The following is a 57,494-nucleotide window of genomic DNA, read 5'->3' as shown; positions in this document are numbered from 1 at the left end:
CGACAAGGACATCCGCCGCGAGGCCGTGCTCAGCCGCTTTCACGGTTTCAGGCGGCTGGAGGAGCGCGGTCACCACTACGAACTGTATCTGTCCTCGGAGAAGGGGAGGTTCACGGCGGAGTACGCGGACAGCCGCGTGGAGGGCGGCCTGCGGGGCAAGCTGGTCTTTCTCTGCGGGCCGCAGGATATGATGAACGCCATGATCGAGCAGTTGAAGGCCCTGGGCGTGCCCGAGGGCGACATCTTCTTCGAGGACTTCAGCCTGGTGTGAGCCGGGCCGCGCCGGTATTCAGCGCACGCCGCGCTGGCGCAGGAAGGGGGCGTAGCGCTGGTCCACGCCCATGATGTGCTTCACCAGCCAGTCCTTGAGGAAGTTCATGACGTCCATGGTAACGGTGACCTTGCCCGCCTTGAGGTCCTCCTCGAACTCGCCCACCTTTTCCACGAACCTGCGGTGCGCTTCCTTGTGGGAATCCGCCTCGGGATAGCCGTGCTCAGCGAAAAGGCGTTCTTCGGTGGAGAAGTGCTCCAGCACGTAGCTCTTGAGCCGGTCCACCACGTCCAGGATGACGTCCTTGCCCTCGCGCCGCTGCATGGCCCGGTTCAGTTCGTTGATGAGGTCCACAAGGACCTTGTGCTGGCTGTCGATCTTTTCGATGTCCACGGCCAGTTCGTCGGACCACTGGAAGAGGTCGCCGGAGGCCTCGCCTTCGCCCGAGGCCATGCGTTTGATCATGGCGTCCAGCTCGTCCACCAGGGAGACCATCTCCGCCAGGGCGGAGGCGGAGCGCTCCATGCCGTCCGAGGTCTCCCCGGCCACGCGGGTGACTTCACTCAGGGCGCGGTTGATCTCCTCGGAGGCGGCGGACTGCTCCTCGGAGGCGGTGGCGATGGAGTCCACCTGGGCCGAGGTCTGGCCCACGATGTCCACGATCTCCTCCATGAAGCGCCCCGATTCCTCTGCCGCCTCGGTGGAGTCGGTGATGTCCTGGGCGGCGGCTTCCACCGCCTCCACGTTCTCCTGGGCGGAGGACTGGATGGTCTGGATGACGCCCTCCACCTCTTTCGTGGCGGTCATGGTCTTTTCCGCCAGCTTGCGCACCTCGTCGGCCACCACGGCGAAGCCCTTGCCCGCCTCGCCCGCGCGGGCGGCCTCGATGGCCGCGTTGAGGGCGAGCAGGTTGGTCTGGTCGGCGATGTCGTTGATGACGCCCAGCACCTGGCCGATGGATTCGGCCTGCTGGCCGAGGTCGCGCATGGTCTCGCGCAGCCCCATGATGCGCTCCTCCACGTGCTTGATGGAGGTCACGGCCCGGCGCACGCCCTCCGCGCCGGTGGAGGCCTTCTCGCTTGAGGTCTGGGCGTTGGCCGCGGCGTCCGAGGCGTTGCGGGCCACCTCGGCCACGGTGGAGTTCATCTCCTCCATGGCCGTGGCCGTCTCCTCCATGCGCTGGCTCGTCACCCGCACGCCCTGGTTGACCGACTCCACCTCGCCGGAAAGCTCTTGCACGGACGCGCCCACGCGGTTGGAAATCTCTTCCGCCCGCCCGGCCGCATCGTGCAGGGAGTCGGCCAGCTTGCGCGAGGTCTCCTCCTGCTCCTTGGCCTGTCGCTGCGCCTGGTCGGCCTGCTGGGCACGTTCCTCGGCCTCGCGGGTCCGCTCCTCCGCCTCGCGCCGTCCCTTGGACAGGGCTTCGACCATGGCGTCCAGGCTTTCCGCCAGTTCGCCGAGCTCGTGGTTCATGTCACCATCCAGGCCCTCGGCCCGCTTGCCCTTGGCCAGGTCCGAAGCGCGGGAGGACAGGGCTGTCACCGAGGAGAGGAGCGAGGCGGCCTGGAAGGCGAGCAGGATGGCGGCCAGGGCGGATACGGCGGCCGTCGCGGCGGTCAGCCAGAACGGGGCCCCGCCGAGGCAGGCCAGGGCGGTTCCCGCCGAAGCCGCCACGATGACGGCGGCCAAAGTAAATACACGGGTCTTGATGCGCATGAGATTTCCCCCTCGGACGCGCGGATGAAGCGGGCGGGCGAATCCGGCCCGCCGACGGACAGGGCGGAAGCCCGGATTATAATTTTTCCGACGGCGCGAGTATTCCCCGCTTGTGGGGCGGGGTCAAGGTTCAGGGAGTGCGGGGGGAGGGATCGCGCGGAGGCAGGGTCAGCAGGCGGACGTGCCCGCCGTGGTGTTCCACCAGGGCCGCCAGCAGCCAGACGTCCCCGGTCTCTTCGGCGCGGCGGATGGGGTCGCTGACTTCGCGGATGCGCTCCAGCTGGGCCAGGGCCAGGGTCTCGGCGGCCAGGGATGGGTCGGTGTCGCCGGGGCCTTCCAGCAGGGGCACGATGGATTCCATGATGCAGCCGATGGCCGGGGTCTGGGGCTCGGCCTCGCCCGCCTTGACCGCCTGGGCGGCCTTGACCGCGCCGCAGTCGTCGTGGGCCAGCACCAGCACCAGCCGCACGCCCAGGTGGATGACGGCGAACTCCAGGCTGCCCACCGAAGGGCCCCGGGCCAGATGCCCGGCGTTTCGCACCTCGAAGAGGTCGCCGATGGTCAGGTCGAACAGCTCCAGCGGGGGCACGCGGGCGTCGGCGCAGGTGAGCACGGCGGCCACCGGGTCCTGGGGGGAGGTCAGGTTGCGGTGGTCCTCGCGGAACTCGTCGTGCACGCGGGTTCCGTCCACGAAGCGCCGGTTGCCCTCCAGGAGCTTGTTCAGGGCGTTGGGGGCTGATCTGGGCACGGGGTACGCCTACCCCACAGGGGACCGGAAAGGCAAGAAAATCCCAATGGCCCAAGCCGGGGCTGGACCCCGGTGCGGCCCTGCCCTATGAGGGCGGGGCCGGACAATCCATACCGAAGGAGCGCCATGCACATTTACGCAGACGCGGACGCCCTGCCCAACCCCATCAAGGAAATCCTCTTCCGCGCCGCCGAACGGAAGCGGGTGGGGTTGACCCTGGTGGCCAACAAACCCCTGCACGTCCCCGTCTCGGAGTACATCCGCACCATGCGGGTGGGCCGGGGCATCGACGAAGCGGACGAGGCCATCGCCGAACTGGCGCGGCCCGGCGACTTGGTCGTCACCGCGGACATCCCCCTGGCCGCCAAGGTGGTGGAGGCGGGCGCGTTGGCCCTCAACCCCAGAGGCGAACTCTACACCGCCGACACCATCAAGGGCCATCTGACCATGCGCAACCTGCTCACCGAGCTGCGCGACAGCGGAGTGGAGACCGGCGGCCCGCCGCCGCTGAGCAACCGCGACCGGGAGGCCTTCGCCAACCGGCTCGACGCCTTTTTGCGGAGTGGAGACCGGCGGCCCGCCGCCGCTGAGCAACCGCGACCGGGAGGCCTTCGCCAACCGGCTCGACGCCTTTTTCAGGGAATCATTGGGGGAGTGACGGGCCCTCCCGCCTAGTCCACCGGCACCTTGAAGGAGACGAAGGCGTAGCCGGAAATGTGGATGTGGTGGACGTCCCGGGCGATCTTGTGGAGCATATACAGGCCCAGGCAGTGCATGTCCTCCTCGGTGCCGGGGCTGACCTCGCAGCGGTCGATTTCCTCCACGTCCTCCACCCGCGCCCGCCCGGCGATCTCCACCTGCACGTGGTCCGGCTCCGGCCGCAGGCCCAGCGTCACGGCCCGCTTGCCGCTCTCGCCGCCCTCGCGCAGGTGCGTGACCACGTGGGAATAGACCTCCTCGCAGGCCAGCTCCAGCCGGTTGCGCGAGCGCTGGTCCAGGCCGTACTTGCGGGCCATGCGCTCCAGGTGCTCGGCCAGCCGCCTTGTCCCTTCCAGGCGGGCGGGCAGGCGGATCACGGTCCAGCGCTCCACAAGCAGGTGGTGGATCAGGCTGAGCAGGACCGCTGTCAGCCCGCCCACGGCGTAGCCGTTGCCGGTCAGGGGCTGGATGGATTCGGGGAAGGCGTTGGGGAAGAAGAGCCCGGACTGCACCACCAGTCCCATGACCAGGGAAAGCCCCACGATGAGGCCGCTGCGGAAGTGCAGGCCGTGGGAGGCGGCCAACATGGCCCCGGTGGCGAAGAGGTGGCCCACCAGCACCACCCCCACCGCGCCGATGACCGGCCCGGGGATGCAGGTCATGAACGCCAGGAACTTGGGGCAGAAGCACAGCCCGGCCATGAGCGCCACCCCGGCGATGCCCACCCGGCGGGAGTGCTGCCGGGTCATGCCCACCAGGGGGATGTTGGGCGAGTGGGAGGTGATGGGCAGCCCGCCCAGCAGGGAGGAGGCGGCCGAGCCCAGGCTGGCCGAGACCAGTCCGCCCTGGATGGCTTCGTGATCCAGCCGGTTGCCGGCGGTTTTCTGCAGGGCCATGGCGTCGCCGGTGTACTTCACCCCCGTGACCAGCGAGGCGGTCAGGAAGCTGACCAGCAGCGCTCCGTGCTGGGCCGTGTTCCAGCCAAAGTCTAGTCCGGGACCAACCGAGGGCAGGCCCATCGGCGCCGCCTTGGCCACGGGAGCCAGGTCCAGCAGTCCGGCTGGCCAGGCCAGCAGCGTGCCCACGACCAGCCCGAAGAGCAGGCTCCACGGCCGCAGAATCCTTCCGCCCAGCCATTCGGAAAAGAGCATGGCCGCCAGTGCCGCGCCGCCCACGCCCAGCCGCAGGGCGGCCTCGGTCCCGGCCACCTCCATGTCCCCGGTCCAGATGATGGTGGAGTCCTTGAGCAGCCCGGTCACGGCCAGCATGATGACCACCCCGCCCACGGCCGGGGTGATGACGTGGCGCAACCGGTGCAGGAACATGGCGTAGACCGCCTGCAGCGGCGCGGCCGCCAGCCCCAGGGAGAAGAGCAGGGGCAGCCCCCCCAGGTCGATGGCGTCGTGGGCCGCGGGCAGGAAGGCCCCGGCCGTGGCCATGAACATCAGCCCGCCCAGGCCGATGCTCCGCCCGCGCAGAAGCTGCAGGCCGGTGGCCAGGGCCGCGCCCAGGGCTGTGGCGAAGAAGAGCAGGTTGACCTGGGCTCCGGACAAATCGTGCGCGTGGCCAAGCAGGGAAGGCAGCAGGGCGATGGTGCCGAAAACCAGCAGCACGTGCTGCAGGCCCAGGGCGGTCGCCTTGCCCCAGCCGGGCGGCGGAGAGGGCGGACGGCCGTCTTTCTCCACAGGGGCGAACGCGTGGGCGATGGTTTCGGACACGGCCCGCCTACCCGCGGTCCAGCGTCAGCCGGGCTAGGCTTTCCAGGTCGTTTTGCAGGGCGCAGGCCAGTCCGCCGCCGCGCTGCATGGAGCCGAACAGCTCCCGCCGCTGCTCCGCCAGGCCGGGTACCGGCGAGGAGTCCGGGGAGTGGGAGAGGGTCATGTCCAGCCGTTCGGCCAGCAGGTATGTCTTTACTCCCAGGGCGAAGGGCTCCAGCCGTTCGGCGAAGTCTCCGGCGCGCTCCCGCCAGAAGGCCAGCGCGTCGTTTCCGGGCTCCACGGCCGAGGTCTGCCGGGCCAGGGCGGACAGGGCGTTGAGGGTCAGCCCGGGCAGCCCGCGCCGCCAGCCCGTGAGCCAGGGAGTGCGCTCGAAGAGCAGGTGGTGCTCCCGCCCCAGCCGCATGAGGTCGTCCAGCAGGGTCCGGGTGCGGGCCAGCACGGGGTCGTCCCAGGCCGGGGGCAGGTCGGCCAGGGGCCAGGGAGGCAGGGGGGCGTCGGGCGGCTCGGCTCCGGCCAGTTGCGTCAAAAGGCGGCGCAGCCAGGCGTTGGCCCCGGGGTGGTCCGGCGTCTCCAAATGGGCGTAGCTCAGCACGTAGCGGCCCCGGCCGGAGCGGCCAGTCACCAAGCAGGGCTGGCCTTGCAGGAAGCTGGGCCACAGGGACAGGCCGTAGCGCGCCTGCCAGTCGGCCAGCACCGACGGGGGCAGGCTGTCCAGGGGAATATCCGCCACCCACAGCTCGTCGCCTGGGCCGCCGTAGCGGGCCAGCACCTCCACCTCCCCGGCCTGGTCCGGGTCGAAGCGGCCGGGCCAGAAAACCGGAAATTGGAGATCGTCCGGGGCGTCGTCGGGCCGCAGGGGGGAGGGGTCTCCCGGCAGCACCCGCACCAGTCCGCTGATGAGGTGCTGCATGCGGTTCTCGAAAGGGCGGCGGCACCAGGGGCAGAGGCGCAGGCCGCCGTCGGACAGCCCCAGGCCCGCGCCGCCGCAGAAACCCAGATACGCGCCGCCAGATTCCACGTAGTTCCGGACCGCAGTCCGTCCGCCCTTGCCCAGGGCGGTGTGCTTGGCCCGGGCGTTGCCGCCGGGCACGGCCAGCATGTCCGGGGGGGATTCGACCAGCAGGCCGGAGCGGACTTCCTCCGCGGTGACCAGCCGGTGCTCCAGCCCCCAGGCGTGCAGGGCGCGCCAGAGCAAAAGCCCCCAGATGTGGGAATCGTCCCAGAGGACGTAGATGGACATTCCGCATGGGTAGCAGGCCCGCCACGGGCGGGCAAGACGCGCGTTGCCCTCAACAGGGGTGCTGGTGTATAAGCACCCCCTCTTCACGACCGAGTTCCCCAGAAGGAGTTCTCCGATATGTCATCCAAGACCCTGCCCAAAGGGTACGAGCCGGCCGACGTGGAAAAACGTTGGCTCGACCGCTGGGACAAGGAAAAGGCCTTCACCCCGGACCTGGACGCCGAGGGCGAGCCGTATTCCCTGGTCATCCCCCCGCCCAACGTCACCGGGGCCCTGCATATGGGCCACGCCATCAACCACACCATCCAGGACATCGTCTGCCGCTGTATGCGGCAGAAGGGCAAAAAAGTCCTGTGGGTGCCCGGCACGGACCACGCCGGCATCGCCACCCAGAACGTGGTGGAGCGCAAGCTGGCCGCCGAGGGCTCCAGCCGCGCCGAGCTGGGCCGCGAAAAGTTCCTGGAGCAGGTCTGGGAGTGGAAGGAGGAGTACGGCGGCCGCATCCTCAACCAGATGCGGCGGCTGGGCGAGTCCGTGGACTGGTCCCGCACCCGCTTCACAATGGACGAGGGGCTGTCCAAGGCCGTGCGCGAGGTGTTCGTCAGCCTCTACGAGCAGGGGCTTATCTACCGGGGCGAGTACATCATCAACTGGTGCACCCGCTGCGGCACCGCCCTGGCCGACGACGAGGTGGAGTACTCCCCGAACAAGGGCTCTCTGTACTACATCCGCTACCCCGCGGCCGACGGCTCGGGCGAGCTGGTGGTGGCCACGGTGCGGCCGGAGACCATGCTGGGCGACACCGCCGTGGCCGTGCATCCCGAGGACGAGCGCTACGCCCACTTGGTGGGCAAGCGGGTCGTCCTGCCCCTGGTGGGGCGGGAGCTGCCGGTCATCGCCGACCCCTACGTGGAGATGGAGTTCGGCACCGGCTGTTTGAAGATCACCCCGGCCCACGACATAAATGACTGGGAGCTGGGCCGCAAATACGAGTTGGACGTGGTCAAGGTCATCGGCGCGGACGGCCTGATGACCGGGGAGGCCGGGCCGGACTACGCCGGGCTGACCGTGGAGCAGGCCCGCGCCAAGATCGTGGAGAAGCTGCGCCAGGACGGCTGGCTGGTGGACGAGGAGGAGTACGAGCACAAGGTTTCGGAGTGCTACCGCTGCCGGACCGTCATCGAGCCGCACGTCTCCGAGCAGTGGTTCGTGGCTGTCCAGCCCCTGGCCGAGCGCGCCCGCAAGGCCGTGGAGGTGGGCGAGACCAGGATCCACCCCGTCTCCTGGCAGAAGACCTACTACAACTGGCTGGACAACATCCGCGACTGGTGCATCTCCCGCCAGCTGTGGTGGGGCCACCGCATCCCGGTCTGGTACTGCCAGAGCTGCGGCAAGATGCTGGTGGAGCGCCAGGATCCCGACGCCTGCCCCTGCGGCGGCGAACTGGTCCAGGACCCGGACGTGCTGGACACCTGGTTCTCCTCGGCGCTGTGGCCCTTCTCCACCCTGGGCTGGCCGGACCAAACCCGCGATCTGGATCTGTTCTACCCCACCTCCCTGCTGGTCACCGCCTTCGACATCCTTTTCTTCTGGGTGGCCAGGATGATGATGATGGGCCTGCACTTCATGGACCAGGTGCCCTTCAGGGACGTTTATATCCATGCCCTGGTGCGGGACGAGGACGGCCGCAAGATGTCCAAGTCCTTGGGCAACGTCATCGATCCCCTGGAGATGATCGAGCGCTACGGCTGCGACGCCCTGCGCTTCACCCTGGCGGCCCACGCCGCCATGGGCCGCGACATCCGCCTCTCTGAGGCGCGCATCGAGGGCTACCGCCACTTTGTGAACAAGATCTGGAACGCGGCCCGCTTCAGCCTGATGAACCTGCCCGACGCCAAGCCGACCGCCTCCATCGACCAGGCCGAGGGGCTGCACCATGCCTGGTTGCTCTCGCGGCTGGAGACAGTCAAGGCCGAGGTGGACGAGGCCGTGGCCGCCTACCGCTTCAACGACGCGGCCCAGGCGCTGTACCAGTTCACCTGGCACGAGTTCTGCGACTGGTATCTGGAGATGGTCAAGCTGGACCTGCAGGACGAGGACCGGGCCGGACCCGCTCAGGCCGTGCTCTGGACCGGACTGGCCGAGATCGTGACCATGCTCCACCCCTTCCTGCCCTTCGTCACCGCCGAGATATGGAGCGTGCTGCCCGGGGCCGAGCCGGAGGACCTGGCATTGGCCCCCGAGCCGGAGAAACGTACGCACCTGGCCGCCCCGGATGCGGAGAAGGCCATGGTGGAGTTGCAGGAACTCATCGTGGCCGTGCGCACCATTCGCGGCGAGCTGAACATCGCCCCCTCCGTGGACCTCGACGCGGTCATCCGCACCTCGAACGAAGCGGAAATCCGGCTGGTCGAGGAAAACGCCGAGATGATCCGCCGCCTGGCGCGGGTGCGCGGCATCGAGGTCGGCCCGGAGGTCTCCGCCCCGCGCGCCTCGGCCGCCGCGGTCATCGGCTCCATGGAGCTGCGCGTGCCCCTGGAGGGCAAGGTGGATTTCCAGGCCGAACTGGCCCGGCTGGACAAGGAGCTGGGCAAGATTGAAAAGGACTACGCCGTGGTGCAGAAGAAGCTCAACAACGAGGGCTTCCTGGCCAACGCCCCCGAGTCCGTGGTGCAAAAGGAGCGGGAAAAGCTCGCGGCCATGGACGCCAAACGCTCCAAGCTGGAAAAGCTGCGGGAGCGTCTTGAGGAGTCCATGGGCTAGCGGGCTGTCCAATACGGGCCGTGCGCGGCGTCGCTTCAAAAAACGCGACCCCTCGCGTATCACGGAATACGCCCCGGGTCCGCGTTAAGCAGCGCCTTGCACCCGCCCTTCTTGAACAGTCCGCGAATTGGAGTGCGGAAAGGAAATGAACGAGACGCCAACAGACTGGGCCGGGCAGGCCCCGGACAGCACGAGGATGACCATATGAGCACCGTCTATCTGGTGGGCGCCGGCCCCGGAGACCCCGGCCTGATCACCGTCCGCGCCCGCGACCTCATCGAGCGGGCCGACGTGCTGGTCTACGACTACCTGGCCAACAAGGAATTCCTGGCCTGGGCCCCGGATGGCTGCGAGAAGATCTACGTGGGCAAGAAGGGCGGCGACCACACCCTCTCCCAGGAAGGCATCAACGAACTTCTGGTGGACAAGGCCCTGGAAGAGGAGGGTCGTGTCATCGTCCGCCTCAAGGGCGGCGACCCCTACGTTTTCGGCCGTGGCGCAGAGGAGGCCGAGGAACTGGTCGAGTCCGGCGTGGCCTTCGAGGTGGTGCCCGGCGTCACCTCCGCCGTGGCCGGTCCGACCTACGCGGGCATCCCCATCACCCACCGCAGCTTCGCCTCCTCCGTGACCTTCGTCACCGGTCACGAGGACCCCACCAAGGACGAGAGCGCCCACAACTGGAAGGCCCTGGCCACCTCCGGCTCCACCCTGGTCTTCTTCATGGGCGTCAAGAACCTGCCCAACATCGCCGCTTCCCTCATGGAGCACGGCATGGACCCCCAGACACCGGCCGCCCTGGTCCACTGGGGCACCACCTGCCGCCAGCGCTCCTTCGTCTCCTCCCTGGACAGCATCGCCGAGGAGGCCGTGGCCCTGGGCTACAAGGCCCCCTCCCTCATCGTGGTGGGCGAGGTCTGCGCCCTCAAGGACGAGCTGGACTGGTTCGAGATGAAGCCGCTTCTGGGGGCCACCGTGGCCGTCACCCGCGCCCGCGAGCAGGCCTCCGGGCTGGTGGAGAAGCTGCGCGAGTTGGGAGCCTGCACCCTGGAGTTCCCTACCATCGCCATCCAGCCCCTGGAGGACACCTCCCAGGCCGAGGCCGAGATCGCCCGCGTTTTTGAATACCAGTGGCTGGTCTTTACCTCGGTCAACGGGGTCAAGCAGTTCTTCAACGTGCTGGACAAGATGGACCTGGACGCCCGCGTGCTGGCCCAGGCCAAGGTGGCGGCCATCGGCCCGGCCACGGCCCAGGCCCTGCGCTGCCGGGGCGTCCGCCCCGACTTCGTGCCGGAAAAGTACGTGGCCGAGCACGTGGTGGAGGGCATGAAGAAGCTCGGCGTCAAGGGTCGCCGCATCCTCATCCCCCGCGCCCGCGTGGCCCGCGAGGTGCTGCCGGAGCAGCTTTCCGAGGCCGGGGCCGAGGTGACAATCCTGCCCATGTACGACACCGTGCTCTCCGGCAACGACCCCGAGGAAATGACCGGACCGCTGGAGCGCGGCGAGGTGGACTACATCACCTTCACCTCCTCCTCCACGGTGGAGAACTTCTTCACCCTGGTGGACCCGGAACTCCTGAAGAAGCACCGCGACGGCGTAAGGCTGGCGGCCATCGGCCCGGTCACGGCCGAGACCCTGGCCTCCTTCGGCTTCACCGCGGACCTCCAGCCCGAGGACTACACCATCCCCGGCCTGGTGGACGCGCTGCTGGCCGCCTACTCCGCTTAGGCAGGGAGAAAAGAACATGGCCCGGCTCAACCTCGGCGTCCTCGTCTCCGGCGGCGGCTCCAACCTCCAGTCCATCCTGGACAAGTCCGCCTCCGGTGCGCTGGACGCGGATGTGCGGCTGGTGCTCTCCAACAAGCCGAACGCCTACGGGCTGGAGCGCGCCCGCCTGGCCGGGGTGCCCACCGCCTGCCTGGAGCACGCTTCCTGCCCCTCCCGCGAGGAGTACGACCGGGAAATGGTCCGCCTGCTGGAAGAACACGCAGTGGACACCGTGGCCATGGCCGGGTTCATGCGCATGGTTACTCCTGTCTTTCTGGACGCCTTCCACTCCCGCGTGCTCAACATCCACCCCTCCCTGCTGCCCAGCTTCCCCGGCGTGCGCGGCCAGGGCGACGCCGCCGCCTACGGCGTGCGTCTTTCCGGCTGCACCGTGCACTTCGTGGACGAGCACATGGACAACGGCCCCATCATTATTCAGGCCGCCGTGCCAGCCATGGCCGACGACGACACCAAGACCCTGGGCTCCCGCATCCTGGAGATGGAACACCGCGTCTACCCCCAGGCCCTGCAATGGCTGGCCGAGGAACGCCTGACCATCCAGGGCCGGCAGGTGGTCGTCCAGGAAGCACGCCCCGCGGCCAGCCCGGCCGGAACCACCGTCACCGGCGCGCTGGTCAACCCCGGGCTGGAAAACGGCTTCTAGCCGTCCCGCGTTGCGCCATTCGCCCCGCTCCTGCTATCCTTGCGGAACAAATCCCCAGGAGGAAGCATGAACCAGGAATCCTTCCAGTTCTCCCTCACCGACCAGGAAAAGGACTATCTCAAGAACCTCGTGCGGGAGTCCATCCTGCAGAGATACGATGGCACCCAGAACGTCCCCCAACCGCCCACCGACACCCTGCGCCTGAAGTTCGGGGCCTTTGTCACCCTCAAGTCCGGCGGCGACCTGCGCGGCTGCATCGGGCACATCGTGGGCGACAAGCCCCTCTTCCAGACCATCTGGGAAATGGCCCGCGCCGCCGCCTTCCAGGATCCCCGCTTCCCGCCCCTGCCCCGGGAGGAAGCCGAACAACTCGACATCGAAATCTCCATCCTCAGCCCGCTCGAACCCTGCCCGGACGTGGAACGGATCGAACCCGGCCGCCACGGCCTGCTCATCCGCAAGGGCCCGTACTCCGGCCTCCTCCTCCCCCAAGTGGCCAGCGAACACGGCTGGGACCGCGACACCTTCCTGGCCCACACCTGCCAAAAAGCCGGACTCCGGCCCGGCTGCCACCAAGACCCCGTGGCCCAGATGTTCTGGTTCGAAGCGGAAGTCTTTTAGGAAACCATCTCGCGAGCCATTTTTATGCCGGACATATGCCCGGCATAAAAATGGAATACTTGGAAAAGAAGATTTCTCCCTTCGGGCGACCAGGGGGCTTCGCGCTCCCTGGACCCGCGGCAGGATAATCCTGCACGTATATCGCGGGATGGTTCGCTGAAGTGCGCGGGAAGGGAGCACCCCGGCGAACTTGCTGTCGCGGCGTGATTCTTACCCGGTAAAACCCCGCCCTGACCCTTCGGCCACACATGCGTGGAACGTGGGATTCGGCAGGTATCCCCCGGCTCTCAGATCTCTGTATCCCACCCAAAAGCGAAGCGAGAGACAAGATATCCTGTATGTTGAGAAGCCACGGACTTCCACTTAGGTCAAGGCTGTTTCAAACCGGGGGCAGAATAACAGTCCCACGTAGGACGTTAGTCAGGGCCTGCCCATCCAAATCGCCCGCGACCGTTCCCCGGTCTACGGCATCGTGACCAACAAGGTCCCTGTCGACGTGACCTATAAGCGGGCCTGAGGGCGGCGGACCTACCAACTACCGCTTTCCGGGCACAAAAAAGGGCCGGTCCGCTTCAAGCGGACCGGCCTTTTTGTTTCCTTGAATCCGCGCCGTTCCCTCTATTCCGCCTTCCCCTTGGTGGCTTCGGTGAGGGTCTGGCGGACGCGGTTGACCAGGCCGTGGGGGTCTTCGAGGTAGCCGTCCAGGAGCATGGCGGACTCGAAGAGCTGTTCGGTGGCCAGGGTGACGAAGGGGTCCTGCTTGTCCTTTTCATACATGCGCAGGAGGTTGCGGACGAGTTCGTTGTCCGGGTTGACCTCCATGACGCGGGGCGGGGTGGACTCGTCGTGGCTCATGACGCGCATGATCTTCTGCATGGAGGAGGTCATGGAGCCGTCCGGGCTGACCAGCACGATGGGGGAGTCCTTGAGGCGTTTGGACTCGCGGACCTCGGTGACGCGGGCTCCGAGGATGTCCTTCATGCGGGAGAGCAGGCCTTCGAAGGTGGCGTGCTGCTCGTCGCTGAGTTGTTCGGCGGCCTCGGCCTCCTCGGTGTCGGGCAGCTTGTCCAGCTTGGCCGGGTCGGCGTGCTCGGCGGAGACGAGCTTGTATTCCTTGTGTGTGCCCACTGCGTCCATGACGAACTCGTCGATGGGCTCGAAGAGGTAGAGGACCTCCACGCCCTTGCGGCGCAGCATCTCCAGGTGGGGGCTGGAGATTACGGCCTGGCGGGACTGCCCGGCCAGGAAGTAGATTTCGTCCTGTTCCTCCTTCATGCGGGAGATGTAGTCGTCCAGGGAGGTCAGGCCCTTGTCGTCGTCGAAGTGGGAGGAGTTGAAGCGCAGCAGCTCGGCGAAGGCGTCCTTGTTCACGAAGTCGGTGTAGCCGAGCTTGAAGATCTTGCCGTGCTGGTTCCAGATTTCCTCGTAGGTCTCGGAATTGTTCGTGGCCAGCTTCTGCAGGTGGGAGAGCACCTGCTTGGTCACCTGCCGGGAGATTTTCTGCAGGAGCAGGTTCTCCTGCAGGGTCTCGCGGGAGATGTTCAGCGGCAGGTCCTCGGAGTCAACCACGCCGCGCAAAAAGCCCAGGTATTCCGGCAGCACGTCCTTGTTCTGGTGCTGGATGAGGATGCGGCGGACGTAGAGGTCCACGCCGTGCTGGCCCTGGTAGCCGCCCATGAGCAGGTCGTGGGAGGTCTTGGGCACGAAGAACAAGGAGTTGAACTGGATGGGCGCGTCGGCGGAGAGGTGGATGACGTCCAGCGGGGCCTCGGTGTCGTAGGTCAGGGCCTGGTAGAACTCGTCGTACTGCTCGCGCGTGATCTGGAACTTGGGCTCGCGCCACAGAGCGGCCACGGTGTTGACCTTCTCGCCGTCCACCATGACGGGGAAGGAGACGAAGCCGGAGTGGCGGCGGATGGTGGACTTGACGCGGTCGGGCTGGGCGAACTCCGTCGCGTCCTCCTTAAGGGAGATGCGGATGGTGGTGCCCCGGCCGACCTCGCCCTCCACAGGGCTGACAGAGAAGGAGCCCTGGCCGTTGGACTTCCAGGTGTAGGCGGGCTCGTCGTCGTTCACCGACTTGGAGGTGACGGCCACCTCGTCGGCCACCATGAACACGGAGTAGAAGCCCACGCCGAACTGGCCGATGATGTCGCGGGTCTGCTCGGCGGAAGTGGACTCGGAGAGGTTCTTGACGAACTCGGCCGTGCCGGAGTGGGCGATGGTGCCCAGGTTCTGCACCATTTCCTCGCGGGTCATGCCCACGCCGGAGTCGGCCACGGTCAGGGTCTTGTTGCCGGGGTCGCAGGTGATGTCGATTTGCAGGGGCAGGTCCTCGACCTCGGCACCCTGGAGCTGTTGGAAGCGGAGCTTGTCCAGGGCGTCGGAGGCGTTGGCCACCAGTTCGCGCAGGAAAATCTCGCGGTTGGAATACAGGGAGTGGACCAGGATGTTGAGAAGCTGGTTGACCTCGGCCTTGAACTTGAAATTGCCTGTGCCTTTGGGCTGGCTCATCGTATGGGTTCCTCCTTTGCGGTCGAGTTCGGACAACCGGGGAGGATAAGCACCCGGAACGGCTTGGCAAGGGGTGCGCCTTGACAGCGTTTCCAGGTGGCGTAGGTGGTATGTCATGGAACATGCGGCCATAGCGGCCCAGCGCATGCTGCGCGCCCTGGATTGGGACGTGCGGGACGTGCGCGGCGGGCGGGAATTCGACGTTTCCTCCGACCCGGTGGAACGGGTGCACCTGGTCTCCTGGCCATCGGCCAAGGGGCTTGAGCCGGGCGACCTGGATGCGGACCTCGGCCCGCTGCTGACGTATGTGCACATGCTGGCCCGCGCCCTGCTGGCCGAGCGCGTCCACCCCCTTTTCTCCACCCCGGCTTTTTCCAGCGACTCGGAACACCGGCTGGTGCCAGGAGTGCTGCCCGTGGCCCGGGCCTCGGCGGACTGGTTCGCGGAACACCTGGTCTTCGCGCAACTGCCCGGCATCAAGGGCGAGGCCGTGCGCACCGAGATGCAGATGGCCGCTTCCCTGGCGGCGGCGGGCGTGAAGGGGGACAACCTGCGGCAGGCCATGGTGGCCGCCCAGGCGGAAGGGTATCTGGGGATGAACCCGCAGGGGTACAGGCCGGAACTGGCCAGGGTGTTTTTGAGCGTGCCGCCCGGTTCGCCCAGCGTTTTCACGCTGCAAGCCCTGGGCGACCTGCTGGCCTCGCTGACGGCCGGAAGCCGCCTGCGCATCGAAGGGGAAACGTGGCGGGTCAGTCCGCCTTGATCTTGGAGAGCAAGAACTTCTCCATCTCGCGGCGGTCCTTGCGCAGCCGCACCAACTCCTGCTCCAGAACGCCCAGCTTGTCCCGCAGTTCGGCGTTCTCGCGGTGCAGATCGGCGGTGTCGGCCGAGCCGCCGCCATTCCCGCCGGAACCCGGCGCGGGGTATTCGTCCAGCCTGCGGCGCAGTTCGTCCACGGTCGCCCGCAGGTAGTCGTTCTCCTCCTGCAGGGCCTCCACCGCCTGGCGGTAGTCGTCCATCTCCTCCAGCCGCTCGCGCAGGGCGGGCAAATCGCCGCACACGGCCCGGATGCACTCGCCCATCTGCTGGCCCAGGCTCTTGGCGATCTCCTGCCCCATGGCCGCGGCCAGCCTGGCCTGCTCCTCCACGTTCGCGGCCGGAGCCTGCGACTGCCGCACCGCCGGGGCGGCGCCGCCCGAAGGCTCAATGTTCAAGGGATACATCCCGGTGAGTTCCTGTTTCACGTCGCGGGTGGTGTGACCCATCTTCAGCATGTCGGAAATGGTGCGGAACACGTCCAGCGCCTCGGGACGAAACCGCTTCTGCCGCCCGCGCCCCACGCTGGGAAGATACTCGGCGAACCGATTCTTCCAATAGTGGAGGGTGGATTCCGGGATGTTCAACTCCCGGGCGATATTGGCAATGGAAAGCAGCTTCTTGGCTGTCACGCCGGCCTCTCGGGACCAGAGGTGCACGATTCGGCCAACCGTAGAGGCAACCACCTCGCCAAGTCAAGACAACCCTTGGAGGAATTCGGGGAATGGAAGGTGGTTGGCGGGTGCGGTGGGTCTGGGCAGTGGGGGAAGAGGAAACTTATTTTCTCGCGACAAAAAAGTTTCCTCTTCCCCCACACACCCCCAACTCCTTCAAAAAATTCGCTTACCGCTCGCTTCGCTCGGGGCGTGGTGCTGGCGTGTTGCAGCCGCAGGAACCACAGCCCAGCTTCGCGTCCAAGGCATTGGAAAACAACCGGCCGAGTCCTGGTTCCACCGGCTGATATTGACCAGCAATCGCAGCTTCGCGGGCCACTCCCTTCCCTCCTCCTGACGCGCTCAAACCCGCGTCACGCATGCAAAGTTACTTTGCCTCGGGTCCAGGGCCGAGCAGGCCCTGGTCGCCCGAAGGGCGAAATCTTCATCTTCCCTCATCCAACGACAAAAGGGCTGGGCGCTTAAGCGCCCAGCCCTTTAATTTGTCTGTTTCCAGGCTTGTCTCTCGGCTTACGAGCCCACCAGGGTTTGCTTGCCTTCGATGAGGTCGGGGATGACGGTGGGGTCGGCGAGGGTGGAGGTGTCGCCGAAGTCGTCCTGTCCGGTGGATCCGGCGGCGATTTTGCGCAGCACGCGGCGCATGATCTTGCCGGAGCGGGTTTTGGGCAGGCCCTCGGCGAACTGGATGAATTCGGGCGAGGCGATGGGGCCGATTTCTTGGCGCACCCAGCCGCGCAGCTCCTTGCGGAGTTCGTCGGTTTCCTCCTCGCCCGCCTTGAGGGTGACGTAGGCGTAGATGGCCTGTCCCTTGACCTCGTGGGGCATGCCCACCACGGCGGCCTCGGCAACCTTGGAGTGGGCCACCAGGGCGGATTCGATCTCGGCGGTTCCCATGCGGTGTCCGGAGACGTTGATGACGTCGTCCAGGCGTCCCATGATCCAGAAGTAGCCGTCGTCGTCGGTGCGGGCGCCGTCCCCGGACTCGTACATGCCGGGGAAGCGCTGGAAGTAGGTTTTCTTGAAGCGTTCCGGGTCTCCGAAGACGCCGCGCAGCATGCCGGGCCAGGGCTTTTTGACCACCAGGTGGCCGCCGGTGTTGGCCGGGGCGTCGTTGCCTTCGGAGTCGACGATGGCGGCGTCCACGCCGGGCAGGGGCTTGGTGGCGGAGCCGGGCTTGAGGGGGGTGGCGTAGGGCAGGCCGGTGATCATGATGCCGCCGGTCTCGGTCTGCCACCAGGTGTCCACCACGGGGCAGCGTTCCTTGCCCACATAGGTGTGGTACCACAGCCAGGCCTGCGGGTTGATGGGCTCGCCCACGGAGCCGAGGATGCGCAGGGAGTCCATGGAGTACTTATCCGGCCAGTCCGTGCCTTCGCGCATGAGGGCGCGGATGACAGTGGGCGCGGTGTAGAAGATATTGACCTTGAATTTCTCCACCACTTGCCAGAAGCGGTCCGGCTTGGGGTAGGAGGGCACGCCCTCGAACATGAGGGAGGTGGTGCCGATGGCCAGGGGGCCGTAGACGATGTAGGTGTGGCCGGTGATCCAGCCGGCGTCGGCGGTGCACCAGTAGACGTCGTCCTCCTGCACGTCGAAGACCCATTGGGTGGTGTGGGCGGCGTAGGTCAGGTAGCCGCCGTGGGTGTGGACCACGCCCTTGGGCTTGCCGGTGGATCCGGAGGTATAGAGGATGAAGAGGGTGTCCTCGGAGTCCATGGGCTCGCAGGGGCAGTCGCCCTGCACGTCGTCGGCCAGGACCTGGTCGTGCCACCAGGAGTCGCGGCCTTCCTTCATCTCCACGTCGTTGCCGCCACGCTTGACCACCACGCACTGCTCGATGGTGGGGCAGTTCTTCATGGCCTCGTCGGCGTTCTTCTTGAGGGGGATGGTCTTGCCCGCGCGGATGACGGCGTCGGATGTGACCAGCACCTTGGCTTCGCAGTCCTGGATGCGGTTCTGCAGGGAGAGGGCGGAGAAGCCCGCGAAGACCACGGAGTGGGTGGCGCCGATGCGGGCGCAGGCCAGCATGGCGATGGCCAGCTCCGGGATCATGGGCATGTAGAGGGAGACGCGGTCTTCCTTCTTGACGCCCATCTTGCGCAGCGCGTTGGCGAAGCGGCAGACCTCGGTGTGCAGCATCTGGTAGGTGTAAACGCGCACATCCTCGTCGGGCTCGCCCTGCCAGATGAGGGCGGCCTTGTTGCGGCGGCCGTTCTCCAGGTGGCGGTCCACGCAGTTGTAGGCGGCGTTGAGCTTGCCGCCGATGAACCAGTTGATCTCGGGTTTGTGGAAGTCGTAATCCAGGACCTGGCCGAAGTCCTCGTCCCAGTGGATCAGTTCGCGGGCGCGGTCGGCCCAGAAGGTGTGGGGATCGTCGGCGGCCTTCTTCCGCAGCGCCTCGAACTCCTCCATGGACTTGACGTGGGCGGTCTCCTTGCCTTCCTTGGGCGGCTCGAAGGTCTTGCCTTCCTGCATCATGGATTCGATCTTGGCGTCGTCGCTCATCCTGGCTCCGTCCTTGTATTGCTTACCTTGCGGGGACGCCGGCGGGGCCGGCGGGCATGCCTCGACATTGCCCACCATATAAGGGAAAGGGCGTTGGGTTCCACCCTTTTTTTTGGTAAACGGCAGCATAGCGCCATGAGCGGTGGACCATCCCGCCGCGCGGCCGCACAACCCGGGACGGTTACATGAGCCTGAGCAACCTCGACGCCCTCTTCAAACCGAGCTCGGTGGCCGTGGTGGGCGCTTCCAACCAGCCGGGCAGCGCGGGCTTCCTGGTCATGCGCAACCTGCTGCACGGCGAGTTCCCCGGCCCCGTGATGCCGGTGGCGGACAAGGCCAAGGCCATCTCCGGCGTGCTGACCTATCCCAGCGTGGAGGCGCTGCCCCAGGCCCCGGACCTGGGCATGGTCTGCAGCGATGCGGCCGAGGCCCCGGACACCATCCGCGCCCTGGGAAAAAAGGGGGCGCGGGCGGTCATCCTCTCCGGCCCGGGATACGCGGGCCAGACGCCCAAGGAGGCCGAGGCCCTGCGGGGGGAAATACGCGTCGCGGCCAAGGAGGCCGGGGTGCGGGTGTTGGGTCCGGGCGGCCTGGGGCTCATCACGGCCAACCTCAACGCCTCCCTGGCGGCCACGGGCATCCTGCCGGGCCGCATCGCCTTCATCACCCAGTCGGACTCGCTGTTCACCACGGTTCTGGAGTGGGCCAGCGACAACGCCATCGGCTTTTCCCACTTTATTTCCCTGGGCGAGCAGCTGGACGTGGATTTCGCCGACGTGCTGGACTACCTGGGCGGCGACCCCATGACCCGCTCCATTCTGCTCTACGTGGAGAGCCTGACCGACGCGCGGCGGTTCATGTCCGCGGCGCGGGCCAGCGCGCGCAACAAGCCCATATTGGTCATGAAGCCGGACGAGGTGGTGGAGACCACCCTGCCCGAGGACATCTGCGTATTCGCCCTGGATGACGAGCAGGACGCGGTCTACGACGTGGCCTTCCGCCGGGCGGGCATCGTGCGGGTGCGGGACGTGGACTCGCTGTTCGACGGCGCGCGGACCCTGGTGCGGTCGCAGCCGCTTCTGGGCGACAACCTGGCCATACTGACCAACGGCCGCAGCGCCGGGCTTTTGGCGGCGGACGCCTGCCTTAAGGGCGGGGCCAACCTGGCCTGCCTCTCCGGGAACACGGCCATGGAACTGGAAAAGCGCATCGGGCGCCCCCGCGCGGGGGAGAACCCCGTGGTCATGCCCTTCAACGCGGACGGGGCCATGTACACGGACGTGCTGAAGCTGGTGCTCAAGGATCCGGACGTGCATGCCGTGCTGGTGGCCCAGGTGCCCTTCGCCGAGGTGGAGGGCGAGGAGTCGGCGCGCGGCGTGGCGGACATTGCGGTGAAGACCAAGCGCACGGTGCTGACCTGCTGGATGGGCGGGGAACGGGCACGGGAGGCGCGGGCCGTGTTCGCCGAGCGCGGGGTGGCCACCTTCGTGACCACGGACCAGGCCATCCACGCCTTCCAGCACATGGTGGACTACCGCCGCAACCAGGAGATGCTGACCGAGACCCCGGACTCCCTGCCCACGGATTTCTTTCCCGACACCACCCGCGTGCGGGAGCTGGTGGAGGCGGCCCTGGCCGACGGCCGCACCCGGCTGAGCGACCAGGAGGCCAAGGAGGTCATGACCTCCTACGGCGTGCCCATCGTGGAGACGCGGGTTGTGGTCAGCGCGCGGGAGGCGGTGCACGCCGCCGAGGAACTGGGCTACCCGGTGGCGGTGAAGGTGCGCTCGCCGGAGATCACCCAGCCCTTCGAGGTGGGCGGCATCTCCCTGGACCTGGAGACCCCGGAGCAGGTGTGGGACGCCTGCGCCCACGTGGCCCACCGCCTGCATCGCCACGCCCCCCAGGCGCACATCGACGGCTACATCGTGCAGCAGATGGGCCGCCGCCCCGGCGCGCACGAGTTGTACGTGGGCGCCCTCATCGACCCCACCTTCGGCCCGGTCATCCGCTTCGGCCACGGGGGCATGGCCTCGCGCATCATCGGCGACTTCGCCGTGGCCCTGCCGCCGCTGAACATGGCCCTGGCCCAGGAGCTCATCGACCGCACACGGATTTCGAGACTTTTGCACCAGCCCGGGGCCAACCGGGAGGTGGACCTGGACGACATCTGCCTGACGCTCATCCAGGTCAGCCAGCTCATCACCGACGTGCCCCAGGTGACCAGCCTGGAGATGAACCCGGTCTTCGCGGACGAGGAAGGGGTGCTGGCCCTGTCCGCCAAGATTACTGTGAGCCGCACGGAGAGGAGCGGTCCGGACCGGCTGGCCATCCGGCCGTACCCCTCGGAGCTGGAGGAGTGCGTCAAGCTCAAGGACGGCCAGCAGGTGACCATCCGGCCCATCCGGCCGGAGGACGCCCCGGCCCACCTGGAGTTCGTGCGCAAGCTGGACCCGGACGACCTGCGGCTGCGCTTCTTCGGCACGGTGCACGAGTTCGAGTTCGCGGACATGCCCCGTTTCACCCAGATCGACTACGACCGGGAGATGGCTTTCATCGCCACGACGGAGCGGCGGGGCGAACCGGTGACGCTGGGGGTGGTGCGCACCTCCACCAGCCCGGACAACGAGAAGGCGGAATTCGCCATCATCGTGGCCTCGGAGATGAAGGGCCAGGGCCTCGGCTCCCTGCTCTTCGACAAGATGATCCGCTACACCGCCTCGCGCGGCACCAAGTGGCTGACGGGCGAGACCATGCCCGAGAACAAGGCCATGGCCAAACTGGCCGAAAAATTCGGTTTCGAGGTCAATATCAACTACGAGGACGATCTGGTGACCATGCGCCTGGACATGGACAAGGTGCGGGCCGGAGGATAGCCGGCCGCCCACAACGCCCTTCGGCTGCGTTGCCGCTGGTGGCGGCGCGGCCAGGCCGTATGCGTGTGCCGTCCTGACGTTTCGGCTTCCGTGAAAAGACCCTGACGTGGGCTTTTTCCAGGGTAAAAGAGCCTTCTTCGGCCCGAAAAAGCCCCCTTTCCTCCACGGGGGTTCTGTTTCGGGCCGTTTTGTGCTTGTCTACGGCCACTACGCGCGAGGCGTAGACCGTTCCCGCCGATTCCCGGGGGGAAGCAGGCGCACAGGGGGTCTTTCATGCCGGGCATCTCTCTTCGCAACCTGACGCTTATGGTCGTGCTGGCCGTGTCCACCGTGTTGTTGCCCTCGGCCGCCGCCGAGGCCTGCACCGGCGTGCGGCTGGTGGGAGAGGACGGCGCGGTGGTATTCGGCCGCACCCAGGAGTGGGGCAAGTTCGACCTTAAGCCTCGGATGGCCGTGGTCCCGCGCGGGACCACCTTCCAGGGGCAAACGCCGGACGGGAGCAACGGCCTGTCCTTCGAGACGAAGTACGGCTTGGCCGGGGTGCTGCTGATGCAGCGCGTCATCGGCACCGGCATGAACGAAAAGGGGCTGGCCGGAGGGCAGTTCTACCACGAGGGATTCGCGGAATACGCGGAGTACGACCCGGACAAGGCAGGGAAATCCATCGCCCCGACCCAGGTGCTGCGCTACATCCTGGCCAACTTCGCCAGCCTGGAGGAAGCGCGGGAAGGGCTGCGCGAGGTGCGGGTGGTGGCCACCAGGGACAAGGACCTGGGGAAGGTCGCTCCCCTGCACTACATGGTGGTGGAGCTCGGCGGGGAGAGCATGGTCATCGAGTACATGGACGGCAAGCCTGTCTTCCACCACAACCCGGTGGGGGTCATCACCAACAACCCCTACTTCGACTGGCACCTGACCAACCTGCGCAACTACGGCTCTATGTCCACCAAGCCGTTCAAGGCCAAAAAGTGGGGCGACCTGGAGATCACCCCGCTGGCGGCCGGGTCCGGCATGCTGGGCCTGCCGGGCGACTTCACCTCGCCCTCGCGCTTCGTGCGGGCCACGGTCTTCGCCCAGACCGCGCGGCAGACCAGCGGCGGGCTGGACACCGCGCGGGAAGTGTTCCGCATTCTGGACAGCTTCCAGCTGCCCGCGGACATGTCCGAGGGCTCGGACACGGGCAAGAAGGTCTCGCTCCCCTCGGGCACGCAGTACACCATCGCCAACGACACCGCGAACCGCGTCATCTACTACCACACCATGTACAACCGCAGGCTCCGTAAGCTGGACCTGACCGAGATCGACTTCGGCCGGGACGGCACGCGCGCCGTGCCCCTGGACGAACAGCGCGCCGAGGACATTAAGGAAGTGACCGGGACGTTGCGCTAGAACGGAGCGGGCCGCCACGCATGCGGCGGCCCGCTCTCTTAAAATCTATACGGCGGGGCCGTCAGCCCAGGCGGCCCCGGAAGTCCCCGTAGCCGAAGGTCCTGACCACCTCGACCTCCCCTCCCCGCTCCGAGTCCGCGAGGCAGAGGGCGGGGAGGTCGATGCCGTTGAAGGTGTTGGTCTTGACCATGGTGTAGTGGGCCTGGTCCGCGAAAACCACCGTGTCGCCCGGCTTGAGGGGGGCGTCGAAGGAGTAGTCCCCGGCCTGGTCCCCGGCCAGGCAGGAGAGCCCGGCCAAACGGCAGGTCCAGGCCTTTTCCCCCGGCTCGCCCGCGCCCACCACGGGCGGGCGGTAAGGCATCTCGATGACGTCGGGCATGTGGGCGGGCACGGCCGTGTCCAGGATGGCGATGGGGCCGCCCCGCTCCACAACGTCCAGCACCCGCGTGACCAGGAACCCGGCGTTGAGCGCCACGGCCTCGCCCGGCTCCAGGTAGACATCCACCCCGTACCGCTCCTTGAAGGAGGCCACCGTGCGCTCCAGCAGGTCCAGGTCGTAGTCCGCGCGGGTGAGGTGGTGGCCGCCGCCGAAGTTGACGTAGTCCATGTCCGGGACGAAGCGGCCGAATTTCTCATCAAAGGCCGCCAGGGTGCGGACCAGGGCGTCGGCGTTGTGCTCGCAGAGGGTGTGGAAGTGCAGGCCCCGGCAGCCGGGGGGCAGGGCCTCGCCCAGCTCCTCCAGGCGGATGCCCAGCCGCGAGCGCGGGGCGCAGGGGTCGTAGAGGGGGGTGTGGCCCTCGGAGTGCTCCGGGTTGACCCGCAGGCCCAGGTGGATGCCCTCCCGCAGCTGCCTCGCCTGCCCGGCGAAGCGGTCCCACTGGGCCAGGGAGTTGAAGAGCATGTGGGAGCAGCGCGGGGCCATGCGGCGGACGTGCTCCTCGCCGTAGGCCGCGGCGAAGCCGTGCACCTCCCCGCCGAAGTCCTCCGCGCCGAGCCGGGCCTCGTGCGGGGAGGAGGCGCAGACCCCGTCCAGCACCTCCCGCAGCATAGGGAATACCGGGTGCATGGCGAAGCCTTTCAGCGCCAGCAGCACCCTCGCCCCGGTGCGCGCCTTGAAGCCGGAAATGACCTCCAGATTGGCCCGCAACCGAGCGCGGTCCACCACGAAGGCGGGGCTGGGCGCGGCCGCGGCGTCGAAGCCCAGCCCGTCCAGCGAGGCGGGCGTGGAGGCGGCCGCCCCCTGGGCGGCGGGATCGTTCGGGGTGTCGGTCATGCTGTCGCCTCTTTTCCTTTGCTTGGACTCCCCAAATCATCCGCAGGCAGCCAAACCATTGCAAGCGCACGGCGCGGGGAACGTCCAGTCAACGGGTAGAACGTTCCCCCGCCTCGCCGAGGCCTACTCGATGACTTTCCAGGGCAGGCCGTGCTTGCCCAGGGCCTCCAGGAAGGGGTCGGGGTCGAGCTGCTCCATGTTGAAGACGCCCTCGCCGCGCCACGTGTTCCGCAACATCATCATGGCGCCGACCATGGCCGGGACGCCGGTGGTGTAGCTGACGGCCTGGGCGCCGGTCTCGCGGAAGGCCTCCTGGTGGTCGCAGGTGTTGTAGATGAAGACCTGTTTCTCCGCGCCGTCCTTCTCGCCCCGGACCAGGCAGCCGATGCAGGTCTTGCCCTTGGTGCGGGGGCCCAGGGAGGCGGGGTCGGGCAGCAGCTTCTTGAGGAATTGCAGGGGCACGATCTCGCAGCCCTGGAAGTCGATGGGCTCGATGCCGTCCAGGCCGAGGTTCTGGATGACTTCCAGATGCTTGAGGTAGTTCTCGGAGAAGGTCATCCAGAAGCGCGCCCGCTTGATGGAGGGGATGTGCCTGACCAGGGACTCCAGCTCCTCGTGGTACATGAGGTAGGCGCGGCGCACGCCGACCTCGGGAAAGTCGTAGTCCCAGGTCTGGGACAGTGGCGGGGTGGCCTTCCACTCCCCTTCCTCGAAGTAGCGGCCCTCGGCCGTGACCTCGCGGATGTTGATTTCGGGGTTGAAGTTGGTGGCGAAGGGCAGGCCGTGGTCGCCGGCGTTGCAGTCCAGGATGTCCAGGTAGTCGACGCGGTCCAGGTGGTGCTTGGCTGCGTAGGCGGTGAAGACGTTGGTCACGCCGGGGTCGAAGCCGGAGCCGAGCAGGGCCATGAGCCCGGCCTTGCGGAAGCGGTCCTGGTAGGCCCACTGCCACTTGTACTCGAACTTGGCCTCTTCCGGCGGCTCGTAATTGGCTGTGTCCAGGTAGTCCACGCCGGTTTCCAGGCAGGCGTCCATGATGGACAGGTCCTGGTAGGGAAGGGCCAGGTTCATGACCAGATCGGGCTGGACGTCCTTGATGAGGGCCACGGTCTCCTGGACGTTGTCCGCGTCCACCTGTTCCGTGCGGATTTCGCGCGGCAGCTCGGCGGCGATCTCGTCGCAGCGCGCCTTGGTGCGGGAGGCCAGGGTGATTTCCTCGAAGACCTCGGGGACCTGGGCGCACTTGTGGGTGGTCACCCGGGAGACCCCGCCCGCGCCGATGATGAGTACCTTGCCCATGATTCCTCCTTGAAGGCTTCGCGCCGTTGTGAAGTCTTAGGATTGTACAGTCTGGCGCGCCCGGCGCAAGCCGGACGCGGCGACTCTCGCGGAAACGATGCCTTAGCGCACCAGGGGCGAGGAGTTCAATACCGGTGGCGGCGGAAAAAGGCGCATCCGGTCAAAGCGTGCTGGCTCCTGAATGAGCAGGGGCTCCCGCCCGCTTCTCCCTTCCGTTCAATCCAATCCCGGTGTATAATACACTGTTTGTGGACCACCGACGCCATGCCGGCGGGGGTGCGATGCCAGCGGCCACGGCGGATGCCGGGGAAATCCGCGCGTGGTACCGTGTTGTAAAGGACAATCCCGGAGTACGCATGAACGGAAACATCAAGGTGGCCGTGGCCGGTTTCCTCGCCACGGCCGTGGCCTTCGGCCCCGCCCGCATGGGATATGGGCTGTTTCTGCCCCGGTTTCGGGAGGAGTTCGGATTCTCGATAGAGACCGCGGGGTTCATCGCCAGCGCGGCGTACGGGAGTTTTCTGCTCGCCTTGCTGTTGACGGGATTCCTGTCCCCGCGTCTGGGGCCCAGGGCGCCCGTCATCGCGGGCGGTCTGGCAGCCGCTTCGGGCATGGGGCTGGTGGCGGGAGCCTCCAGCGTGCACTCGCTCGCCGCGGGCGTGATCCTGGCGGCCTCCAGCGCCGGTTTCTGCTGGGTCCCTTACAACAACGCGGTCGGAAGGGCGGTGTCGGAGAATCTTTGGGGACGCGTGCTTTCCATTGTCAGCACCGGCACGACATTCGGCATCGCCGGGGCGGCCGTCCTCGCCCTGGCTATTCTGAACACCGGGTTCGGCTGGCGGATCACCTGGGCCGTGTTCTCCGTGGCCGGTCTCGCGGCGGCCGTGGTCAATGCCTTCGCCCTGGGGGACATGCGCGGCGGCGGACCTCGCGATGAAGGCGCGTTCGGCATCGCGGAAGATATGGGTTTGCGGGAACTCCTGCGGGCCAGGGCGGTGCCGCTCTACGGGGTCGCGCTGTCGTTTGGCGTGACGAGCTCCATCTTCCTCTCGTTCGCCGTGGAACACGTGACAGATGCTGGCGGCCTGGGCGGGGGGAATGGTGAAATTGGGCCGATCCTGTTTCTCGCTTTCGGCGCGGTCGGCGTGCCCGGGATGTTCACGGGCGAGTTCGAAAGCCGGATTGGCTTGCGCAGGCTGCTGCGCATCATTTTCATCTGTTCCTTCGCCTCGCTGGCGCTTCTTGGTGTGGCGCCTGGATCATGGGCGACTGTACTTGTCTCCGCCGCGCTGCAAGGCGGCTTCGTCATGACCGTCAGCGCCGTCCTCGCCTTCTGGAGCCTGCGGGTGTTCCCGTTCATTCCGGCGGTCAGCTTTACAGCGGTGCTGCTCCTGGTAGCCGCCGGAAACGCCGCGGGCCCGGCCCTGGCCAGCCTCGCCGCCACCCGTATCGGCATGGGGATGATGTTTCTGGCGTGCGGCGGACTTTCCCTTCTTACCGCTTTGGCACTGCCGAGAGGTGTGCGGGAATACAGCGGAAACCAATCCGGCTCCTGAATCCAAGTCCCCCAGGATGTCCCCGACGTCGTCCGAGCAGGTATTTTCCGGGTGCACGCAAGCACCGCATGGAGATGGTGTTCACAAAATGATAGCCGAGCTTCCCCCGGGCGTGCGCAAGCGCGAACCGAGCCCGAAGCAACGAAGCCAGGGGGCGACCCTCGGCGGCCCGCACCCAATCAACCTATTGGACGAGCCAGAGAACGGCTCCGGTGAGGTTGCTGTAGAGCGTCGAGGACACCGAGCCCATGAAGAGGCGCTTCACCAGGCCCCGGTCCGCGCCGGTGCGGCCAGCGGCCACAACGGAGTGGCGCTGCCGATCCGCCTCGCGCAGGATGGACTTGGCCGGGTCGCGGCTCTCGATCACGCGCCGGCCGATGCGCTCCGGAGCCAGCCCGTGGGAGTGCAGGATCTCCCCGCAGCGGGCAAACAGTTCCTCGGCAATGATACGGTCGCCCGAGCCGGGGTCGAATACGTTGAGCAGGGTCACGTTCTGCCCCGGCTCTTGGGACAGCATGAAACCGACGTGGTCGATCATGCGGAAGGACTGCTCCGAGTCGTCCACGCAGGCCAGGACGTTGCGGCGCCCCGCCTCGGGCCTACGGCACAGCCACAGGGGGATGGTCAGCCGTTTGTCCAGGATGTCGCGGCTGACGCTGCTCTCCACCAGGCTTTCCAGCCAGCCCACCCCCCGGCTGCCCAGCACCACGGCGTCGTACAGTCCGCGTTCGCCCTCGCGCACAATGTCCATGGCCGTGGATTCCCCGCGGAAGTGCAGCTTGTCGGTCAGGGCGTCGCCGGGAAAGCCGTGCGAGGTTAGGTAGCTCCTGGCCCTGGCCAGAGCGGCCCGGCCGTGCCGCGCGTTCAGCCCGGCGATGCGGTCCAGCTCCGCTCGTTCCTCGTAGTCCGGCAAGCTGGTTGAGGATGCGGGCCTGGGCGCGGTGTAGTAGAGCGTCAGCTCCAGGCCTTCCTTGTCCGAGAAGAAGTCGCAGATGAAGCGCGCGCCGTGGGGCGCGCCCTTCTCCCTGCCCACCGTGACCAGCAGTTTTCTTTTCATCTTCTGCCCCGTAGGCCACGGAGCAGGTAATTCCTCCGTCATTCCACCACCCAGACCGTGCACGCCCTGGCGTGGTGCATGATCTTGGATGAGACGGAACCGAAGAGGAACTCCTCGGCCTTGGAGACCCCCCGGCGGCCCACCACCACGGTGCCGCACCCCTCCTCTTTGAGCACGGCCAGGATCTCCTGGGCGATGGAGGTGCCGTGGCTGCAGCGGGCCACGGCGCGGTCGGCGAAGGGGGACTTGCAACTGACCACGTACCGCACATCAATGTGCTCGGAGGGAATGCCCTTTCCCTCCAGAATGAACCGAGCCTCCTGGAGGAAGGCCTGCATCTTGCGGCGATGCTCCTCGCAGTTCTTCTTCCAGCTGTCCTCGTCGGGAAAGAGGTCCCGATCCGGAAAACGCTCTATGCAGAGCAGCAGAATGCGCGCCTCCGCGCTGTCATGCATCATCTCGCCGGTGTATTCCACCGCGCGGGTGGCGTTTTCCGAGCCGTCCACGGCCACGAGTATCTTCTTGCAATCCATGACCTGCCTCCCGGCCCCGGGTTTCAGCCAGCGCCTCCCAAAAGGCGCAGGCAGGGGCGCAATTCATCCAGCATCTCCTCCACGTGGTCGTAGAAAACATACGTTCCAATGGAGAAGTGCAGGAGAACGTTGTTCAACTCCCTGGGAATGTAGGGATAGAGCTTGCCGAGGTTGGCCAGGCGGTTGGCGAACATGAGGGTGAAGTCGTCAGGCTCCAGGGAGGAGAGAACCTCATCGGAGAAGCCCTTTTCCGCGAGGTTCTGGGTGGTGTGTTCCCCCTTGCCCGCGAGAAAGAGCAGGATGTTGCCCAAACCGAAGATGTCCAGCCCCCACGGATTTTCGTGGAAGTCAAAGGCGTAGTCGAAGTCGATCCAGCGGTAGGCTCCGGTTTCGTACTCCACAAGCAGGTGGTCGCGGCGGATGTCGCCGTGTTTCTCCCAGCGGGAGTGGAGGAAGGAGATGGCCTCGCAAGCTCCCATGAACTTGTTCAGGATGCCGGGGAAGTGCTCATGAAAGTAGGTCTCGTGGTCGGCGTCGATGTCCTCCACCCGCAGGTCCAGCCTCCTGCCCCGCACGATGTCCAGCACGCGCACGGGGTTGCCCTTGGCGTCGGGGATTGTCTCGCCCTGCATGAAGCGCAGGTCGCCCCGCACCAGGTTCAGGATGCGGGCCTCCTTTTCCGGGCTGCGGTAGCAGCGGATTTCGAAGTCGCCGAGTTTGATGGGGAAGGTCTCGTGAAAGACGAGCTTGAGGATGCGGCGTTCTCCGCTCTCCATCTCCCGGCAGCGCTTGACCCAGTACTTGGGGTCGTCGATGCCGAACCGCTGTTCGCATTCGTCCCGAAGGACCAGGTAATGCCGTCCGCCCAAGCGGATGACGTCCCCGTGGTCCACGGACATGAATTCGGACGTGTCCTCCACAATCCGCCCCGCATGTTTGGCGGAAAAGGAGGGGCAATACGCCCGGATAAGTTCGGAGACCTCGCTGGACATGGAAACCTCCGCATAATCAAGGTAGCATCAGGGCGGAGGAAATCAAGCGGAATGGAGAAGAAATACTGATACGCCGTGTGGAAACGCAACCACCCGTCAGAATGGACGAATCAAAGGAAGCAAAACCCCATCGCATCAGTCCGAATACAGACCAAAGCGGCGATTCCGAGAAAATACAACAGGAAGGAAACGGATCAAGCGACGAGGAAAAGAGGCAAGCGACCGGGTGCGGTCACCTGAAGGAGGCGCACTACCCGCTCCCCGGACCCGTACAAGCCACATGACGCGAACGGCGGCGGAGAATTCTTCCAGACGCGCGCGCAAGCGAGAAATTCCCCCTGGAACGGCAGGCAGATGACCTCTGTAAAGAAAGTACTCCCCAAACGCGTAAGCGAGAAGTGAACCCCGACCTTGCCCGCCCCTCCTCCAGAGCGCGAAAGCTCCCCCGGGCGCGCGCAAGCGCCCCTCCCCGCGATGTCCGTGCCCCCGGCGCGGACGAGCCCGGCGCACCGACGCGCTCAACAGGCCGTCGAGGTTGTTCCCTGGCTAGGCGCGAGAGGGGCGCTGGGACCGGACAGTACCCCTGTACGGCCGGTGCCAGCGCCCCTCGAAGCAACGACGCCAGGGGGCAACCTCGGCGGCCCACACCAGCGGGAGATTCTCACCGCTCGAAGTACGTGTAGCCTCTCAAGCCATCTTCAAAAGCGGTGAGAATCTCCCGCCGCTCGGCCGGAGCGATGCGGCCTTCGCGCACGGCGCGCTCGGCGCGGCGGCGGAAGGACTCGGAGAGGCGCTTGGCGTCGTATTCCACGTACTCCAGCACCTCTGCCACGGTGTCGCCCTCCACCTCGCGCACGAACTCGAAGCCTCCGTCCGGGCGGATGCGCACGGTGACGACGTTGGTGTCGCCCAGGAGGTTGTGCAGGTCGCCCAGGGTCTCCTGGTAGGCGCCAACCAGAAAGGCGCCGAGGTAGTAGTTTTCGCCGGGGCGCACCTCGTGCAGGGCCAGAGTCTTGCGGGGGCCGCGCGGGTCGATGAACTGGTCGATGCGGCCGTCGCAGTCGCAGGTGATGTCGGCGATGACCCCACGCCTGTCCGGGCGTTCGTCCAGCCGTTGCAGGGGCATGATGGGGAATACCTGATCGATGGCCCAGGCGTCGGGCAGGGACTGGAAAACGGAGAAGTTGCAGTAGTAGGTGTCGGCCAGGGCGGCCTCCAGGCTCTCCAGGGCCACGGGCGGTCGGCTCATGGTGTTCATGAGGGAGGCGATGGACTGGATGGTGTTCCAGAAGATGGTCTCGGCCAGGGCGCGCTGGCGCAGGGTGATATGGCCGTGGCGGAAGAGGGTGCGCACCTCGTCGCGGTAGTAGATGGCGTCGTTGAAGCACTCCTGGATGGTGCGCGGATTGACCGACTCGGCGGTCTCCAGAAGGTTCTCCACCAGGGGCGGGGTGTCCTCGGGCAGCTCCTCCGGGGTGGGCATGGGCTTGATGGAGGAGACGTCCAGGACCTCGAAGAGGAGCACGGAGTAGTAGGCCACCAGGGCGCGGCCGGACTCGGTGATGATGGTGGGGTGCTCCACGCCCTCGGAGCCGTCGGCTTCGGCCAGGCCCTCCATGACGGCCTCCACCACGTCGGCGCAGTACTCGTCCAGGGTGTAGTTGCGGGAGCCGTCGTAATTGGTGTGGGAGCCGTCGTAGTCCACGGCCAGGCCGCCGCCCAGGTCCAGCCAGCCCATGGGTGCGCCCTCCTCGATGAGGCCCTTGTAGACGCGGCAGGCCTCCAGCACGGCGGTGCGGATGTCGCGGATGTTGGGGATCTGCGAGCCCAGGTGGTAGTGTAGCAGGGTCAGGCAGTGGAGCATGTCCTCGTCGCGCAAGCGGTCCACCACGCCCACGATCTGCTGGGCGTTGAGGCCGAAGATGGAGAGGTCGCCGCCGGACTCGGTCCAGTGGCCGCCCGCCTTGGCGGTGAGCTTCATGCGCGCTCCAAGCAGGGGCTCCACGCCCATGGCGCGGGAGCGCTCCAGGATGAGGTCCAGCTCGCTCTCCATCTCCAGGACGAAGAAGATGCGGAAGCCCATCTTGCGGGCGTACAGGCCCAGGTCGATGAACTCCTGGTCCTTGTAGCCGTTGCAGATGAGGGGGGCGTCCGGATCCTGGAGCATGGCCAGGGCGGCCAGGAGCTCGGCCTTGCTGCCGGCCTCCAGGCCGTGGTGGTAGCGCGCGCCGAAACGGGTGATCTCCTCCAGCACGCCTTCCTGCTGGTTGACCTTGATGGGGTAGACCCCGCGGTAGGCGCCCCGGTAGCCGAGGAGGTCCATGGCCGTGCGGAAGGACTCGTGCAGGAGGGTTATCTGGGAGTGGAGGATGTCCTCCACGCGCAGGAGCACGGGGAGTTCCAGGCCGCGCTCCTTGAGGCCCTCGATGATGTCGGTGAGGGCCACGCGCACGGACTTGTCCGCGAACGGAGTGACCACGGCGCTGCCGTCCGGGGCCACACCGAAGTAGCCCGCGCCCCAGTTGAGCACGTTGTAGAGTTCGGCGGACTGTTCAGCGTTCCAGCGTTCCAGGGCGTCCGGCTTGGGCAAGTGCATGGTTCCACCTCCTTGTCCCCGGAGACCGGGGCGGGCCCGGAAGGACCCCGATGATACACCCGCGCGGCGATCCGGCAAACCGCCCGGAGGGTGAACCCGCGCAGGTAAGGCAGGCCGGGCGAAATGTAAAGGGCCGTGGGAGTTTGGCCAAAGGGTGGGTTGCGTCTTGCCCCGTGGCCCGGCTCGGGCTAGGTTGCCGCCAGACACGAAGGGAGGAAACCATGTCCGGCAGGGTGTCGGAGTTCTTTCGCGAGCTGCATACTGGGTTGCCCCGCCAGGGGCCGGGTGACGACGCCAGCACCCGAAAGGCGCTTTCCATGCTGGAGGAGCTGCCCCGGGAGTGCCGGGCGGTGGACATGGGTTGCGGCCCGGGCGCGCAAACCCTGGTGCTGGCCCAGGAGCTTGAGGGCGCGGTCACGGCCGTGGACGTGCATCGTCCGTTTTTGCAGGAACTGGCGGAACGGGCGGAGCGTGCCGGCCTGAGCGACCGCATCGACGTGGTCTGCGGCGACATGGCCCGGCCGGATCTGCCGCGCCGCTCCTTCGACCTGGTCTGGAGCGAGGGCGCGGCCTACGTCATGGGCTTCGGCGCGGCTCTGGACCTGTGGAAGCGGCTGCTCAAGCCCGGCGGCTACATGGCCCTGAGCGAGCTGACTTGGCTGTCCGAGGAGCCCCCGGCGGAAATCCGCGACTACTGGGAAGAGGCCTACCCGGAGATGGCCCACGCCTCGGACAACCTGAAGTCCATCCGCCGCGCGGGCATGGAGCCGGTGGGGCACTTCGTGCTGCCCTCCGAGGCGTGGTGGTCCGGCTACTACACGCCGCTGGAGACCAACCTGCGGACCTTCAAGGCCCGCCACCAGGAGGACCCGGAGGCCCTGGAGGCCGCCCAGGCTGTGGAAGAGGAAATCGAACAGTACCGGCGATTCTCCTCCTACTACGGCTACGTGTTCTACTTGGCTAGGCTGCCCCGGCAATGAGCCGGGAGCTGGAGTCGCTGGCGCGGGGCATCGCCCGTTGCCGGGCCTGCCGGCTGTGGGAGACGCGCACCCACGCCGTGCCGGGCGAAGGCCCGGCCGAGGCGGACATCATGCTGGTGGGCGAAGGGCCGGGCGAGGCCGAGGACCTGTCCGGCCGCCCGTTCGTTGGCCGTACCGGGGAGTTCCTGAACCGCTTCCTGGCCGAACGGGGCATCGAGCGGAGTGAACTCTTCATCACATCCTCGGTGAAGTGCCGCCCGCCCAGCAACCGCGACCCCAAGCCGGACGAGATCGAAACCTGCCGCGAAAAGTGGCTGCTGCCGCAGATCGAGGCCATCCGGCCGCGCGTCATCCTGCTGGCGGGCAAGGCGGCGGTGCGCTCCCTGGCGGGCTGGACCGGGGCCTTGGGCAAAGCCCGTGAAATGGCCTTCACTGTTGGCGGCGTGCCCGCCCTGGCGACGTACCACCCCACAGCCGCCATGCGTTTTCCCAAGCCGCGCGCCGGGCTGGCCGAGGATATTGAGCGCGCCCGGGAGCTCGCCATTGGCTGAGCGGCGAAAGCCCTTGCCAACTCCCATCGACACGGTCTAGAAAGACGCCTGCAACCCGATTGGGGTGCCCCGGTTCGCGCCGGGGCTGAGATTACACCCATGGAACCTGAAGCGGTTCGGACCGCCGGAGGGAATCGGGAACGCGGAGACAACCGTCCGCCGCGTCCAACCCATTCGCATTCCACCGTATTCCGCGCCGCTTCCGCAACAACACGGAGGCGACCATGCGTATCGAGGAAACACACGTAAGCCGGCTCATCACCCGGCGCTACTTCGAGAAGTTCGACGACTGCCTGGAACTGGACGTGGCCATCGTGGGCGGCGGCCCGTCCGGCCTGACCGCTGCCTGGAAACTGGCCGAACGCGGGGTGAAGGTGGCCCTGCTGGAGCGCAAGCTGTCCATCGGCGGCGGCATGTGGGGCGGCGGCATGTGCTGGAACGTGCTGGTGGTCCAGGAGGACAGCCGCCACGTGCTGGCCGAGGCCGGGGTCTCCCTCACGGACGAGGGCGAGGGCTACTTCACCGCGGACGCGGTGGAGGCCACCACCTCCCTGGCGGCCAAGGCCTGCCAGGCCGGGACGCGCATCTTCAACTGCCTGAGCGTGGAGGACGTGCGCGTGCGTGACGTTGAGGGCGAGACCCGGGTGGACGGGCTGGTCATTAACTCCTCCCCGGTGGAGATGGCCGGATTGCACGTGGACCCGCTGGTCATCGGCTGCCGCTACGTGATGGAAGCCACCGGGCACGCCCTGGAGGTGCTGCACACCCTGGTGCGCAAGAACGGGGTGCGGCTGGACACGCCGTCCGGCGGCATCGAGGGCGAGAAGTCCATGTGGGCGGAGCGGGCCGAGGCCACCACGCCGGAGAACACGCGCGAGATATTCCCCGGCGTGTGGGTCTGCGGCATGGCCGCCAACGCCTCCCACGGGGCCTACCGCATGGGGCCGGTCTTCGGCGGCATGCTGCTTTCCGGTGAGAAGGCGGCCGACGCCATCGCAACCGCCCTGGGCAAGTAGCTGAAAGAAACGGTCGGCCGGAGCGGTTTTTTCCCACCGCTCCGGCCTTGTTTTCTGGCATTCGGACGAAAATTGACGTACAAATTTCTCATGGGAAACTCTTCCCCTGAAGCCCCGGATTTTCTCTATCGATTGCGGAGCGTCCGCGTATTCCTCATCTCCCTGGGGTTCGGCCTGCTCTTCGGATTCATCGACGCCCTGGCGGATTATTTCTTCTTCTACCCGGACGACCCGCTGCGCGGCATCTTCCTGACCAACGTTCCCGCGCACGAAATCTGGGTGCGCGGCCTCTTCCTCCTTTTCTTCATCGGTTTCGGAGCGTTCGCCCAGTGGCGGGTGAACAGCGAACGGAGATTGCGGCAAGAGCTGAACGAGCGGCACCGCGAAAAGGAGGATCTGCTGCGGGAGATGAACCACCGGGTGAAAAACAACCTGCAGGTGGTCAGCGGCCTGGTTGGCCTGCAGGCGGCATCCAATCAACAGGAAGCGGCCTCCCGCGCCCTGCGCCACGTGGGCATGAAGCTGGACTCCATCGCCCAGGCGCACAAGCACTTCTACCGCGACGACGCCCTGCGCCACCTGAACCTCTCCGACTACCTGCGCGACCTCCTGGACCGCGTGGTCCGGGCCAATGGCCGCGCCCCCGTGGAATCCAGCTTCGAAGGGGACGACGTCCGCTGCTCCCTGGACGCGGCCGTGCCCGTGGGCCTCATCCTTACGGAACTGGTCGGCAACGCGCTGGAACACGCCTTCCCGGAATCCGAAGCGGAGGGAGTCATCTCCGTGCGTCTGGAAGCGCTTGACGACGGCGGGTTCCGCCTGCATGTTGAAGATAATGGAATCGGTTCAACCGTATACAGGAACGACAACGCCCCCACGGGAACCGGATTGCGGCTGGCGCGGGGACTGGCCAAGCAGATCGAGGCCGAATTCGCGGTAACAGCCGATCAGGGAACACGGGCCACGCTCACTCTATCAGGAGGGGAAACATGTCCAAGCGGGTGATGATAGTGGAGGACGAAGCGGTCACGGCCATGTTCCTGGAGCACGAGCTCACCCAGGGGGGATTCGAGGTCCCCCACGTGGCCGACACCGGGCGCGGCGCCATCACCTACGCCGAAGGGAACCCGCTGGACGCCATCATCATGGACATCCGCCTCAAGGACGACGTCGACGGCATCGAAGCCGCCCGCGTCATTAACCGGGGCATCCCGGTCATCTACCACTCCGCCTACGCCGACGACGAAACCATCACCCGCGCCCGCGAGACAAACCCAGCCGATTTCCTGGAAAAACCAGCCCCGCCCGAGTCCATCCTCGCTTCCCTGCACCGGGTATTCGCAAGGCAGCGGTAGAAGCGGGGGCAAGGAAAACGTACTTCGTCGGAAAACAGCCCATCTTCCCCCCGCTTTCCCGCGTCACGTTGCCATGGAAACGTGTTTGGTCCATAGTTGTGGACTGGAATAATCGATCACAAGGAGATCTTCATGAGCAAGACAGAAGACAATCTGCAGCAGGCGTTCGCGGGCGAATCCATGGCCAACCGCCGTTACCTGGCCTACGCCTCCCAAGCGGCCAAGGAAGGGCACCCCAAGGTGGCCAAGCTCTTCCGGGCCGTTGCCGAGGCCGAAACCATCCACGCCCACAACCATCTTCGCATCCTGGGCGAGATCAAGGACACCGCCGAGAATCTCAGGGAAGCCCTGGGCGGCGAGGAGTTCGAGTTCAAGGAAATGTACCCGGAGATGATCGAACAAGCCCAGGAAGAGGGCAACAAGCAAGCCGAGCGCACCTTCAACTTCGCCAACGAAGTGGAGAAAATCCACGCCAAGCTCTACCAGGACGCCCTGGACAAGCTCGGCCAGGATGAAAACGCCGACGTCACCTTCCACGTCTGCGGCGTCTGCGGCTACACCGTGGAAGGCGAAGCCCCCGACACCTGCCCCGTCTGCTCGGCCAAGAAGAAAATGTTCTTCGAGGTCGAGTAGCCATACGTCCGCCAGCCGGGGAGAGGGCTTGCCCTCTCCCCGGCTTTTTTTTGGGAGAAGGGGGGGAAGATTTCGCCCTGGCGGGCGACCGGGGGCTTCGCGCCCCCTGGGCCCTGCGGCAAAGTAACTGTGCATGTGTCTTCGCGGGATGGCGCGCGTGAGGGAGATGTCCGGGAGCGCTCCGGCGAAGCGGCGATTGCGGGGCTTATTTAGCCGGTGAGATCCTGCCCAGGTCGTCTGACTTCCGATGCGTTGAACGCGAAGTCGAGCTGAGATGCCCCGGCCACCATTTGCTCGCACCTCGCCCCGAGCGGAGCGAGAGCCACCCCTCATTCCCTTCACACCCGCTCTCCCTTCTTTCCTCGACTTGAAGCCTTCATGCAGTCCTGGTAGCCGATAGGTGGCCCGAGTGTACGTTGCGGGCCGGGAGGACGTATGCGCAAGCGGGTTGTTCTGCACATCGGCACGTTCAAGACGGCCACCACGGCCATGCAGCACTACATGTACGACAACCGGGAGGCGTTGCTGGAGCGGGGCGTCATGTACCCGAGGGTATGCAGCTTTCGGGACACGGGGCACGTTGTGCTGCCGGCCAGCCTCTTGCGGAAGTGCGGCCGCCGGGTGCCGTTCTGGCTGGATGTGGACCGCGAGGCCGACTACTACTGGGAGCGCGTGGCCGGGGAGATCGCGGCTTCGGACTGCCATACCGCGGTGCTCAGCACCGAGCATTTCTCCAATTTCGGGCAGGACGATTGCGCGGCTTCCCTCGCTCCTCTGGCCAGGGAGTACCTGGCGGATTTCGACGTCACCGTGTTGTGCTACCTGCGCCGCCCGGACCACTACCTGCTGTCCTGGTACAACCAGGTCGTCAAGATGGGGGAGGCGCTGGTTCCGTTCGAGGAATACTACCGCCGGATTTTGCGTAATGGCGGGTTCCAGCTCTTCCAGAGCCGCATTCTGGACGCCTGGGCCGAGGCGGTGGGAATGGACGGCATGTCGGTGCATTCCTTCGACGCCGTGCGCCGGGAGGGGCTCGATGTGGTGGAGCATTTTCTTGGAGAAGTGGGCGCTGGCGCGAACGTACCGCCAGTGAGTTCACACCCTGCCAACACCTCCATCGATTTCAAGCTGATGACGCCGCAACTCTTGCGGAACATTCTCATGAAGTCTGTCAAGGAGGGGGACGACGTGGTGGACCTGCCCGCCTTCCTTCGCCTCTACGGCGAGTACCTGCGCGGCATTGACGACGACGGGCTGGCTGAACTGGACGTGGCGGGCGACCTGGAAGAAGAGATTGGGGTCATTTCCTCGCGGTATCTTCCGGTTTTCGAGCGAGTTTGCGCCGACCCGAAATCAAGCGCGAAGTTCCGCAAGAAATGCGCGGACATCCTGCGGGGCCGCCAGCACCACCAGGCCAACCTCCTGCACACGGTCATGCGGTCAGCCGGACTGAACGCCGCGGGATGATCGGGTTCTTCCCGGCTTACCAGAAGGACCAGGAACCGGTTTCAAGCACGTACAGCCCCAGCAGGAGGTTGGTCAGACCGTGGGCCAGGACGCACTGGGCGATGCTTCTGGTCAGGTACAGGAGCAGGGCGTAGGCCACGCCGGCCATGAATCCGGCGATCAGCAGGTGGTGGGCGGAGGCGAACAGCGCGGCGACAATGAGCAGGGAGGGCCAGGTAAAGGTTCCCACGGCAACTTTCTGGAAGTCGTCGGAAATGACGTAGCGCATCAGGAAGGAGCGCCAGAACAGTTCCTCCATCACCGGAACCACGAGCACCGCCCCGAAGAGCCTGAACCCGGTCAGCACGCCCCGGACGGTTGCGTCGTCGACCAGAGTGGGGTCGTATCCGGCTGATTCGCCCAGAATCGCCCAGTCCATGTTGATCCAGAGAAGGAACACCGCCACACCAGCGGCGAGGCTGGCCGCCGTGTGTTTGAAGCGCAGGAGGTCGCCGAAGCGGAGTTCGGTGTACCCCTTCCAGAAATACAACAGCAGGCAGGCCACCGCCAGCGCCTTCAGCGGGTAGACGTACAGGAGTTGTCCGGGGCCGATGGGAAGCGTTCCGTTTCCCGCCAGGAACTCCAGAAGCTCTTCCAGACCGATAAAGGCCATGAACAGGGCGAAGGGGAGGATACGGGGGATCACTGTCTCTCCGGGGATTGCGGGGGCCGCCGAGGGGTGTCCCGGGTTTTTTCCGAGGACACGACTTCGTGCAGCGTATGGATACCTGCCTGGCTATCAACCTGTCGCATGCCTTTACACTTCTGTCAGAGGGCCTTGCACACTGTTCTCGCAGGTATGCGCCAACGCATGAGCAGGGTCGGCGTATATGCACGCATCGAACCGTAAGGCATGATTTGTGCCAAAAGCCAGCATCCCGCAACAGCTTCTATAAAGGAAGGATGCAGTATGGGAAAGCGTGTTTGTCCGCTGGCGCTCTTGAGCGTGCTGCCGGCATCTGGAGGGATCGCGGGCCGATTTCCTTTCCACGGACATTTTGGGAGTGCTCGTCCGCTGGGAAGGCTTGGCCGGGTCGGCGACCATTCTCAAGGAAACCTCCTCCAGGGCACGGTCGATTCGCCAGGTCCCGAGTCCTCTCGCGTGATGCCGGACAGCCCGGGCCTGCTCCTCGCGGGCGAAGGCGGGAGAACGATGCGGGCGGACTCTTCGTTTCCGAAAATCGGTTCACGCGAGGGCGGCCATCGGCCGCCCCTGTGTTTCGAGGCGGAGGGGTGGGCGGGCGGTTTTTGATGGACCCGGGGGTACAGACAGTGCCCCGTCCGGCTGGATGGGGGGCGCTAGTTGTTCGAGGCGTTGCGCAGCAGGCAGACGACCTCTGCCGCGTCCTCCAGCAGGCAGCGCAGGTCATGGTCGGGCGGCTTCTCGTCGATGAACTCGAAGCTGTGCAGAAACGTTCCATCCTTGAGGATGAAGGCGTCGCGGTACGCGTAGCCGGGTTCGCCGGGCAGGGATATCTTGGCGGTAAACCTGGGGAAACGCGTGTGCTTGATGCGGGATTTCACGGATAGCGCGTCGTTGATGACGCGCCAGTTGCCTTGTTTGTTCGACGTGTCCGGCATTTCCGCCCTCCTCCTCCCGAAATCGTGTGCTGCCGGGGATTCAAAGCCTTTTGTCTTCGCCGTCAAGTGATATACCGGCGTGATTCGGGTTTCAATAGTCCGCTGCGGTTATTAGTATGATTTTGTTCGCTGCGAGACAGCAAGGTAAGATGCATGTCGGAACGAACGTATTGACGGGTTTGTTTTTGCAAACCAATCAGGCCGTCAGGGTAGAGAAATAGTTCTGTCCGAGGCTTGGCCCCTCCTTCATCCGGTCCGCTCAAATGCACATCTTCTCTTCAGTGCTGTAGATGAAGCTGCCCTTGCGGCGGCTGCTGACATGCACGTACTCCTCCACCACCATGAAGAGGGCCTCGGTCATGCGGCCGTACGAGATGCGGGCCGCTCCTGTCCGCGCCAGGGCGTTGCGCAGGCGGGTGCCGTGCTCCAGGATATCCGCGTCGCCGAAGCCAGCCCGCCGCATGATCATGACCACGTCGTCCGCTTCCAGGGCGATGACCTCCCGGTTGGGAACGGATTGCACCAGGATGTCGTCCGAGTCCGGGGCGTAGCTCTTGCCGCAGCCCGCCAGCAGCAGGCAGCAGGCCAGAAGCGCCAGGACGGTGAGCCGCGCGGCGGGGGTGTCCGCCGGGGGAAGGGCGATGGTTCTCACAGGGGGCATGTGAGCAGGGCCTCCTTGAGTTGCGGAATGAACAACTCCTCGCCGATGGTGGGGATGACCTCGTCGTCGCGCGGGGAGCGGCGCATGCCGTTGCGGTCGTCGGGCACGATGCGCGCTGTGACAAAGACGGCGATCTGCTTGGTCTCGGTGGTGCCGGAGCGGTTTTTGAACAGTTCTCCGAAGAGGTCGATGTCCGCCAGGCCGGGAACCCCTTCGTCCTGTTTGCGGGTGCGGGTGTCCATCAATCCGGCGATGGCAGTGGTGCCGCCGTCCTGGATGCGCACGGTGCTTTTGGCCTGGCGGCGCGTGACCACGGGCAGGTTGTCCGCGAAGCGGGCCACCACGTTGCTCACCTCGGCCGAGACGTCCAGGGTTATCTCCCCGTTCTCGCCGATGCGGGGCAGGATGGTCAGCAGCGTGCCGGTCTCGATCTTTTCCAGCTCAACCCGCTCGTACACTCCGCCGGTGGTGATCTGGAAGTATTCCTCGGTGGCCACCTTCAATTCGGCAGGGCTGCCGTTCTGGGCCATGACCTGCGGCGTGGCCACGATGGTGGCCTCCTCGTTCTGCTGCAGCAAGTTCAGGGAGAGCATCAGCGAGTTGGTGAAGGACTTGTCCGGGGTGTAGCCCACCTGGAAACCCCACGGCCACCTGGGATAGGCGTCGCTGTCCGTGAAGGAGCCGAACTGGGCCGAGGGGAAGTCCCACTCCAGCCCCAGGTCGAGGAGGTCGGTGTGCTCCAGGACCACCACCCGGGCGTCCAGCAGCACCTGCCTGCGCGGCACGTCGATCTCCTGGATGGTGCGCGTGATCTCTTCCGCCACCCGGCTGGGCGCGTGGACCATGAGCAGGTGGTTCTTCTCGTCCGCGGTGACGTACTCCTTGAGGTGCTTGGGCAGCACGGCCATGGCGCTGTCCGTCTTCAGGTGGCTGAGGCGGCAGAGCCGCTTTTCAAATTCCAGCTTGCTGGCCAGGCCGTTCTCGTCGGGCGGCAGCTCCATGCCCTCCACGTCCATCTGCTTGATAACGCCGAGGATTCGCATCAGGTCGCCGTAGGGCGCGGTGATCATCAGGGAGTTGGTGGCGTCGTCCGCCCGCACGTACTGCCGGTCCACCTCCGAGAGCAGGCCCAGGGCCACCCGCGCCGGGACGTGTTGCAGCCTGACCAGCTTGCTGCGGCTGACGTCCCGGAAGGAGGGGCTGGCCGGGTCCGGGGAATAGACCAGGTAGTAGTTGCTGCGCTTGGCCACCTCGTACCCGGTCCCGGCCAGGACCACGTCCAGGGCCTCGCGCAGGGAGGCTTCGCGCAGTTCCGCCGTGACCAGTCCGGAGACTTCCGACCCGGCGATGATGGTCGCGCCCGCCTGCAGGGCGATGTCCTGCAGCGCCTGCCGCAGGTCGGTGTCGATGAAGACGTTGCTGATTTTTCCCTGGGCCGAGGCGTTGCCACAGAGCAGAACCGCCATGGCCAGGCCCGCCAGAAGCCCCCTCCAGATTCTCTTATCCGGCACGGTCCCCGTCCCCCTCGTCTGCGGCCGCCCGCTCCAGCACGCTTACCGTGACCGCGCCGCCCTCGCGTGTGACATGCACCGGCGTGGTCATGGCCGTGTTCTCGTCCTCTCCGTACACCAGCGTGGTGCGCAACTCGTATGTTCCCTCTTCCACCTCGGCGAAATCCAGCGTGCCGGAAAACCGCCGCGTGGCCAGGGGCAGCATGAGGCCGGACTCGCCTTCCATGTCCACGGACTGAACCACCTCGCCGATACCCGTGACCAGGTCCGCGCGCACGCGGGGGGTGAAGTGCTTGCCGCCGATGTTGACGCACCTGGACGTGACCACGTAGCCGCTTTCCCCGCCAGCGGCCAGGGAGGTCTCGGAGATGGCCGCGTCAAGTTGCGCGTCCTTTGCCGAGTTGCCCAGGCAGACCAGGGTGCGGGTGGTGCCCGCGCTCTGCCCGTCCGGGTAGGCGGACTCAAAAACCAGGTCGCCGTAGTAGGTGGAGTGGTCCGCCCCGGTGCGCGGGAGATTGGTCACCACCCGCACGTTCTGGGTGGCGCCGCCTCGGATGCGGAACTTTTCCGGGTAGATGCGTATCCAGTCCGCGCAGGAGAGGTCGTGCCCCATGAGCTCGCCCATGGAGACTCCGGCCAGGTCCTTGGGAATGGTGGAGTAGGTTTCCACCGTGATGGTGTCCGGCGAGGCGTTGCGCAGCCTGAGCACGGCCGTGCGCATGGCCCCGGGGGTGGATTCCACGAACAACTCCGGCGGCTCCAGATAGAGCGCGGAATCCAGGGCGATCTTTTCCACCGTGGGGTCGCCCGTAAAGGAAATGGTTTTTTCCAGCGGCTTCACGCGCCTGCCGTCCACGTACAGGGTGCCCTCCAGTTTGTACGTGCCGGATGGCAGCCGCCGCTCCAGGTCGGAGAGCAGGTTGAGCTTCACCCCGGGCAGGATGCGTTTTTCCTTGTAGTCCACGTCGGCCACGGTGAGCCACTTGTCCTGCACCTGGGCCCGCAATCGCATACGGCCCTCCACCGTGGAGAAGGTGCGCCCATTGTTGGCCACATCCAGCCTGACCAGGGTGGTGGCGGGCGACTGCGGTTCCGCCTCGCGGAAGCGCATGTCCACGTCGTCGATCTCCACCCGCTGCCGCACGGTCCTGCCCTGGATTTCCACCATGATGGGCACCTGGAAGGCCATGGCGATGTTCACCCCTTCCGGGGCGCGCTCCTTGACGTAGAGGGAGGCGAAATAGCTGCCCTTGGCGTTGGCCGGGATAGTCATCTCCACCCGGGCCTGGCGCATCCGCATGGGCTCCACGGTGAAGCTTGCCCGGGGCAGGTTTATCCACTCCCGGCAGGAAACAGCGGCGTTGCGGCCGCCGTCGAGGCTCGGAGCCACGCCGGTCCAGCCGCCGGACGGGGTCTGGGCCAAATCGTAGGCCATGATCTCGAAGGTCTTGGGCGCGGGGTTGGTCCCGCCGGTGTTCTTCAGCTCCAGGGCGAAATTGACCCGCTGCCCCGGCTTGGCCTGGAAGGCCACTTCCATGGGGCGGACCATGAAGCTCTGGCACGGTGCGGTAACTGGCAAAAAAACCAAAAAAAGGCAGAAGGCCAAAGCCCCTGCGAAGGCGGATTGCATCTCGACCCCTCCGGTGCGCCGGTTGAAGTGGTTGAAAGAGGGGGCGGAGCCGAAGCCCCGCCCCCTGTGTCGCGGTTGCGAGTGGTTAGTTGACGGTGGCGGTCAGCAGGATGGTGCCGGTGTAGGTGCCGGGAGCGGCGAAGGAGCCGTCCGGGGTGTCGTTGCCGCCGAGCGCGCCGCCCACGCCCATGATCTCGGTCTGCCGGCCCATGGCGGCGGGATCGACTACGTAGGAGATCTCGTCCTGCTCATTGCCGTACAGCACGTTGTTGCTGCTGGACGGGATGGTCATGTCCTTCTTCAGGGCGATGTAGTAGCCGATGATGTCGCCGGCGCTGTTCACGGCCTTCCAGAAGGGGTTGTTGTCGGTGGAGCGGACGAAGGAGTCGTCGCCGTTGGCCTTCAGAGTGTAGGGGCAGTTGGCGCTCACCTCGATGGTGGCGCTGGGCTCGAAGTTGACGGGGTCGCCAGCGGAGTTGTTGGCCTGGCCGCTGCTGTCCACCGTCATGGTGAACTCGGTTTCTTGCGGGGCGATTTCGACCCACTTCTCGACGGCGATGTTGATGGTGATGTCTTCGCTGTCGGTTTCAGCCGCGAAGGCGGAACCGGCGACCAGGACCAGGGCCATCACCGAGATGAGCGAGATGAGTTTTTTCATGAGTCAGTCTCCTGTGCGTTGATGTGAATTTGTCGATCATGGTCGGTTTCACGCTGGCTCGACCCGTCCCTTCCGTGACCAGCTTCGGGACGGGGGTCGTCGCCCCCACGATCACAGTTGACTGCCACGTGGCCGGTTTCACGACTCGCTCCCCTTCGCTCCATTCGTGACCAGTTTCGGAGCGGAGAATCATCGCGTTCCACATAGCTGTTCGAGTCCCCCCATCCGGCCGGAAGCGCGCGGGACTCGTCACGCGGTTCCGGAGCCCGCATCCGTTCCCCGGTGGGCTAGACCGGGACACGGATGAAATATGTCAGCGCATGCCCGCCTTGAGCCGGATTGCGCCGCTGTATTCGCCGTGTTGCAGGAGGCGGCCGGAATCCAGCAGCCCCGCCAGGTACACCCTGTTCACACCCCGCCCCAGGTCGATGCGGGCCTCGGAGCCTCCGCTCTTGCCCGCCATCCGCCTGGCGCCTTCGGGCGACCCGGCCAGGGCGATGCGTATCCGCTCGCGGGGAATCCGCTCCCCGCCCAGGTCGCGTCGCGCGTCCGTGACGTCCGCCACCAGCAGGGCGCTAGCCGCGTTCGTGGCCACCACCACCTCCGGGGCGTTCAGGGAGGGGGCCCGCTCCGGCCCCAGGACATTGAAGCGCATGGCCTGCTCGGCCAAGCCCAGCTCCACGAACTCCCGTATGCCGAATCCCATTTCCACGGTGCGCTCCACCGCCCGCCCGTTGCCGCGCCGCAGAGCAAGGCGCAGCCTGGCCGTGTGCTCGCCGGGCGCGGAGAACCGGCCCAGTTCCAGGTGCGGGGTGCAGCGCAGCCCCCGGCGCGGTCCTTCCAGGAACAGCCGTAGGGAGGCCGACGGCTGGGCTGCGTCCAGGCGGACGGTGCGGCTCTGGCCGGAAGAGGCGTCCAGCAGCTTGAGCTCCAGGGAGAAGCCCTCCAGGTCTGCGCCCACTCCGCTCAGGCGGCATTCCAGATGGCTCCGGCCGGGCGCGGAAAGGCCGATGTCGAAGGGATCGGCCGTGAAGCGAAGCCTTCCGGAGGCGGTCTCCCCGCCCTCGCTGAAATCCAGGGAGGAGGCGGAGACCTCCATATCCAGGGAGTTTCGAACCGGAGGCGCCGGATTCTCTTCCGCGTTGGCCATGCCGCACGGCGCGCCGACCACGGCCAGGAAAAGCAGGAGAAGAAGCAGTCCGCCGGGGACAGTTGGAATGGCGCGGCTCATTGCGGGACACCCGATGCGGTGGCGAGCAGGACTCCGGGCTGGTCGAAGCACACGGCCATGGCCCCCTCGCCGCGACGGATCACTTCGCCCTGGGAGCGGATAACCGATTGGCGGCTCCCGCCAAGTTCGCCAGGTATGCTCAGAAACATGGTCACTTCAACCCGTGTGCCCGATTCCAGAGGCTGTTTGGTGTGAAACAGGGCGCCGTGAGAGGAGACGTTCTCCGTGACCAGGTGGTAGGTCGCTTCGTCCGCGACCGCCATCACCCTCGAGGGCAATTTCAGGTCGAATCGCTGTACTGCTCGCCGGTCGTCCATTTCGTTGCATCCTGGGGCCATTCTGACTGCATTCCAAGGAAATCAAACATCCAAAAGGCGTATTTTGCCGAAGAAGAAAACTCCCCCGGAATAGGGAAGGGAGTAGGGTTTGCCCGCCTGTCCCACGGAGGGGGATGTGCGGGTTTCCCCCTAGTCCGATATGTGGAGTTGAACTGGAATCTCTCTGAGCATTCCAAGCAATTTCAATATATTAAAAAATTTGCTGCTGCTTACGGAACGCCGTTGGGTGGTTCCCTGGGAAGGGACCACAGGGGATGCGAGGAGCCGGCCGGTTGGTGGGTGGCTGGCATTCCCGCCGTCATATGACGGGGGAAAGTCGTCGGGTCGGGTAAAGAATCAAAAATGCCATATGCGGTAGGGTAAGACCGTATTGACCGGTCGTTGGGGCGGGGATAAGCAACCCACTATGAAACGAAATGTGATCCTGGTCGGCAAGACCATCATCCAGAACTCGTTTCTCGCCAACTCCATCGGTGAAAGCACGGGCATCCCGTGCACCATCCAGGAGGCGGGCGGTCTGGCCCTGGGCATGAATGGAACCCGCGACCTCTTGCTGTGGGACTACACCAGTCAAACCCTGGAGCGGTTCTGGGACATCTGCCAGACAGCCTCGACCCAGGGAAACCTTTACTGCGCGCTCATCAACGCGCCCAGGCGGCAGGCCCTGGCTGAAGAGGCCCTGCGGCGGGGCGCGCACGGCATCTTCCACGACGACGACTCTCTGGCCATCCTGGCCAAGGGGGTGCGGGCCATCCTGGACGGGGAGCTGTGGTTCTCCAGACGAATCATATCGGACCAGCTGGTTCGCGCTCGGCGCAAGGAGTTGGTGAAAAGCAACTCTGTGCAGCTTACCCCGCGCGAGGAGGAAGTGCTGCGTCTGCTCGCCTCGGGCAAGGCCAACAGCGACATCGCCGAGGCCATGTGCATCAGCCTCTGCACGGTCAAAAGCCACATCTCCAACATCTACGGAAAAATACAGGTCCCAAACCGCACCCAGGCGGCCCTCTGGGCGGCCAAGAACCTCTAGACCGCGACCGACTCTCCCCCCGCCACGAAAAAAGCCCCCAATCTCGCGATTGGGGGCCTGAAATCCTGGAGCCGGCGAGCGGATTTGAACCGCTGGCCTGATGATTACGAATCAACTGCTCTACCAACTGAGCTACGCCGGCCTGTGGTGAGGGGGTAGATATATCGGGGCAATTGGGCCGTCAAGCCCGGGGGGGCGAGTCCGGTTGGAGAGGGGCGTTGCCGCTGTACGGGGAGGCGAATGGGCGTTCGGCGTGGATTCTCCGGCGGCGCGGGGTTCGGCGCAGTCGGCCTAGCCGCCCGTTTTCCCCTCCTCCCCCACGGGGGCACGGCGGTCGCGGGCGTAGGAGTTGCCCGGGAGGGACTTGGCGTACTTCTTCATCTCCGCCGCCCGCCCCCCGATGGCCGCCAGGTCGCATTGTCCGGCGCAGTCCACGATGGCCAGGGAGACGGAGACCAGGGGGAAGTCCTCCCATTGGCCGGAGCGGCTTTTGGCGGTGATGTGACCCCGCTTGCGGTCCTCCGGGGAGTAGCAGGTGGGAATGACCCGCTTGAAAACGCGGGTGACGGCCTTGCAGACGCGCTCCGCCCGGTCCGGGTGGCAGATTGCCACCAGGTCGTCCCCGCCCACGTGGCCCACGAAGTCCTGTCCCGGATGGCCGTGCCGCTTGCAGGCCCAGTCCATGATGCGGGAAATGAGCATGATGACGTTGTCGCCAGCCTTGAAGCCGTAGATGTCGTTGTAGATCTTGAAGTTGTCCAGGTCGGCGTAGATGATGGAGAAGGGGTCGCCCGAGCCGCACCGCCGCTCCAGCTCCTGCTCTATGCTGACGTTGCCGGGCAGGCCGGAGAGGGGGTTGGCGCCCTTGGCCATCTCCACCTGCACGGCGGCCAGGGTGTCCAGTATCTTCTGCACCGAGACGATGCCGGAAAGCTGGCCCTGGTCCGTCACCACGATGTGGTCGTAGATTTTGTATTTTTCCCGGTTCATGGCCATTTTGGCCACCTTTTCAACGGGTTCGGCCTGGTCCACCACCAGGGGGTTGCCGTCCATGATGCGGGTGGCTTCCCGGTGGTAGTACAGGGACATGCCGTAGCGGGTGGACAAGGCGCGGTCCAGATGGTGGCTCATGATGAGGCCCATGGGCCGCTTGGAGTCGTCCGCCACCACGATGGCCGTGATGGGGTCGTTGCCGCGCAGGAAGTCCTTGACGCGGCTGACCCTGGTGTCCGGCATCACGGAGAAGGCTTTTTCGGCCATTTTGCGCACCGGTATGGAGCACTTGAGGTCGTTGTTCCCTCCCAGGCCGCGCGAGCCCAGGCAGAGGGGCAGGGCTGCGTCCGGCCTGGGCTTGGGGTAGTCCGGCCGTCCCAGGAAGTAGCCCTGGCCGTGGTTGACCCCGATGCCCATGAGGCAGGTCAGCTCGGTTTCCGTCTCGATGCCCTCGGCGATGAGGTGGCAGCCGATCTTGTCGGCGAAGGCCACGAAGGTCTCGATGAGGGCGCGCTTGACCGGGTTCTTGTCGATGTCCCGGATAAGGGACATGTCCACCTTGATGAAGTCGGGCCGGAGCTCCGCGATGGACCACAGGCCGGAGTAGCCGGTGCCCACGTCGTCCACGGCCACCAGGAACCCCTGGGAGCGGTAGTGCTCCAGGGTGCGGTGGAAGAGGGTGAAGTCGCGGATGGAGTGGCGCTCGGTGATTTCAAATACCACGTTGGAGGGGCCCAGGCCGCAGACGTCCAGCAGCTTGAGGGTCTCCCCCGGCGAGAAGGAGGGGTCCACCAGGGTGCGCGGGTGGATGTTGATGAAAAGCTTCTGGGAGGGGTCGATGTCGCCCAGCTTGGAGATGGCCGCCTCGCGGCAGACCTTCTCCAGGGTGAAGAGTTGGCCCACTTCCTCGGCGAAGTCGAAGAGCATGGTGGGCATGGCGAAGGGGGAGTCCGCCGGGCCCCGGGTGAGGGCCTCCCAGGCGGTGACGTCCCCGGCGCGCAGGTCCATGATGGGCTGGTAGGCCACGCCTAGCCGGGGCACGGAGACGACTTCGCGGAACTCCTTGAGCAGGGAGAGCTTGGAGGTGTCCAGCTCGCCCTTGGCCACGTGCTGGGCCTCGCACAGCGCCTCAAACAGGGAGTGCTCCAGCCCCTGCGCCCCCAGGGTGGAAACCAGGGCGAACCCGGCCCCGATGTCCAGGGTCTGCCCGGTCATCTTCAGGGTGAGCTGCTTGATGCCGGTCTTGATTTTCAGCCGGGCCGAGGCGGTGACATCGGTCAGCCAGTCGCCGCCGGGGGGCCCGGACAGGCTGCACAGGGCCATTATCCGGCCCTCGTCCATGGCTTCGGCGTGGACGAAGTCCGCTCCGGGGACCGCCTGGCGGAGGATGGTCCGGGTTTCCGCGATCATGGCCTCCAGGATGGAGTCGGTGATGTCCGCGCCGAAGAGGTTGGAGAAAATGAGGTAGTTCTTGATTTGGAAGAAGAACAGCACGAACGGCCGCCCGCCTTCCAGGTGCTCCTCGATGTCCCGCCTCTCCGTGGAGGAGAGGAAGGAGAAGGAATAGGGCGCGGACGCGGCGGGCCGCTGCTGCCGCGATTTGGCGAATCCGGTGGTGTACCCCCGGAGAAACTCGTACACCGCGCCTCCCCCCGAAGCCGCGGACATTAGAGGTAGATGAGGCCGAGGTGCAGGGTGAACATGGCGGCGGGACCGCCCAGGGCGACGTAGAGCATGCGGTGAGTGGCCTGGCGGGCGTCGAAGGAGAAGCGCGGGATGTCGAACAGCATGGGAGGCTCCGGGTGTTTGCCTGAAAAAGAGAGAGGCGCGGCCCCTCGTTTCGGGGCGCGTGGGGAATGGAAATAGCAACCCGGCGTGGCGGAGGGATTGAATGGGGATGACTTTTTGGTGACGGAACGGGGGCGGTCCGCTTTCGAAGCGGTGAGGCGGCCGGGGTGCGCGGCTAGAGGTTGTAGCGCACGGCCAGGCAGGTGAATTCGGGGCGGGGCTTGTGCCCCACGCCCACAGCGCCCTTGTGCATGTAGAGCACGTAGGCCCAGTCCGTTTCGAAGAAGGAGGTGGTGGAGGACCAGTAGGCCTCGCCCACGCCGAAGAAGGGGTGCTTTTCGGGCAGGGCCGGGGAGTGGCTTGAGGCGTCCACCAGGGACTCCAGCTCGTTGATGGTGGGCAGCCGCCAGGGCAGGCCGCTCTGGGTGCGCAGCATGGCCACGGCCTCCAGGGCCTGCTCCCAGGAGAGGAGGCTGCCGGCCATATCCGCGTTGGTTTTCCAAACCAGCCCGGTGAGCTGGTCCAGCACCTCCACCCCGCGCCGCAGCTCGCCGTCCTGGCCGGTGCCGATGCAGGCGATGACGTTGCCCTCTGGATCGAAGCACTCGGTCTGGCCGGTGCGCGGCAGCACGCGCGACTCTCCGGCCACTGGCCAGGCCAGGCGGTCCTCGGTCTTGCGGCTGTAGAACATGCGGCCCCCCTCGAGATGCACGTTCCAGGCGTATTCCGGGGACATGGCCGAGGTGGTGGAGGTCCAGTGCCAGCCCAGAAAGACGTTCTCGAAGGGGTGGCCCCCGGGCAGGGCGGGCTTGCGCGCGCCGTGACTCACCAGGCTGCGCAGCTCGCGCCGGTTGGGCAGACGCCAGTCGTCGCGGCCCAGGTGGGTGGAATCGTTCCATTGCCGCACCCGCTCCAGGGCATCGGCCCAGGACATGGGAAAGTCCAGGGGGTTGGCCGAGCGGGGCCAGATCAGCCCGGTCAGTTCGTCGCGCACAAGTCCGTCCCCCGCCTCGGTGAAGCGGGGCTCGGGCCAGGGCAGGCCAGGCTTGGTTTCGGCGTCCTGGCCGCTCCCCTCGCAGTCGATGGGGTCTCCCAGGGTGTCGTGGCAGGTTTCGAGTCCGGTTTCCAGCGGGGGGGCGGGGGCGTCGGCGAGGATTGGGGGCATGATTTATCGAGCATACACGATTGCTTGCGCCGGGCCAACCGGCTCCAGGCCGCGTGGATGGGTGAGGCGGGCCGTCCCGGCATTCTCCCTGGTTTCTCCCCTGCCCAGCCGCGCGCGCATGGGGTTAGGAAGAGAATCGGAAAAGAGTCCCGGACGACAAGGAGGATCCATGAAGCCGATACTCAAGTGGCAATACGACCAGCTGGTCAAGGAGCTGCTGCTCTTGCAGGAGCACCAGGCGAACCCGGACTGCCCCTGCGACACCGAAGGGGAGATGTGCGTGCGCAAGCACCTCATGACCATCGAGGGGTACGCCGAGGAAACCGGGCCCATGGAGCCGGACGGGGAGCGCGGCGAAAAATTGCGGGAGCTGGCCATGGAGGCCAGGGAGCACCGCGAGCGAGAGGAACGCGCCCTGTGCGGGCAGGACGTGTCCGAGGATCTGTCCGGCTGGACGCGCGGCTGGCGCAAGGAGATGGAGGGCTTCAGCCTGGCCTGCGACGTGGCGGCCGGGAACAACGGAGACAAAGAGGGTGGTCAGGCCGAAACGTAGAGGGCGAAGGCGTAGGGCGGCAAGTCCAGGCGCTCCTCGCCGCCCAAGCATTCCAAAGGCAGCGACGGGCCCGGCCCGCCGAACCGTTCCTCGGCCGCCTCCAGCGTCTTGCGCCAACTGCCCGGCGGCAGCAGGCGTGAGGCGGTGAATCGCGCGGCCGCGTCCGAGAGGTTGGCCACCACCACGGCCTTTTGCCCGTCGTCCCCGCCCCGCTCCATGACCAGCACCCCGTCCGGGGCGAAGGGAGTAACCCTCGTGTGGCGGGGCTCCAGTCTCGCCAAGGCGGAGTGCTCGCGGCGCGCGGCCAGCAGCTCGCGGGTGAAGCGCAGGTGGCAGCGGTAGCCCATTTCCGCCGGGGCCTGCCAGTCCAGCTTGCATTGCAGGTAGGTCCCCAGGGCGGAGGGGTCGGGCGGCTCGCCATGCCATTTGAAGCGGGAGAACTCCCGCCGCCGTCCCTTGCGCACGGCCTCCAGCAACCCGGGATCGGTGTGGTCCACGAAATAGAGGAATGGCTTCTCCTCGCCCCACTCCTGGCCCATGAAGAAGAGGGGCAGGAAGGGCGAGAGCAGCCACAAACCGGTGGCCGCCTTGGCCGCCTCGGCCGGGACCAGGCTGTGCAGCCGCTCGCCGCGCAGCCTATTGCCCACGAAATCGTGCGTCTGCAGGTAGACGGTGTGGGCCGTGCCGGGCAGGTCCGGTCCGGCCGCGCCGTGGGCGCGCCCGTAATAGCCCGCGTGCTGCCCGGTGAAGGCGAAACCCCGCTCCAGGGCCAGGGCCGTGCGGGAGAGGCTTCCGTAGTCCTGGTAATACCCCTGCCGCTCGCCCGTAACGATGGCGTGCAGGGCGTGGTGGAGGTCGTCGGAGTAGGCCGAGTCCAGGCCCCGCCCCCCGCGCGAGCGCGGCCGGGTCAGGGCGGGGTCGTTGGCGTGGGTCTCGGCGATGAGGCGCAGCGGCTTGCCGATTTCCCGGCCGTAGCCGTGCACCGCCTCGGAGAGGTCGGCCAGGAAGTGGGCCGGGCGCATGTGGTCGTGCAGGGCGTGCACCGCGTCCAGGCGGAAGCCGTCCACATGGTAGTGGCGGGCGAAGTGCAGGCAGGTCTGGATGAAGTAGGCCCGCACCTCGTCCGAGTCGGCCCCGTCCAGGTTGACCGCCTTGCCCCAGGGGGTGCGGTAGGCGGAAGTGAAAAAGGGGCCGAAGTCCGCCACGTAGCAGCCCTCCGGGCCGAAGTGGTTGTGCACCATGTCCAGCACCACGGCCAGTCCCAACTCGTGGGCCCGGTCCACGAAGGCCTTCAGCCCGTTCGGTCCGCCGTAGGTTTCCTGCACGCAGAAAGGCTGCACCCCGTCGTAGCCCCAATTGCGCTTGCCCGGAAAGGCGGAGAGCGGCATGAGCTGCACCGCGGTGATGCCGAGGTCGGCCAGGTAGTCCAGCTTTTCCGCGGCCGCGGCCAGGGTGCCGCGCTGGGTGAAACAGCCCGCATGCAGCTCGTAGAATACCCATTCCTCAAGCGGCGGCGGGACGAACCCCGTTTCGGTCCAGGCGAAGGCCTCGTGGTCAACCAGGGCGGAGGGGCCGTGGACCCCGCCCGGTTGGCGGTGGGAGGCCGGGTCGGGCCGCTCGTCCAGCCGTCCGGGAGCGAAGGCGTACTCGTCCCCGGGCTGCGCCTCGGCGGTCAGGCGGAACCAGCCGTCACCGCCCCCCTCCATGGGGCCGGTCCATTCCGCCTGCCCTTCCCGGCGCAGGATCAGGCGGCAATTCTTCACCCTCGGCGCCCAGACCCGGAAGGTCCAGCGGCCGTCCGCCTCTTTGGCCGGGCCGAAGGGAAACCGTTGGTCCATGCGCGGCCCTCGCCTAGCCCTCGCCCGTGTGGCGCAGAAATACCGCGCCCAGCGGCGGCAGGGTCATGGAAACGGAGTCGTAGTGGCCGTGGCTGGGCACGGGCACGGACTCCAGCCCGCCGGTGTTGCCCCAGCCGGAGCCGCCGTAGGTGGGCGAGTCGGAGTTGAGGACCTCCTCCCAGAAACCGGGCGCGGGCACGCCGATGCGGTAGGAGGCGTGCGGCTCTGGCGTGGCGTTGCAGGCCACCAGCACGGTGCGTCCCTGGCCGTCGCGGCGCAGGAAGACCAGCACCGAGTTGTCGCTGTCGTGGAAGTCCACCCACTCGAAGCCCTCCAGGTCGAAGTCCAGCCGGTGCAGGGCGGGTTCGGCCCGGTAGAGCAGGTTGAGATCGCGCACCCACAGGCGCATGCCGTCGTGCCAGTGGATGTCCAGCAGGTTCCAGTCCAGTTCGGCGTCGTGGTTCCACTCCTTGCCCTGGGCGAACTCGCCGCCCATGAAAAGCAGCTTCTTGCCGGGGTGGGCCCACATGTAGCCGTAGAGAAGGCGCAGGTTGGCGAACTGCCGCCAGGCGTCGCCGGGCATTTTGCCGATGAGCGAGCCTTTGCCGTGCACCACCTCGTCGTGGGACAGCGCCAGCACGAAGTTCTCGTTGAAGGCGTACCAGATGGAGAAGGTCCACTGGCTCTGGTGGTAGCGGCGGTAGACGGGATCCTTGCGGAAGTAGTCAAGGGTGTCGTGCATCCAGCCCATGTTCCACTTCATGCCGAAGCCCAGGCCGCCCAGGTAGGCCGGCCGGGAAACCTGCGGCCAGGCCGTGGACTCCTCGGCGATGGTCTGGACGCCCTCGAAATCGCCGTACGCCGACTCGTTGAGGATGCGCAGGAACTCGATGGCCTCGATGTTCTCCCGGCCGCCGTACTTGTTGGGAATCCACTCCCCGTCCTCGCGGGAGTAGTCCAGGTAGAGCATGGAGGCCACGGCGTCCACGCGCAGGCCGTCGGCGTGGCAGACGTCCAGCCAGAAGTGGGCCGAGGAGATGAGGAAGCTGCGCACCTCGTTGCGGCCGTAATTGAAGATGTCTGACTTCCAGTCCGGGTGGTAGCCCTGGCGCGGGTCCTCGTGCTCGTAGAGGTGGGTGCCGTCGAAGGTGGCCAGGCCGTGGGCGTCGGACGGGTAGTGGGAGGGCACCCAGTCCAGGATGACGCCGATGCCCGCCTGGTGCAGCGCTTCCACCAGCCGCATGAACTCCTGCGGGGTGCCGTAGCGGCAGGTGGGGGCGAAGAAGCCAAGGCACTGGTAGCCCCAGGAGCCGTAGAAGGGGTGCTCCATGACCGGCAGGAACTCCACGTGGGTGAAGCCCATGTCCAACAGGTACCGCGGCAGGGTGTCGGCCAGCTCCAGGTAGCTCATGGCACGCCCTTCGGGGTGCTCGTCGTCCGGGGTGTGCCGCCAGGAGCCAAGGTGCATCTCGTAGCAGGAGTGGGGGGCGTCCAGGGCGTTGCGCTGGTGGCGGTTGGCCATCCAGTCGGCGTCCTCCCAGGTGCGGGAGAGGTCCCAGACCACCGTGGCCGTCTCCGGCGGCAACTCCCATCGGAAACCGTAGGGATCGCCCTTGTCGAACTCGTCCCCGCCTTGCCGCGAACGGATGCGGTACTTGTAGCGGTGGCTGTGCATGGCCCCGGGCACGAAGCCTTCCCAGATGCCGGACTCGTCCTGGCGCAGGCGCAGCTGGTGGCGCTTGGTGTCCCAGTCGTTGAAGTCGCCGAAGACCGCCACCGACTCGGCGTTGGGCGCCCAGACCGCGAACAGCGCGCCGCTCTGGCCGTCCACCTCCATGGGGTGGGAGCCCAGCTTGCGGTAGAGCTTGTGGTGGCGCCCTTCCTTGAACAGGTAGACGTCGTGGTCGGTGAGCAGGCTCACGTCGTGTCTGATGTCGGACATGTCACTCCTCTCCTCCGCAGAGGTAGGCGATGCCCCGCAGCGGGATGACCAGCCAGGCGGGGCGGTTGTTCATCTCGTAGCCCATCTCGTAGACCGCCTTCTCCAGAAGGTACGGCACGAGCAGGTTCTCGAAGCCCTCCTCGTCGTCCGGGGCCAGCCCGGAGCCGCGCACGGTCTCCAGGTAGCCGCGCAGGAAAGCTCCGCATGAGTGTTTGTACCACAGGTCCGCCCACGGTTCGAGCAGGGCGGCGTCCTTCTCCCGCACGGCCAGGCCCGAGAGCAGGGCGGCGAAGGCGGCGTAGTGGTAGGAGCGGATCATGCCGGCCACGTCGCGCACCGGGCTGCGCTTGAGCCGCCGCTCGGACAGCGGCCGCACCGGCTCGCCCTCGAAGTCGAAGATGACGAAGTCGCTGCCCGTGGAGAGTACCTGGCCCAGGTGGTAGTCGCCGTGGATGCGGATCTTGCTGGCGGTCAGCTTGCGGGCGGTGATGCGGCCGAGCCTGGCCAGCAGGTCCATTTCCATCCCCGCCACCGCCTCGGCCTCGCGGGCCACGTCCCGGGGCAGGGAAGGCAGCTTGCGGCGCAGGAAGCGCAGCTGTTCCTTGGCCTGGTTCTGCATGGATTGGTACAGTGAGCGCTGGTACAGGCTGGAGAAGGGCTCCGGGGCGAAGTTCTCGTCCTGGCGGTCCGAGGCCAGGGCCAGGTGGAGCTGGCCGGTGCGCCTGCCCAGCAGTTCGGCCATGTCCAGGGCCACCGGGGAGATGATGTCGCGCAGCCCGTCCGGCGGGGACTGCTCCGCCGCCCGCATGAGGCTGGATGGCCCGGCCGGGGGCGCTCCGGGGAGTCCGCGTCCGTCAGCACGCGCTCGAAGTAGCGGCGGACCATGTCCTGGGTCATGTCCCAGGCGTCGCCCTGGTTGGGCACGTACCCCTGCATGAGCCCCAGCATGACCACGCCGCCGTCCTCCCGGCGGTGCTCCGCCGAGCCCGCGAAGGGCGGGGTGTGGGCGAAGCCCGCCTTTTCCGTGAGAAAGCGGGCCAGCTCCACGTCCGGGTGGGTGCCCTTTTCCGTGCGGCGGTACAGCTTGAGGATGAGTTGCTGGCCGTAGAGGATGGAGGTGTTGGATTGCTCCGCCCCCAGCAGGCGCGGGTCCAGTTCCTCCTCCGGCAGCTTGGCCACGGTGCGCAACAGCTTGCCCGAGGCGGCCATGAGGCGGCCGCTGTGGCCGGAAAGCCGCTTGCGTCCGGCCATGATGCGGAAGAGGTCGCGGCAGAAGCGGCTGGAGAACACGGCCTCGTAGACCGCGCCTTCCGCGCCTTCCATCTCCAGCCAAGCCATGCTGCCGCGGGGCAGTTCGTAGGTTTCGTCGCCAGGGGCCTTAGGCGCGAAGGCCACCGGCAGCACGTAAATCTCCGGGTCGCCCTCCTGGTAGGAGACCTCCACCAGCAGGATGATGGGCGTCTGCTCGTCGCGGCGGATGTGGATCCACTCCAGCACGGAGACGTCGCGCACCACCCTGGCCTTGCCCCCGAACCAGCGCTGACCGCGCATGTAGCGCGGCAGCACGGCGTGCTCCATGCGGCGGCGCATGCGCTTGTCCTCGGGCAGGCCCCACCAAGTGGAGGCCTGCAGCCGGGGCAGCTCGGCCGCTTCCAGCCCGGCCTCCCCCTCGTCCGGGGCGCGCAGTTCCAGGATGTAGTAGCCGTGCGGGGTGAGGGTGAGGGAGTAGGGGGCCTCGCCCACCTGGGGGAAGGGATTGCGGGAAAAGGCGTCGCGCGGGGTGTGCCCGGCGAATTCGGACAGCTCCAGGGTGGCGGACTGCGAGTGGCGGGAGAGGTTGACCGCTACCAGCACCCGCTCGCCCTGGAAGGTGCGCACGAAGGCCAGCACCTTGGGGTTGTCCGGGGCCAGGAAGCGGATGTCCCCCCGGCCGAAGCAGCAGTAGTTCCGCCGCAGGGCGATGAGGTGGCGCATCCACCACAGGAGCGAGGACCGCCGCCCTTCCTGGGTGTCCACGTTGAGGGAGCCGTAGTGGTATACCGGGTCGATGACCAGGGGCAGGTAGAGCTTCTGGGGGTTGGCCGGGGAGAAGCCCGCGTTCTGGTCGCCGTTCCACTGCATGGGGGTGCGCACGCCGTCGCGGTCGCCCAGGTAGAAGTTGTCGCCCATGCCGATCTCGTCGCCGTAGTAGATGATGGGCGAGCCAGGCAGGGTCATGAGCAGGACGTTCATCAGCTCAATCTTGCGGCGGTCGTT

General features: G+C 66.5%; 45 protein-coding genes, 1 tRNA gene, 1 pseudogene and 1 riboswitch (2 of these 48 only partly in view). Of the genes and pseudogenes, 19 read left to right on the top strand and 28 right to left on the bottom strand.

Translation table 11 applies throughout. The features are described from left to right. Positions 1-271 carry the 3' end of a ferredoxin reductase family protein gene (locus tag N911_RS0109080; protein WP_029896401.1) on the top strand. 1,154 nt of this gene lie to the left of the window's left edge, so only the last 271 of its 1,425 coding nucleotides appear in the window; the start codon falls outside the window, past its left edge; it ends in the stop codon at positions 269-271. Between the two features lie 18 nt (positions 272-289). Here N911_RS0109080 and N911_RS0109075 read toward each other — a convergent pair whose 3' ends face one another. Beyond that, positions 290-1,987, bottom strand: a complete 1,698-nt coding sequence (locus N911_RS0109075; RefSeq protein WP_029896399.1) for a bacteriohemerythrin — start codon at positions 1,985-1,987, stop codon at positions 290-292. A gap of 130 nt (positions 1,988-2,117) precedes the next feature. Beyond that, complete coding sequence (locus N911_RS0109070; RefSeq protein ID WP_051694122.1) at positions 2,118-2,735, bottom strand: carbonic anhydrase; 618 nt, start codon at positions 2,733-2,735, stop codon at positions 2,118-2,120. A gap of 126 nt (positions 2,736-2,861) precedes the next feature. Between N911_RS0109070 and N911_RS0109065 the strand changes: the two are divergent. Next, a pseudogene (locus N911_RS0109065) lies at positions 2,862-3,293 on the top strand (YaiI/YqxD family protein); the annotation flags it as partial. A gap of 113 nt (positions 3,294-3,406) precedes the next feature. Here N911_RS0109065 and N911_RS0109060 read toward each other — a convergent pair. Both N911_RS0109060 and N911_RS0109055 read right to left on the bottom strand, forming a co-directional pair. Continuing rightward, positions 3,407-5,152, bottom strand: a complete 1,746-nt coding sequence (locus N911_RS0109060) for a solute carrier family 23 protein (protein WP_029896393.1) — start codon at positions 5,150-5,152, stop codon at positions 3,407-3,409. A gap of 7 nt (positions 5,153-5,159) precedes the next feature. Then, on the bottom strand, positions 5,160-6,392 hold the full coding sequence (locus tag N911_RS0109055) for a BPL-N domain-containing protein (protein WP_029896392.1): 1,233 nt from the start codon (positions 6,390-6,392) through the stop codon (positions 5,160-5,162). A 117-nt stretch (positions 6,393-6,509) separates the two neighbouring features. Between N911_RS0109055 and N911_RS0109050 the strand changes: the two genes are divergently transcribed. From N911_RS0109050 to amrA, 4 genes are all read left to right on the top strand, one after another. After that, the gene (locus tag N911_RS0109050) at positions 6,510-9,155 is read left to right on the top strand and encodes a valine--tRNA ligase (protein ID WP_029896391.1); all 2,646 of its coding nucleotides are present in this window, start codon (positions 6,510-6,512) and stop codon (positions 9,153-9,155) included. Positions 9,156-9,359: 204 nt separating this feature from the next. Beyond that, positions 9,360-10,880 carry a uroporphyrinogen-III C-methyltransferase gene (gene cobA / locus N911_RS0109045; protein WP_029896390.1) on the top strand — a complete coding sequence of 507 codons (1,521 nt, stop codon included), beginning with the start codon at positions 9,360-9,362 and terminating at the stop codon, positions 10,878-10,880. Between the two features lie 16 nt (positions 10,881-10,896). Next, positions 10,897-11,583: a phosphoribosylglycinamide formyltransferase gene (gene purN / locus N911_RS0109040; protein WP_029896389.1), complete on the top strand. Its 687-nt coding sequence runs from the start codon at positions 10,897-10,899 to the stop codon at positions 11,581-11,583. A gap of 66 nt (positions 11,584-11,649) precedes the next feature. Then, positions 11,650-12,204: an AmmeMemoRadiSam system protein A gene (gene amrA, locus N911_RS0109035; RefSeq protein WP_029896387.1), complete on the top strand. Its 555-nt coding sequence runs from the start codon at positions 11,650-11,652 to the stop codon at positions 12,202-12,204. 618 nt (positions 12,205-12,822) lie between these two features. Here amrA and htpG read toward each other — a convergent pair. Further along, the gene (htpG, locus tag N911_RS0109030) at positions 12,823-14,718 is read right to left on the bottom strand and encodes a molecular chaperone HtpG (protein ID WP_029896386.1); all 1,896 of its coding nucleotides are present in this window, start codon (positions 14,716-14,718) and stop codon (positions 12,823-12,825) included. 115 nt (positions 14,719-14,833) lie between these two features. On the opposite strand from htpG, the gene N911_RS0109025 reads away from it, so the two are divergent. Continuing rightward, positions 14,834-15,481, top strand: a complete 648-nt coding sequence (locus tag N911_RS0109025) for a hypothetical protein (protein ID WP_138774367.1) — start codon at positions 14,834-14,836, stop codon at positions 15,479-15,481. Here N911_RS0109025 and N911_RS0109020 read toward each other — a convergent pair. Both N911_RS0109020 and acs read right to left on the bottom strand, forming a co-directional pair. Beyond that, positions 15,468-16,166: a MerR family transcriptional regulator gene (locus N911_RS0109020; protein ID WP_029896384.1), complete on the bottom strand. Its 699-nt coding sequence runs from the start codon at positions 16,164-16,166 to the stop codon at positions 15,468-15,470. The genes N911_RS0109025 and N911_RS0109020 overlap by 14 nt on opposite strands. A gap of 552 nt (positions 16,167-16,718) precedes the next feature. Next, complete coding sequence (gene acs / locus N911_RS0109015) at positions 16,719-18,713, bottom strand: acetate--CoA ligase (RefSeq protein WP_029896382.1); 1,995 nt, start codon at positions 18,711-18,713, stop codon at positions 16,719-16,721. Positions 18,714-18,898: 185 nt separating this feature from the next. Between acs and N911_RS0109010 the strand changes: the two genes are divergently transcribed. Both N911_RS0109010 and N911_RS0109005 read left to right on the top strand, forming a co-directional pair. Beyond that, a complete protein-coding gene (locus tag N911_RS0109010; RefSeq protein ID WP_029896379.1) occupies positions 18,899-21,589 on the top strand; it encodes a bifunctional acetate--CoA ligase family protein/GNAT family N-acetyltransferase in 2,691 nt (896 codons plus the stop codon). A gap of 273 nt (positions 21,590-21,862) precedes the next feature. Then, positions 21,863-22,978 carry a linear amide C-N hydrolase gene (locus N911_RS0109005; RefSeq protein ID WP_081859137.1) on the top strand — a complete coding sequence of 372 codons (1,116 nt, stop codon included), beginning with the start codon at positions 21,863-21,865 and terminating at the stop codon, positions 22,976-22,978. Between the two features lie 61 nt (positions 22,979-23,039). Here N911_RS0109005 and nspC read toward each other — a convergent pair whose 3' ends face one another. Both nspC and N911_RS0108995 read right to left on the bottom strand, forming a co-directional pair. Next, positions 23,040-24,251: a carboxynorspermidine decarboxylase gene (gene nspC / locus N911_RS0109000; protein ID WP_081859136.1), complete on the bottom strand. Its 1,212-nt coding sequence runs from the start codon at positions 24,249-24,251 to the stop codon at positions 23,040-23,042. A gap of 123 nt (positions 24,252-24,374) precedes the next feature. Further along, positions 24,375-25,547, bottom strand: a complete 1,173-nt coding sequence (locus N911_RS0108995; protein WP_029896373.1) for a saccharopine dehydrogenase family protein — start codon at positions 25,545-25,547, stop codon at positions 24,375-24,377. Between the two features lie 356 nt (positions 25,548-25,903). Between N911_RS0108995 and N911_RS0108990 the strand changes: the two genes are divergently transcribed. Continuing rightward, positions 25,904-27,103, top strand: coding sequence for an MFS transporter (locus tag N911_RS0108990; protein WP_051694120.1), 1,200 nt, complete (start codon positions 25,904-25,906; stop codon positions 27,101-27,103). A gap of 184 nt (positions 27,104-27,287) precedes the next feature. On the opposite strand, the gene N911_RS0108985 is transcribed toward N911_RS0108990, so the two are convergent. From N911_RS0108985 to speA, 4 genes are all read right to left on the bottom strand, one after another. After that, positions 27,288-28,160, bottom strand: a complete 873-nt coding sequence (locus N911_RS0108985) for a universal stress protein (RefSeq protein WP_029896369.1) — start codon at positions 28,158-28,160, stop codon at positions 27,288-27,290. A gap of 38 nt (positions 28,161-28,198) precedes the next feature. Further along, the gene (locus N911_RS0108980) at positions 28,199-28,693 is read right to left on the bottom strand and encodes a universal stress protein (RefSeq protein ID WP_029896367.1); all 495 of its coding nucleotides are present in this window, start codon (positions 28,691-28,693) and stop codon (positions 28,199-28,201) included. Positions 28,694-28,716: 23 nt separating this feature from the next. Further along, complete coding sequence (locus N911_RS0108975; RefSeq protein ID WP_029896364.1) at positions 28,717-29,685, bottom strand: serine/threonine protein kinase; 969 nt, start codon at positions 29,683-29,685, stop codon at positions 28,717-28,719. A 661-nt stretch (positions 29,686-30,346) separates the two neighbouring features. Then, positions 30,347-32,275 (bottom strand): biosynthetic arginine decarboxylase, encoded by a 1,929-nt coding sequence (gene speA, locus N911_RS0108970; protein ID WP_029896362.1) that lies wholly within the window; start codon positions 32,273-32,275, stop codon positions 30,347-30,349. Positions 32,276-32,502: 227 nt separating this feature from the next. Here speA and N911_RS0108965 point away from each other — a divergent pair, with 227 nt between their 5' ends. The 7 genes from N911_RS0108965 (at position 32,503) to N911_RS0108935 (ending at position 38,283) form a co-directional block, all read left to right on the top strand. Next, a complete protein-coding gene (locus N911_RS0108965; RefSeq protein WP_029896360.1) occupies positions 32,503-33,261 on the top strand; it encodes an SAM-dependent methyltransferase in 759 nt (252 codons plus the stop codon). Continuing rightward, entirely contained in the window at positions 33,258-33,812 is a 555-nt protein-coding gene (locus tag N911_RS0108960; RefSeq protein ID WP_035104620.1) for a uracil-DNA glycosylase, read from the top strand. Before N911_RS0108965 ends, N911_RS0108960 begins: the two co-directional genes overlap by 4 nt. A 50-nt stretch (positions 33,813-33,862) precedes the next feature. Next, a riboswitch (TPP riboswitch) is annotated at positions 33,863-33,962 on the top strand. Positions 33,963-34,036: 74 nt separating this feature from the next. After that, positions 34,037-34,828: a sulfide-dependent adenosine diphosphate thiazole synthase gene (locus N911_RS0108955; RefSeq protein WP_029896356.1), complete on the top strand. Its 792-nt coding sequence runs from the start codon at positions 34,037-34,039 to the stop codon at positions 34,826-34,828. A 90-nt stretch (positions 34,829-34,918) separates the two neighbouring features. Continuing rightward, positions 34,919-35,833, top strand: coding sequence for a sensor histidine kinase (locus N911_RS0108950; protein WP_081859132.1), 915 nt, complete (start codon positions 34,919-34,921; stop codon positions 35,831-35,833). Continuing rightward, positions 35,818-36,183 carry a response regulator gene (locus tag N911_RS0108945; protein WP_035104617.1) on the top strand — a complete coding sequence of 122 codons (366 nt, stop codon included), beginning with the start codon at positions 35,818-35,820 and terminating at the stop codon, positions 36,181-36,183. Before N911_RS0108950 ends, N911_RS0108945 begins: the two co-directional genes overlap by 16 nt. Before the next feature lie 132 nt (positions 36,184-36,315). Continuing rightward, positions 36,316-36,816 (top strand): rubrerythrin family protein, encoded by a 501-nt coding sequence (locus N911_RS0108940; protein ID WP_029896351.1) that lies wholly within the window; start codon positions 36,316-36,318, stop codon positions 36,814-36,816. A 435-nt stretch (positions 36,817-37,251) separates the two neighbouring features. Beyond that, positions 37,252-38,283 carry a hypothetical protein gene (locus N911_RS0108935; RefSeq protein WP_029896349.1) on the top strand — a complete coding sequence of 344 codons (1,032 nt, stop codon included), beginning with the start codon at positions 37,252-37,254 and terminating at the stop codon, positions 38,281-38,283. 16 nt (positions 38,284-38,299) lie between these two features. Here N911_RS0108935 and N911_RS0108930 read toward each other — a convergent pair whose 3' ends face one another. The 8 genes from N911_RS0108930 to N911_RS0108895 form a co-directional block, all read right to left on the bottom strand. Then, positions 38,300-38,968, bottom strand: coding sequence for a CAAX prenyl protease-related protein (locus tag N911_RS0108930; protein WP_237559924.1), 669 nt, complete (start codon positions 38,966-38,968; stop codon positions 38,300-38,302). Between the two features lie 653 nt (positions 38,969-39,621). Then, positions 39,622-39,903, bottom strand: a complete 282-nt coding sequence (locus N911_RS0108925; protein ID WP_029896344.1) for a hypothetical protein — start codon at positions 39,901-39,903, stop codon at positions 39,622-39,624. 259 nt (positions 39,904-40,162) lie between these two features. Continuing rightward, positions 40,163-40,564, bottom strand: coding sequence for a hypothetical protein (locus tag N911_RS0108920; protein WP_029896342.1), 402 nt, complete (start codon positions 40,562-40,564; stop codon positions 40,163-40,165). Next, positions 40,552-42,075 carry a type II secretion system protein GspD gene (locus tag N911_RS17535; RefSeq protein ID WP_029896340.1) on the bottom strand — a complete coding sequence of 508 codons (1,524 nt, stop codon included), beginning with the start codon at positions 42,073-42,075 and terminating at the stop codon, positions 40,552-40,554. The genes N911_RS0108920 and N911_RS17535 overlap by 13 nt, the downstream gene beginning before the upstream one ends. After that, entirely contained in the window at positions 42,065-43,624 is a 1,560-nt protein-coding gene (locus N911_RS0108910; RefSeq protein ID WP_081859131.1) for a COG1470 family protein, read from the bottom strand. The genes N911_RS17535 and N911_RS0108910 overlap by 11 nt, the downstream gene beginning before the upstream one ends. A gap of 166 nt (positions 43,625-43,790) precedes the next feature. Continuing rightward, on the bottom strand, positions 43,791-44,363 hold the full coding sequence (locus tag N911_RS18280; protein ID WP_029896336.1) for a hypothetical protein: 573 nt from the start codon (positions 44,361-44,363) through the stop codon (positions 43,791-43,793). 313 nt (positions 44,364-44,676) lie between these two features. Then, on the bottom strand, positions 44,677-45,594 hold the full coding sequence (locus N911_RS0108900; RefSeq protein ID WP_029896334.1) for a hypothetical protein: 918 nt from the start codon (positions 45,592-45,594) through the stop codon (positions 44,677-44,679). Beyond that, entirely contained in the window at positions 45,591-45,911 is a 321-nt protein-coding gene (locus tag N911_RS0108895) for a PilZ domain-containing protein (protein ID WP_029896331.1), read from the bottom strand. The genes N911_RS0108900 and N911_RS0108895 overlap by 4 nt, the downstream gene beginning before the upstream one ends. Positions 45,912-46,338: 427 nt before the next feature. Here N911_RS0108895 and N911_RS0108890 point away from each other — a divergent pair, with 427 nt between their 5' ends. Beyond that, a complete protein-coding gene (locus tag N911_RS0108890) occupies positions 46,339-46,959 on the top strand; it encodes a helix-turn-helix transcriptional regulator (RefSeq protein ID WP_029896330.1) in 621 nt (206 codons plus the stop codon). A 66-nt stretch (positions 46,960-47,025) separates the two neighbouring features. Here the strand turns inward: N911_RS0108890 and N911_RS0108885 are convergent. The 4 genes from N911_RS0108885 to N911_RS0108870 all read right to left on the bottom strand — a co-directional run bounded on the left by N911_RS0108885 (position 47,026) and on the right by N911_RS0108870 (position 50,905). Then, a tRNA-Thr gene (locus N911_RS0108885) sits at positions 47,026-47,101 on the bottom strand. Between the two features lie 149 nt (positions 47,102-47,250). Beyond that, complete coding sequence (locus N911_RS0108880; RefSeq protein WP_051694118.1) at positions 47,251-49,593, bottom strand: GGDEF domain-containing protein; 2,343 nt, start codon at positions 49,591-49,593, stop codon at positions 47,251-47,253. A 26-nt stretch (positions 49,594-49,619) separates the two neighbouring features. Then, the gene (locus tag N911_RS19010) at positions 49,620-49,742 is read right to left on the bottom strand and encodes a hypothetical protein (RefSeq protein WP_272913352.1); all 123 of its coding nucleotides are present in this window, start codon (positions 49,740-49,742) and stop codon (positions 49,620-49,622) included. A 173-nt stretch (positions 49,743-49,915) separates the two neighbouring features. Then, positions 49,916-50,905 (bottom strand): Lcl C-terminal domain-containing protein, encoded by a 990-nt coding sequence (locus N911_RS0108870; RefSeq protein ID WP_051694116.1) that lies wholly within the window; start codon positions 50,903-50,905, stop codon positions 49,916-49,918. Between the two features lie 169 nt (positions 50,906-51,074). Here N911_RS0108870 and N911_RS0108865 point away from each other — a divergent pair, with 169 nt between their 5' ends. Continuing rightward, positions 51,075-51,458: a hypothetical protein gene (locus N911_RS0108865; RefSeq protein ID WP_029896327.1), complete on the top strand. Its 384-nt coding sequence runs from the start codon at positions 51,075-51,077 to the stop codon at positions 51,456-51,458. Here the strand turns inward: N911_RS0108865 and treZ are convergent. From treZ to treS, 3 genes are all read right to left on the bottom strand, one after another. Next, positions 51,443-53,296, bottom strand: coding sequence for a malto-oligosyltrehalose trehalohydrolase (treZ, locus tag N911_RS0108860; protein WP_029896325.1), 1,854 nt, complete (start codon positions 53,294-53,296; stop codon positions 51,443-51,445). The two genes, N911_RS0108865 and treZ, sit on opposite strands and share 16 nt — an antisense overlap. A gap of 13 nt (positions 53,297-53,309) precedes the next feature. Continuing rightward, entirely contained in the window at positions 53,310-55,238 is a 1,929-nt protein-coding gene (glgB, locus tag N911_RS0108855; protein ID WP_029896323.1) for a 1,4-alpha-glucan branching protein GlgB, read from the bottom strand. 471 nt (positions 55,239-55,709) lie between these two features. After that, on the bottom strand, positions 55,710-57,494 hold the 3' portion of the coding sequence (gene treS / locus N911_RS16800) for a maltose alpha-D-glucosyltransferase (RefSeq protein WP_237559922.1). 1,071 nt of this gene lie beyond the right edge of the window; the window shows 1,785 of its 2,856 coding nt (coding positions 1,072-2,856); the start codon falls outside the window, past its right edge; its stop codon occupies positions 55,710-55,712.

This window comes from Desulfohalovibrio reitneri, assembly GCF_000711295.1.
Classification (GTDB): domain Bacteria; phylum Desulfobacterota; class Desulfovibrionia; order Desulfovibrionales; family Desulfovibrionaceae; genus Desulfohalovibrio; species Desulfohalovibrio reitneri.
The sequence above is the reverse complement of the archived record's forward strand: the minus strand, read 5'-3'. Positions and strand labels throughout refer to the sequence as shown.

Coding starts and splice junctions, on each gene's coding strand:
- N911_RS0108890 (WP_029896330.1), top strand. CDS start 46,339: ATGAAACGAAATGTGATCCTGGTCGGCAAGACCATCATCCAGAACTCG.
- N911_RS19010 (WP_272913352.1), bottom strand. CDS start 49,742: ATGCTGTTCGACATCCCGCGCTTCTCCTTCGACGCCCGCCAGGCCACT.
- N911_RS0108945 (WP_035104617.1), top strand. CDS start 35,818: ATGTCCAAGCGGGTGATGATAGTGGAGGACGAAGCGGTCACGGCCATG.
- N911_RS0108955 (WP_029896356.1), top strand. CDS start 34,037: ATGCGTATCGAGGAAACACACGTAAGCCGGCTCATCACCCGGCGCTAC.
- N911_RS0108995 (WP_029896373.1), bottom strand. CDS start 25,547: ATGGGCAAGGTACTCATCATCGGCGCGGGCGGGGTCTCCCGGGTGACC.
- N911_RS0108985 (WP_029896369.1), bottom strand. CDS start 28,160: ATGAAAAGAAAACTGCTGGTCACGGTGGGCAGGGAGAAGGGCGCGCCC.
- N911_RS0108910 (WP_081859131.1), bottom strand. CDS start 43,624: ATGGTCCGCCCCATGGAAGTGGCCTTCCAGGCCAAGCCGGGGCAGCGG.
- N911_RS0108870 (WP_051694116.1), bottom strand. CDS start 50,905: ATGCCCCCAATCCTCGCCGACGCCCCCGCCCCCCCGCTGGAAACCGGA.
- N911_RS0108865 (WP_029896327.1), top strand. CDS start 51,075: ATGAAGCCGATACTCAAGTGGCAATACGACCAGCTGGTCAAGGAGCTG.
- acs (WP_029896382.1), bottom strand. CDS start 18,713: ATGAGCGACGACGCCAAGATCGAATCCATGATGCAGGAAGGCAAGACC.
- N911_RS0108920 (WP_029896342.1), bottom strand. CDS start 40,564: ATGCCCCCTGTGAGAACCATCGCCCTTCCCCCGGCGGACACCCCCGCC.
- N911_RS0108960 (WP_035104620.1), top strand. CDS start 33,258: ATGAGCCGGGAGCTGGAGTCGCTGGCGCGGGGCATCGCCCGTTGCCGG.
- N911_RS0109075 (WP_029896399.1), bottom strand. CDS start 1,987: ATGCGCATCAAGACCCGTGTATTTACTTTGGCCGCCGTCATCGTGGCG.
- N911_RS0108940 (WP_029896351.1), top strand. CDS start 36,316: ATGAGCAAGACAGAAGACAATCTGCAGCAGGCGTTCGCGGGCGAATCC.
- N911_RS0108950 (WP_081859132.1), top strand. CDS start 34,919: ATGGGAAACTCTTCCCCTGAAGCCCCGGATTTTCTCTATCGATTGCGG.
- N911_RS0108980 (WP_029896367.1), bottom strand. CDS start 28,693: ATGGATTGCAAGAAGATACTCGTGGCCGTGGACGGCTCGGAAAACGCC.
- treZ (WP_029896325.1), bottom strand. CDS start 53,296: ATGGACCAACGGTTTCCCTTCGGCCCGGCCAAAGAGGCGGACGGCCGC.
- N911_RS0108935 (WP_029896349.1), top strand. CDS start 37,252: ATGCGCAAGCGGGTTGTTCTGCACATCGGCACGTTCAAGACGGCCACC.
- N911_RS0108990 (WP_051694120.1), top strand. CDS start 25,904: ATGAACGGAAACATCAAGGTGGCCGTGGCCGGTTTCCTCGCCACGGCC.
- N911_RS0108925 (WP_029896344.1), bottom strand. CDS start 39,903: ATGCCGGACACGTCGAACAAACAAGGCAACTGGCGCGTCATCAACGAC.
- N911_RS0108900 (WP_029896334.1), bottom strand. CDS start 45,594: ATGAGCCGCGCCATTCCAACTGTCCCCGGCGGACTGCTTCTTCTCCTG.
- cobA (WP_029896390.1), top strand. CDS start 9,360: ATGAGCACCGTCTATCTGGTGGGCGCCGGCCCCGGAGACCCCGGCCTG.
- N911_RS0108965 (WP_029896360.1), top strand. CDS start 32,503: ATGTCCGGCAGGGTGTCGGAGTTCTTTCGCGAGCTGCATACTGGGTTG.
- purN (WP_029896389.1), top strand. CDS start 10,897: ATGGCCCGGCTCAACCTCGGCGTCCTCGTCTCCGGCGGCGGCTCCAAC.
- amrA (WP_029896387.1), top strand. CDS start 11,650: ATGAACCAGGAATCCTTCCAGTTCTCCCTCACCGACCAGGAAAAGGAC.
- nspC (WP_081859136.1), bottom strand. CDS start 24,251: ATGACCGACACCCCGAACGATCCCGCCGCCCAGGGGGCGGCCGCCTCC.
- N911_RS0109055 (WP_029896392.1), bottom strand. CDS start 6,392: ATGTCCATCTACGTCCTCTGGGACGATTCCCACATCTGGGGGCTTTTG.
- N911_RS0109025 (WP_138774367.1), top strand. CDS start 14,834: ATGGAACATGCGGCCATAGCGGCCCAGCGCATGCTGCGCGCCCTGGAT.
- N911_RS0109005 (WP_081859137.1), top strand. CDS start 21,863: ATGCCGGGCATCTCTCTTCGCAACCTGACGCTTATGGTCGTGCTGGCC.
- N911_RS0109050 (WP_029896391.1), top strand. CDS start 6,510: ATGTCATCCAAGACCCTGCCCAAAGGGTACGAGCCGGCCGACGTGGAA.
- N911_RS18280 (WP_029896336.1), bottom strand. CDS start 44,363: ATGAAAAAACTCATCTCGCTCATCTCGGTGATGGCCCTGGTCCTGGTC.
- N911_RS0109010 (WP_029896379.1), top strand. CDS start 18,899: ATGAGCCTGAGCAACCTCGACGCCCTCTTCAAACCGAGCTCGGTGGCC.
- N911_RS0108975 (WP_029896364.1), bottom strand. CDS start 29,685: ATGTCCAGCGAGGTCTCCGAACTTATCCGGGCGTATTGCCCCTCCTTT.
- glgB (WP_029896323.1), bottom strand. CDS start 55,238: ATGTCCGACATCAGACACGACGTGAGCCTGCTCACCGACCACGACGTC.
- N911_RS0108895 (WP_029896331.1), bottom strand. CDS start 45,911: ATGGACGACCGGCGAGCAGTACAGCGATTCGACCTGAAATTGCCCTCG.
- htpG (WP_029896386.1), bottom strand. CDS start 14,718: ATGAGCCAGCCCAAAGGCACAGGCAATTTCAAGTTCAAGGCCGAGGTC.